Annotated in this window: 41 protein-coding genes and 6 pseudogenes (1 of these 47 running past the window's edge); 26 read left to right on the plus strand and 21 right to left on the minus strand. The window is 64.4% G+C overall.

The annotated features are described in order from the left end of the window. The 4 genes and pseudogenes from VIF40_RS09550 to VIF40_RS09565 form a co-directional block, all read left to right on the plus strand. Positions 1-226, plus strand: a 226-nt coding sequence (locus tag VIF40_RS09550; RefSeq protein ID WP_331937295.1) for a nitroreductase family protein, incomplete at its 5' end; no start/stop codon positions are given. A 9-nt stretch (positions 227-235) separates the two neighbouring features. Next, positions 236-910: an HAD family hydrolase gene (locus VIF40_RS09555; RefSeq protein ID WP_331937296.1), complete on the plus strand. Its 675-nt coding sequence runs from the start codon at positions 236-238 to the stop codon at positions 908-910. Positions 911-1,022: 112 nt separating this feature from the next. Further along, complete coding sequence (gene ppsA / locus VIF40_RS09560; protein WP_331937297.1) at positions 1,023-3,404, plus strand: phosphoenolpyruvate synthase; 2,382 nt, start codon at positions 1,023-1,025, stop codon at positions 3,402-3,404. 134 nt (positions 3,405-3,538) lie between these two features. Next, a pseudogene (locus tag VIF40_RS09565) lies at positions 3,539-3,946 on the plus strand (IS6 family transposase); the annotation flags it as partial. A gap of 55 nt (positions 3,947-4,001) precedes the next feature. Here the strand turns inward: VIF40_RS09565 and VIF40_RS09570 are convergent. Next, positions 4,002-4,673 (minus strand): annotated as a pseudogene (locus VIF40_RS09570) (IS6 family transposase). Positions 4,674-4,753: 80 nt separating this feature from the next. Between VIF40_RS09570 and VIF40_RS09575 the strand changes: the two are divergent. After that, the gene (locus VIF40_RS09575) at positions 4,754-4,957 is read left to right on the plus strand and encodes a DNA-binding protein (RefSeq protein WP_414684777.1); all 204 of its coding nucleotides are present in this window, start codon (positions 4,754-4,756) and stop codon (positions 4,955-4,957) included. Positions 4,958-5,097: 140 nt separating this feature from the next. On the opposite strand, the gene VIF40_RS09580 is transcribed toward VIF40_RS09575, so the two are convergent. Both VIF40_RS09580 and VIF40_RS09585 read right to left on the minus strand, forming a co-directional pair. Further along, on the minus strand, positions 5,098-6,297 hold the full coding sequence (locus VIF40_RS09580; protein WP_331937298.1) for a glycosyltransferase family 2 protein: 1,200 nt from the start codon (positions 6,295-6,297) through the stop codon (positions 5,098-5,100). A gap of 27 nt (positions 6,298-6,324) precedes the next feature. Then, entirely contained in the window at positions 6,325-7,161 is an 837-nt protein-coding gene (locus VIF40_RS09585; protein ID WP_331937299.1) for a class I SAM-dependent methyltransferase, read from the minus strand. Positions 7,162-7,617: 456 nt separating this feature from the next. On the opposite strand from VIF40_RS09585, the gene VIF40_RS09590 reads away from it, so the two are divergent. After that, positions 7,618-9,000, plus strand: coding sequence for a glycosyltransferase family 1 protein (locus tag VIF40_RS09590; RefSeq protein ID WP_331937300.1), 1,383 nt, complete (start codon positions 7,618-7,620; stop codon positions 8,998-9,000). A 62-nt stretch (positions 9,001-9,062) separates the two neighbouring features. Here VIF40_RS09590 and VIF40_RS21430 read toward each other — a convergent pair whose 3' ends face one another. Further along, positions 9,063-9,326, minus strand: coding sequence for a transposase (locus VIF40_RS21430; protein ID WP_414684778.1), 264 nt, complete (start codon positions 9,324-9,326; stop codon positions 9,063-9,065). Continuing rightward, entirely contained in the window at positions 9,211-9,903 is a 693-nt protein-coding gene (locus tag VIF40_RS09595; protein WP_331937301.1) for a hypothetical protein, read from the minus strand. The genes VIF40_RS21430 and VIF40_RS09595 overlap by 116 nt, the downstream gene beginning before the upstream one ends. Here VIF40_RS09595 and VIF40_RS09600 point away from each other — a divergent pair. Next, positions 9,892-10,167: a hypothetical protein gene (locus VIF40_RS09600; protein ID WP_331937302.1), complete on the plus strand. Its 276-nt coding sequence runs from the start codon at positions 9,892-9,894 to the stop codon at positions 10,165-10,167. The genes VIF40_RS09595 and VIF40_RS09600 overlap by 12 nt on opposite strands. Before the next feature lie 36 nt (positions 10,168-10,203). Here VIF40_RS09600 and VIF40_RS09605 read toward each other — a convergent pair. Together VIF40_RS09605 and VIF40_RS09610 are read right to left on the minus strand one after the other, a co-directional pair. Then, positions 10,204-10,412 (minus strand): annotated as a pseudogene (locus VIF40_RS09605) (IS3 family transposase); the annotation flags it as partial. 27 nt (positions 10,413-10,439) lie between these two features. Continuing rightward, positions 10,440-11,465 carry an ABC transporter substrate-binding protein gene (locus VIF40_RS09610; protein ID WP_331937303.1) on the minus strand — a complete coding sequence of 342 codons (1,026 nt, stop codon included), beginning with the start codon at positions 11,463-11,465 and terminating at the stop codon, positions 10,440-10,442. A gap of 63 nt (positions 11,466-11,528) precedes the next feature. On the opposite strand from VIF40_RS09610, the gene VIF40_RS09615 reads away from it, so the two are divergent. From VIF40_RS09615 to VIF40_RS09625, 3 genes are read left to right on the plus strand one after another with little or no spacing between them, the layout of a single operon-like run. Then, the gene (locus VIF40_RS09615) at positions 11,529-13,976 is read left to right on the plus strand and encodes a DUF3604 domain-containing protein (protein ID WP_331937304.1); all 2,448 of its coding nucleotides are present in this window, start codon (positions 11,529-11,531) and stop codon (positions 13,974-13,976) included. Further along, positions 13,973-14,716 carry an ABC transporter permease gene (locus tag VIF40_RS09620; protein ID WP_331937305.1) on the plus strand — a complete coding sequence of 248 codons (744 nt, stop codon included), beginning with the start codon at positions 13,973-13,975 and terminating at the stop codon, positions 14,714-14,716. Before VIF40_RS09615 ends, VIF40_RS09620 begins: the two co-directional genes overlap by 4 nt. Continuing rightward, positions 14,716-15,459 (plus strand): ABC transporter ATP-binding protein, encoded by a 744-nt coding sequence (locus VIF40_RS09625; RefSeq protein ID WP_331937306.1) that lies wholly within the window; start codon positions 14,716-14,718, stop codon positions 15,457-15,459. Before VIF40_RS09620 ends, VIF40_RS09625 begins: the two co-directional genes overlap by 1 nt. Before the next feature lie 223 nt (positions 15,460-15,682). Here VIF40_RS09625 and VIF40_RS09630 read toward each other — a convergent pair whose 3' ends face one another. The 4 genes from VIF40_RS09630 to ribA form a co-directional block, all read right to left on the minus strand. Beyond that, entirely contained in the window at positions 15,683-18,856 is a 3,174-nt protein-coding gene (locus tag VIF40_RS09630) for an efflux RND transporter permease subunit (protein WP_331937307.1), read from the minus strand. Next, on the minus strand, positions 18,853-21,969 hold the full coding sequence (locus tag VIF40_RS09635; RefSeq protein WP_331937308.1) for an efflux RND transporter permease subunit: 3,117 nt from the start codon (positions 21,967-21,969) through the stop codon (positions 18,853-18,855). The genes VIF40_RS09630 and VIF40_RS09635 overlap by 4 nt, the downstream gene beginning before the upstream one ends. 10 nt (positions 21,970-21,979) lie before the next feature. Beyond that, complete coding sequence (locus tag VIF40_RS09640; protein WP_331937309.1) at positions 21,980-23,266, minus strand: efflux RND transporter periplasmic adaptor subunit; 1,287 nt, start codon at positions 23,264-23,266, stop codon at positions 21,980-21,982. 134 nt (positions 23,267-23,400) lie between these two features. Then, positions 23,401-24,525: a GTP cyclohydrolase II RibA gene (gene ribA, locus VIF40_RS09645; RefSeq protein ID WP_331937310.1), complete on the minus strand. Its 1,125-nt coding sequence runs from the start codon at positions 24,523-24,525 to the stop codon at positions 23,401-23,403. Positions 24,526-24,902: 377 nt separating this feature from the next. Here ribA and VIF40_RS09650 point away from each other — a divergent pair, with 377 nt between their 5' ends. The 4 genes from VIF40_RS09650 (at position 24,903) to VIF40_RS09665 (ending at position 28,988) form a co-directional block, all read left to right on the plus strand. After that, entirely contained in the window at positions 24,903-26,306 is a 1,404-nt protein-coding gene (locus VIF40_RS09650) for an aryl-sulfate sulfotransferase (RefSeq protein ID WP_331937311.1), read from the plus strand. Between the two features lie 36 nt (positions 26,307-26,342). Continuing rightward, positions 26,343-26,498, plus strand: coding sequence for a heme-binding protein (locus VIF40_RS09655; RefSeq protein WP_331937312.1), 156 nt, complete (start codon positions 26,343-26,345; stop codon positions 26,496-26,498). 46 nt (positions 26,499-26,544) lie between these two features. Beyond that, complete coding sequence (locus VIF40_RS09660) at positions 26,545-28,002, plus strand: MBL fold metallo-hydrolase (protein WP_331937313.1); 1,458 nt, start codon at positions 26,545-26,547, stop codon at positions 28,000-28,002. Between the two features lie 278 nt (positions 28,003-28,280). Then, positions 28,281-28,988, plus strand: coding sequence for a hypothetical protein (locus VIF40_RS09665; protein WP_331937314.1), 708 nt, complete (start codon positions 28,281-28,283; stop codon positions 28,986-28,988). Here VIF40_RS09665 and VIF40_RS09670 read toward each other — a convergent pair. Continuing rightward, positions 28,948-32,022, minus strand: a complete 3,075-nt coding sequence (locus VIF40_RS09670) for an efflux RND transporter permease subunit (protein ID WP_331937315.1) — start codon at positions 32,020-32,022, stop codon at positions 28,948-28,950. The genes VIF40_RS09665 and VIF40_RS09670 overlap by 41 nt on opposite strands. A 694-nt stretch (positions 32,023-32,716) precedes the next feature. Here VIF40_RS09670 and VIF40_RS09675 point away from each other — a divergent pair. From VIF40_RS09675 to VIF40_RS09690, 4 genes are read left to right on the plus strand one after another with little or no spacing between them, the layout of a single operon-like run. After that, positions 32,717-33,682 carry an aliphatic sulfonate ABC transporter substrate-binding protein gene (locus VIF40_RS09675; protein WP_331937316.1) on the plus strand — a complete coding sequence of 322 codons (966 nt, stop codon included), beginning with the start codon at positions 32,717-32,719 and terminating at the stop codon, positions 33,680-33,682. A 12-nt stretch (positions 33,683-33,694) separates the two neighbouring features. Then, positions 33,695-34,843, plus strand: a complete 1,149-nt coding sequence (gene ssuD, locus VIF40_RS09680) for an FMNH2-dependent alkanesulfonate monooxygenase (RefSeq protein WP_331937317.1) — start codon at positions 33,695-33,697, stop codon at positions 34,841-34,843. Between the two features lie 8 nt (positions 34,844-34,851). After that, the gene (locus VIF40_RS09685) at positions 34,852-35,706 is read left to right on the plus strand and encodes an ABC transporter permease subunit (protein ID WP_331937318.1); all 855 of its coding nucleotides are present in this window, start codon (positions 34,852-34,854) and stop codon (positions 35,704-35,706) included. Next, positions 35,703-36,476, plus strand: coding sequence for an ATP-binding cassette domain-containing protein (locus tag VIF40_RS09690; protein ID WP_331937319.1), 774 nt, complete (start codon positions 35,703-35,705; stop codon positions 36,474-36,476). Before VIF40_RS09685 ends, VIF40_RS09690 begins: the two co-directional genes overlap by 4 nt. A 9-nt stretch (positions 36,477-36,485) precedes the next feature. Here the strand turns inward: VIF40_RS09690 and VIF40_RS09695 are convergent, their stop codons facing one another. Then, a complete protein-coding gene (locus VIF40_RS09695; RefSeq protein ID WP_331937320.1) occupies positions 36,486-38,048 on the minus strand; it encodes a rhodanese-like domain-containing protein in 1,563 nt (520 codons plus the stop codon). 200 nt (positions 38,049-38,248) lie between these two features. Between VIF40_RS09695 and VIF40_RS09700 the strand changes: the two genes are divergently transcribed. The 3 genes from VIF40_RS09700 (at position 38,249) to VIF40_RS09710 (ending at position 44,262) form a co-directional block, all read left to right on the plus strand. After that, positions 38,249-40,729 (plus strand): TonB-dependent receptor, encoded by a 2,481-nt coding sequence (locus tag VIF40_RS09700; RefSeq protein ID WP_331937321.1) that lies wholly within the window; start codon positions 38,249-38,251, stop codon positions 40,727-40,729. A gap of 165 nt (positions 40,730-40,894) precedes the next feature. Next, on the plus strand, positions 40,895-41,827 hold the full coding sequence (locus tag VIF40_RS09705) for an aliphatic sulfonate ABC transporter substrate-binding protein (protein WP_331937322.1): 933 nt from the start codon (positions 40,895-40,897) through the stop codon (positions 41,825-41,827). A 113-nt stretch (positions 41,828-41,940) separates the two neighbouring features. Further along, positions 41,941-44,262 (plus strand): arylsulfatase, encoded by a 2,322-nt coding sequence (locus VIF40_RS09710; protein ID WP_331937323.1) that lies wholly within the window; start codon positions 41,941-41,943, stop codon positions 44,260-44,262. Between the two features lie 10 nt (positions 44,263-44,272). Here VIF40_RS09710 and VIF40_RS09715 read toward each other — a convergent pair whose 3' ends face one another. The 4 genes and pseudogenes from VIF40_RS09715 to VIF40_RS09725 form a co-directional block, all read right to left on the minus strand. Next, entirely contained in the window at positions 44,273-46,195 is a 1,923-nt protein-coding gene (locus VIF40_RS09715; protein ID WP_331937348.1) for a cytochrome c3 family protein, read from the minus strand. A 15-nt stretch (positions 46,196-46,210) separates the two neighbouring features. Beyond that, positions 46,211-46,342: pseudogene (locus VIF40_RS21435) on the minus strand (DDE-type integrase/transposase/recombinase); the annotation flags it as partial. Then, positions 46,341-46,463 (minus strand): annotated as a pseudogene (locus VIF40_RS21440) (IS6 family transposase); the annotation flags it as partial. The pseudogenes VIF40_RS21440 and VIF40_RS21435, both read right to left, overlap by 2 nt. A 36-nt stretch (positions 46,464-46,499) precedes the next feature. Then, entirely contained in the window at positions 46,500-46,772 is a 273-nt protein-coding gene (locus VIF40_RS09725; RefSeq protein WP_331937324.1) for a hypothetical protein, read from the minus strand. A gap of 473 nt (positions 46,773-47,245) precedes the next feature. Between VIF40_RS09725 and VIF40_RS09730 the strand changes: the two genes are divergently transcribed. Beyond that, the gene (locus tag VIF40_RS09730; protein WP_331937325.1) at positions 47,246-49,753 is read left to right on the plus strand and encodes a TonB-dependent receptor plug domain-containing protein; all 2,508 of its coding nucleotides are present in this window, start codon (positions 47,246-47,248) and stop codon (positions 49,751-49,753) included. Positions 49,754-49,787: 34 nt separating this feature from the next. Here the strand turns inward: VIF40_RS09730 and VIF40_RS09735 are convergent, their stop codons facing one another. Beyond that, entirely contained in the window at positions 49,788-50,060 is a 273-nt protein-coding gene (locus VIF40_RS09735; protein WP_331937326.1) for a hypothetical protein, read from the minus strand. Positions 50,061-50,353: 293 nt separating this feature from the next. Between VIF40_RS09735 and VIF40_RS09740 the strand changes: the two genes are divergently transcribed. Genes VIF40_RS09740 through VIF40_RS09755 form a run of 4 tightly spaced genes read left to right on the plus strand, consistent with a single transcriptional unit; the run spans position 50,354 to position 54,382 of the window. Continuing rightward, a complete protein-coding gene (locus VIF40_RS09740) occupies positions 50,354-51,280 on the plus strand; it encodes an MBL fold metallo-hydrolase (protein ID WP_331937327.1) in 927 nt (308 codons plus the stop codon). A gap of 27 nt (positions 51,281-51,307) precedes the next feature. Continuing rightward, positions 51,308-52,582 carry a sulfite dehydrogenase gene (gene soxC / locus VIF40_RS09745; RefSeq protein WP_331937328.1) on the plus strand — a complete coding sequence of 425 codons (1,275 nt, stop codon included), beginning with the start codon at positions 51,308-51,310 and terminating at the stop codon, positions 52,580-52,582. Continuing rightward, complete coding sequence (locus VIF40_RS09750) at positions 52,569-53,096, plus strand: cytochrome c (RefSeq protein ID WP_331937329.1); 528 nt, start codon at positions 52,569-52,571, stop codon at positions 53,094-53,096. The genes soxC and VIF40_RS09750 overlap by 14 nt, the downstream gene beginning before the upstream one ends. A 59-nt stretch (positions 53,097-53,155) precedes the next feature. Continuing rightward, the gene (locus VIF40_RS09755; protein ID WP_422656640.1) at positions 53,156-54,382 is read left to right on the plus strand and encodes an XdhC family protein; all 1,227 of its coding nucleotides are present in this window, start codon (positions 53,156-53,158) and stop codon (positions 54,380-54,382) included. Between the two features lie 35 nt (positions 54,383-54,417). Here the strand turns inward: VIF40_RS09755 and VIF40_RS21445 are convergent. The 3 genes and pseudogenes from VIF40_RS21445 to VIF40_RS09770 all read right to left on the minus strand — a co-directional run. Beyond that, a pseudogene (locus tag VIF40_RS21445) lies at positions 54,418-54,507 on the minus strand (hypothetical protein); the annotation flags it as partial. Positions 54,508-54,625: 118 nt separating this feature from the next. Then, positions 54,626-56,074: a DUF1501 domain-containing protein gene (locus tag VIF40_RS09765; protein ID WP_331937330.1), complete on the minus strand. Its 1,449-nt coding sequence runs from the start codon at positions 56,072-56,074 to the stop codon at positions 54,626-54,628. Between the two features lie 36 nt (positions 56,075-56,110). Further along, a protein-coding gene (locus VIF40_RS09770; protein WP_331937331.1) for a DUF1549 and DUF1553 domain-containing protein crosses the window boundary here: on the minus strand, positions 56,111-57,671 show its 3' portion. Its footprint extends 752 nt past the window's final position; the window shows 1,561 of its 2,313 coding nt (coding positions 753-2,313); the start codon falls outside the window, past its right edge; the stop codon is at positions 56,111-56,113.

Raw genomic sequence — 57,671 nt, forward strand, 5'->3', positions numbered from 1 at the left:
CCATGCGCGAATGGCGCTCGTGCCGGTCGCTCAGCGTGAGAGCTTCGCCTCGGTCGCGGCGGGGGCGATCTCGCAGAATGTGTATTTGTTCGCGGCGAGCGCGGGCCTCGCCACTGTGATCAGAGCCTGGATCGATCGCGACGCGATCGCGCAGGCGCTGGGGCTCGGTCACGACCATCAGGTGCTTTTATCCCAGACGATCGGCTATCCGAAGATGACGGAGTGAACTCCCCCGATGCGCATCGACCCGGTCTTCCTATTCGACCTCGACGGCACGCTGGTCGACAGCGTCTATCAGCACGTCCTCGCCTGGAAAAAGGCGCTCGACGCGGAGCGCATCCATTTGTCGGTCTGGCGCATTCATCGCAAGGTCGGCATGAGCGGCGGCCTATTCGTCAATCAGCTGCTGCGCGAGACCGGCATGGAAATCGACGCCGAGCGCGTGCGCCGTTTGAGCGCCGCCCACGCCGCCGCTTATCTCGAGATCGCCGACGGGGTGCGCCCGCTCCCGGGCGCGCGGGAGCTCCTCGCATGGCTCACCGACGCCGGCGTCCCCTGGGCGATCGCGACGAGCGGTCGCATGGAGACGGCGCGTGTCAATCTCGCCGCGCTCGGCGTCGATCCCACCCGCACGCCGGTCGTCACCCGCGACCAGGTCGCCCACGCCAAGCCCGACCCAGATCTTTTTCTCGCCGCCGCCCGACGGCTGAACGCGCCCATCACGACGGCGTTCGTCGTCGGCGACAGCATATGGGACATGCTCGCCGCAACCCGATGCCGTGCGCTGGGGGTCGGCCTTCTGAGCGGGGGCTACGGATCCGACGAGCTGCGGCAATCGGGCGCATTTCGCGTCTATGACGACCCCGCCGATCTCCTGTTCCATATCGACGAGATCGGTGGAAGGAAGTGACATTCGGTCGCTCTGCTCGCGCTCGCTAGAATAGGTCATATATAAATGTCGCGGACGTCGTGGTCCGACGACATGAAGAGCGGACTTCGGGATTCGAAGCGAGGGGAGTCGCATGATCGACACGGCGCGGCAAATCGTCTGGTTCGAGGAAGTGACGCGCGACGATGTTCCGAGCGTCGGCGGAAAGAACGCCTCGCTCGGAGAGATGATTTCCCGACTCACCGAAAAAGGCGTCAGAACGCCCTCTGGATTTGCGACGACGGCGCAAGCCTATTGGCGCTTCATCGACAGCAATGGCGCGCGGAATGTCATCGCCGCGGCGCTCGACGACCTCGAATCCGGCCGCATCGTGCTCGCCGACGCCGGTCGAACAATTCGCAGCGCCGTTCTCCGCGGCGAATGGTCCAGCGAAATGGCGAGCGCCATCGTCGCGGCCTATCGCGAGCTGGGCCGGCGCGTCGGCAGAAGCGAGCCCGATGTCGCGGTGAGGTCGAGCGCCACCGCCGAAGACCTGCCGAATGCGAGCTTCGCGGGACAGCAGGAGACCTATCTGAACATTCGCGGCGAGCGGGCGTTGCTCGACGCCTGTCGGCGCTGCTACGCATCGCTCTTCACGGATCGCGCGATAAGCTATCGCAAGGCTCAGGGTTTCGACCATATGAAAGTCGCGCTGTCGGTCGGCGTGCAGCTCATGGTCCGGTCCGACACAGGCGGCGCGGGCGTGATGTTCTCGCTGGACACGGAGACGGGCTTCGACAAGGTCGCGCTCATCAACGCCTCCTGGGGGCTCGGCGAGAATGTCGTGCAGGGCGCGGTGGACCCGGACGAATATGTCGTGTTCAAGCCGCTCCTCTCCAATGTGGCGCTGTCGCCGATCATCGAGAAGAAACGCGGCGGCAAGCTGGTGAAGATGATCTATGCGCAGGGCGGCGAGCAGCCGACGCGCAATGTCCCGACGTCCAAGGCCGAGCGCGCCTCCTTCGTGCTCGCCGACGAGGACATTCTGACTCTGTCTCGCTGGGCCTGTCTGATCGAGGACCATTATGGCCGGCCGATGGACATGGAATGGGCCAAGGATGGCGAGACCGGCGGGCTCTTCATCGTCCAGGCGCGTCCGGAGACGGTTCAATCGCGACACGAGGCGAGCGCGCTGAAGTCTTATCGCATAGGCAAGAAAGGCCGCAGGATCTGCACGGGATTGGCGATCGGCGACGCGGTGGCGACCGGCAAGGTCTGCGTCATAGAGGATGTTCGCGACATTGGTCGTTTCGTCGACGGCGCCATATTGGTCACACGCACGACCGATCCGGATTGGGCGCCCATCATGAAGCAGGCCGCGGCCATCGTGACCGAGCATGGCGGGCGCACCTCGCATGCGGCGATCGTCAGCCGCGAGCTCGGATTGCCGGCGATCGTCGGCGCGCCGGATGCGACGCGACTGCTCCACGACGACCAGATCGTCACCTTGTCCTGCGCCGAAGGCGACACGGGATTCGTCTATGATGGCGTCGCCGAGATCGAGATCGAGGAGTTCGATCTCGCCGCCGTTCCCACGACGCGCGTCGACGTCATGCTCAATCTCGCCGATCCCGCCGCGGCCTTTCGCTGGTGGCGTCTTCCTTCCGACGGAGTGGGCCTCGCGCGGATGGAGTTCGTCATCAACAATCACATCAAGATCCATCCGATGGCGCTGGTCCACTATGATTCGTTGAAGGATGAAGCAGCCAAAAAGATCATCGCCGAGGCGACCGTCGGTTACGAGAACAAGAACGACTATTTCGTCGAAGGGCTCTCGCGGGCGCTCGGCCGCATCGCCGCCTCCGTTCATCCGCGGCCGGTCATCGTGCGCATGAGCGATTTCAAGACCAATGAATATGCCGCTCTGATCGGCGGCGCCCAATTCGAGCCCAGGGAAGAAAATCCGATGATCGGCTTCCGCGGCGCGTCGCGCTATTATTCGCCGCGCTATCGAGAAGGCTTCGCGCTCGAATGCCGCGCCATACGCCGTCTTCGCGACGAAATGGGATTCACCAATGTCATCGTGATGATCCCCTTCTGCCGGGCGGTCAAAGAGGCGGATCGCGTGCTCGAGGTCATGGCGGCCAATGGGTTGAAACGCGGCGAGAACGGGCTTCAAGTCTATGTCATGTGCGAGATTCCCTCCAACGTCATTCTCGCCCGCGCCTTCGCGCAGCGCTTCGATGGTTTCTCGATCGGCAGCAATGATCTCACGCAGCTCACTCTCGGCGTCGACCGAGACTCCGCGGAGCTCTCCGATCTGTTCGACGAGAGGGACGAGGCGGTGAAATGGATGATCCGCACCGTCATCGACGCCGCGCGCGATGTGGGAGCCAAGGTCGGGCTGTGCGGGCAAGCGCCGAGCGACCATCCCGACTTCGCCGAATTCCTGGTCGAATGCGGGATCGATTCCGTGTCGGTGACGCCCGACAGCTTCGTCGTCGTGAAGCAGCATGTGGCGGCTGCCGAGAGTTGATCGAGCGCGACCCGCTCAAAAATCGGTTCTGTCGCGAATTTTTTATCGCGGGTCGGTTGGGGCTATGTTCGCCGGGCGTGGGGCAGGCGGAATAGCGCGATGATTGATTTCACGGGCAACCATTTTGAACGCACGTGATCCTGTGGGGCGTCCGCTGGTATGTGGCGTATCCGATGAGCTATCGTCAGCTCGAGGAAATGATGGAAGAGCGAGGCGTCGAAGTCGACCATTCCACGCTCAACCGCTGGGTCGTCAAGTATGCGCCTTTGCTGGAGAAACAGTTCCGTGCTCGCAAACGCGCGATCGGATCCAGCGGGCGTCTCGATGAGACCTATGTGAAAGTCAAAGGCTGCTGGAAATATCTGTATCGGGCGGTCGACAAGGCAGGCGCGACGGTGGATTTCCTGCTGACCACCCAGAGGGACTGCAAAGCCGCGTTACGGCTTTTGCGCAAGGCGATCGGCCAGCATGGCGAGCCGGAGAAGATCACGATCGACAAGAGCGGCGCCAACACGGCCGCGATCGAACGCTACAATGCGGAGGGCTTTGTCGCAATTTTTTTTTGTAGACGCGATGAGCGTGTGAGAACGACGCGGGTCACGCGGCGAGGGCGTAGAACTTCTGTGCTGGACGCAATTCGTCTGTCGTTCGTAGCTGCCCCTTTCGGATCATATGCATGAGCTCGATCCCCGAGAGCGTCGCAGCAGCCGATCGAAATGATTTGGAACCCAACATCGGCCGCGTCACTCGCTTCACCGCTCGATGGTCCTGTTCGACAATATTGTTCAGATATTTGATGCGGCGGATTTCGATGTCCGCTTCATGCTCCGCATTGTAGCGTTCGATCGCCGCCGTGTTGGCGCCGCTCTTGTCGATCGTGATCTACTCCGGCTCGCCATGCTGGCTGATCGCCTTGCGCAAAAAGCGTAACGCGGCTTTGCAGTCCCTCTTGGCCGTCAGCAGGAAATCCACCGTCGCGCCTGCCTTGTCGACCGCCCGATACAGATATTTCCAGCAGCCTTTGACTTTCACATAGGTCTCATCGAGACGCCAGCTGGATCCGACCGCGAGCTTGCGAACACGGAACTGTTTCTCCAGCAAAGGCGCATACTTGACGACCCAGCGGTTGAGCGTCGAATGGTCGACTTCGACACCTCGCTCATCCATCATTTCCTCGAGCTGACGATAGCTCATCGGATACGCCACATACCAGCGGACGCCCCATAGGATCACGTCGCGTTCAAAATGGCTGCCCTTGAAATCAATCATCGCGCTATCCCGCCTGCTCAGCTGCCTGCGATCATAGTCCCAACCGACCCGCGAGAAAAATTCGCGACAGAGCCCTTTGCATGCTCTCGTCTACAATCGCCGAAAAGGCCGGCGTCACCCGCCTGGCCCCTTATAAAGCCCTAAGCGAAACCGGGGACCCTCAACTCTCGACGTTGCTCGGCGTCGTCAATGCGCTAGGGCTAAAGCCGTGGAGCCTCTGGCTCACACTAGACAACGCGGCGCTCATGTCGAGAGCCTTGAAATCGTATTCTGGGACACGTTGAACCAGCGTACGGGGTCGTCCTGCGTCGCGATGCCATTCGCCAGCGCCGCGCCCGCTTCCTCGCGGTGATGTCTTGCGAACCCTTCGCAGCCGTGGTTCCCTTACGCCTCCCAAATGCTAACGCGATCGAATCATCGCTCATTAGCCATTGCGCGGTTCCGTCGCGAGCGTCAGCGACTCGTCATGCAAGGTGAGCTCGGGCGGATAAAACGGATCGTCCACCAACGATTGCCCCCAGCGCGTCATGAACAACGCGCGGTCGAGCACTTCCTGCTTACGCAACGGCCGCGCTTGGCGCGTCGAGCCTTCCTTGTGAAGGAGCGCCGGCGTCGCTGCGGAAACGACGGCGTAGCCCGCCGCACCGGCACGCAAGCAATAATCGACGTCGTTGAACTCCACCACGAATTTTTCATCGAATAGGCCAAGACTGTCGAAGACCCCACGGCGCGTGAGCAGGCAGGCGCCGGTGACAGCCGAGACGCGCCGCGTCGTCGCGAGCATTGCGTAGGGACCGGGGTCGTCGGCCTCCCGCCCCGCCCCCGCATGTGCAACGAGGCCACGAATGCCGAGCGCAATGCCTGCGTGTTGCACGGTCCGATTTTCATGGAGAAGCTTTACACCGACGACGCCGACGCGCGGATCGACGGCAAGCGCGACAAGCGGCGAGAGCCAATCGGGATCACTCGTCTCGACATCATTGTTGAGCAGCGCAATAACTTCGCCAGTCGAGGCGCGCACGCCTTCATTCACGAGGCGCGCGAAATTGAAAGCCTCGTCGCGGCGCAGGATCGCGACATCGGGGCGCCCGCGCAGACGGTCGAACAGATCGAATGTCTCGGGCTCGACGGAGCCATTGTCGACGATCACAAGCTCTTTGTTCGGCCAGCTCGCGCGCTCGAACAGCGTCTCCACCGCGCGCGCGAGGAGATCGACGTGGTCGCGCGTCGGAATCACGATGCTGACGAGCGGGCGTGCGGAAAAAGTCGCGACGCCTTGCGCCGCGAAGGGAGCGATGCGCGTCGGCTCTGGCGCCGGCAGGGCCGGCTGCGGCTTGCGGCGGAAATTGTCGAGAAAACGCCCCAGTTTGCGCCCCCAGTAATAGCGCCGGCCGCAGGGCGTGATGCGCACGGAAATGCGCGCATCCGGATCGCCGCAGTCGATCTGCGCCGTAAGCGACGGGTCCATCATCACTTCGTTGAAATGCGTGACGGGTTTCTGAAGACGAAAGGGGAAGGTGATGACGTATTCGCCAGCGGCGTTGAGAAAACGAAAGAACGCCACAATGGGCCGTTCGGGTGCGTAGCGGATCATTTTGATTTGGCAGAGTATTTCTTTGGCCATTCAGGTCGCCGTTTCAATCTGGTTTCCTTATAAGCTGCCCAGCAGCACTTCCACGATTCTTTGCATGATCGTGCGCTTACGCGGCGGACAGCGCTTCGCGGCGGCGTCAAAGAGGCTGAAATCCGTCGAGACCGTTTCGGACCGGCGTGCAGTGGTGACGACCTGATAGAGGTCGGCGTGCGGGCCCATGGTGAACGCCCGACGCACCGCCCTGGGCAGCTTGTTCCAGTGCGCATGAAACTCCGTTACCTCAGGGCGACGCAGCACGAAGCGCGCGTCCGTGATCGTGAGACCGGCCTTCCTGTGCAGTGCCTCGATGTTCTTGAGGGCGAAGAAGCGGATATGGGTTTTGTCGAGCAGGCCGTCTTCGCGATAGTCGAAATCGTCATCGTAAAGCAAGCCGAGGATCGCACCATTGCCGATATAGGGCAGCGAGACAATGATCTTGCCTTCATCATTCAAGAGCTTTATCATTTCAGCGATTGCGGCCCACGGATCATAAAGATGCTCGAGCACGTCGGCGGAAACAATCGCATCGAATCTGCCTTCGGCGCTAAGCGCCTGTGTCCAGCCGGGCGCATTGAGGTCGAGCGAATAGACGCGATCCGTATATTTTTTTAGCTTCTCGACGGAGGCTGGATTGATCTCGACGGCCACGACGTCGTTGCGCTTGTCCTTTGCGAGAAACTGCGTCTGCATGCCGGCGCCCGCGCCGAGCTCCAATATCTTCTTACTCGCACCCGCGAACTCGATCACGTAAGCGAGCGCATTGTCGCCTTCGAGATCAATCTGATATTCGTAGTCATGCAGGATCCCGAGATCGGGCGCCGCACTCTTTTGATCTTCCATCACTGTAGCTTTCATAGAATAAGTCGGGAGGATAGCCCGCCCGCGCCAGCCGCCGCAACCCTCGGTCTCGGGACATTCCGCAGACTGCCGCGACCGCGCCGAAGGCGTCGCCCGCCTGCTGCTCGATATGACGAGCACGGTACGCTCCGGCAAGGCGACCGGCATCCGACACGACCGGCGTCCGGCTCTTGTGACGGTCGACAACAACGCCTATAATCTGAAAATAAAAGGATATCCATCGCCTCGGATCACCTCGGCCAAAGGCACTTCGAAGACGCTGAAGCGCGCGATGGCGCGAAGCGGTTCGATAGGCGGAATATTTTTTTTGAAATCGATTTCAGGTTGGGGCGTCGTCGATCGTCTTTAGAAAAGGGGACGATTTGATGACCGTTCACCGGAAAATCGCGCGATGAATTGCGGGGTATAAGTGTAATGACGTTAGGACGAGTGTCGACATATTTAGCAAGTGAAATGTATAATGAGCTGAACGAACGCCGGCGTGACGACGTCGACGAGGCAACGAGGCGCTTATACATTCATACCAAGGAATTTTATTGGACCGTCACGCGGTTGGTCGGGCTCGGCCATCTGCACGACGGTTCTCGTTCTCGTCCGCAGGCCGCAGTCGAGCGCTTCACGCTGCCGGAGGATGCGGCGCTGCTCCCGCTCCAGCATCCGCGCCTGCTGATCGATGTAACGCCGACCCAGCGCTTTGGTCACAAGACGGGGATACAGCGGGTAGTCCAGGAGATTGCCAAACACGCGGTCTCGAACGGGGCAGGGCTTCCCGTTTTCATCGTGAATGGCCGCCTCGTTTCGTTTTTCCGACATGCCGGCTTGCCGGACGAGGTGGAGATTGTCGCCGGCGACAAATTTCTGATGCTCGATTCGAGCTGGCTGATCGTCGAGGAGACGATGGCGATCATGAAAACTGTTACCGAGCGTGGCGGCGAGAACGTCGTCGGCCTGCACGATCTCATTCCCCTCGACTACCCGACAGCCTTCGCTCCGGAGACCGTCGCCACATTCAAACGCTGGTTCGAGACGATCGCGCTCGCGAGCGACGCCGTCGTCTGCGTCTCCCGGAGCACGGCCGACTCCTTCGTCGATTATGTTCGGAGGAGGGGCTATTCACCCAAATTCGGTCAGCGGATCGGCTGGTGGCCCCTCGGCGCGGATTTTTGCGCAGCCGCCGCCGTCGCCCCCCCATCTCCGCAGGCGGCGGCGATCGTCGCCACTATGCGGCCTTTTTTCCTCAGTGTGGGCACGATCGAGCCCCGTAAGGGCTATTCGGTCGCGCTTTCGGCTTTCGAACACCTGTGGCGTACGGGCGCCGACATTCGCTATGTGATCGTGGGCGGCTCGGGCTGGCAGTCGCGTGCGTTGGAGAGCCGAATCCGACTGCACCCAGAGTTCGGACGCAGGCTCTTCTGGCTCGAAGCCGCCAGCGACGCTGATCTGCGGCTTCTCTATGCGCGTGCGCATAGTCTGATCGCCGCGTCGTTTGCCGAGGGATTCGGATTGCCGCTGGTTGAGGCCGCCTATCATGGGCTTCCCGTGATCGCGAGCGATATTCCGGTTTTCCGGGAGATCACGGGTAGCCAAGCTCGCTTCTTCGACCTTCTCGACGAAAAAGGATTGGCAGAAGCGATTCGATCCGCGCTCGCCAGCAAGAGAACTTTCGCGCAGGCGCGTATCTGGACTTGGAAAGAGTCGACGCAGCGTCTGGCTGAGTTGGTAAGTGACGGTGCCTATCAGATGCGCTTGCCAGACAAAAGGTCGGGACGAGGTCGTGCCCCCTGTGGTGGTGTAGCAGTTCGGGAGCAAGCCGCTCGCGAAGCGCGCTTTTCATAGCGCCGTAGCGAGCGAGCGGCTTGCGGCGGCCACCGGCTATTCTCCGGTTAGGGGGGGCATCCTCACTCTGTGTGGGTCTTCCTCAATTTGAGTTGGATATGAGTTGTCCTCAGGGGAACCATTCGGGCCCGGAGCAGGTCCACACCTGCGCGGCCGTACATGGCTCGCTTCAGGGTTTTCAGCCGGTTGATCTGGCCCTCGGTCTGTCCATTACTCCAGCGCTCGGTGACAGCATTCTGGACCGCGGTGAGATCCTGCTGCGCCTTGATGGCGAACTGGCGCAGGCAGTGGATGCCCCGAGTCGCGAGCGTCATCCAGCCACGCATCGAGCTTTTCCGTGTCCCGCCCGCGCAAAATACCGCGGAACCGCATGGCGAGTTGGCGCATCGTCGCGAAGTCCGGAGAGGTTGCCTTCAGCAAGTCGACTTTCTCTGCCTGTGGCGCCGTCAGCAATCCCCGGGGTTTGATACACAGTGCAGCCGCGACCACGCAGGAAATGGTTTGCGGCAACACAGATACCGACGGCAACGGAGCCGCCGCCATCGCCGCGAAGTGCGCCTGGCGCCATGTTCTAAGCAGCCGCTGCAAGTGCGTCAGGCTTCCGGTGTAGCCGAGCGGTCTGATTTCCGCGAGTAGCTGTCGCCCGAATGTGCATCCTTCCGCCCAATGTTGGGCCAGATATTTTCGAAAGTGATTCGGTGTCGTCGGCTTGGGCGCCATGATTCCGCGCTCGGGCAGAATATCCAGCCGAGTCCATTTCGCAACCGTGCGCCAGTTGAGCCCGGTCTCCCGCACGATCTCGCTCAGGCCCTTACCCGTGGCCTGCAAAATTTTGAGCTGATCGAACCGGCTCCGCCGCGCGGCACGGCGGCCCGCATTAGCGAGACGCCGATGTTCTGTCACCTCCGGTTGCCCATACCGATGGATGAGGCCCGGCTGCGGCTGTTGGGGTTCCGGCACCATCTCCGCTGGCGCGAACGGCTCTTGCTGAAGCGGAGCGCGGCTGAGCTGTTGCTGAATCGACTGGCGCAAGTTCTGGATCAGATGAAACCTGTCGGCGACCTGGCCCGCCTGCGGCGCGCCGCGCGTCGCCCCCTCGGCGTAGAGGCCGCATCGGTCGCGGCTGATGATCTCGACCTCTGGACGACAGGCGAGCCATGCAGCTGAACCGCGCCGGGATCGCCGGAGGCCATTTGGTCTGAGTCACGCCGCGATGGCGGGCTCCTCGAGTTGCGCATAATAGCGCGCCTCGGCTTCGGCAGGCGGGATGTTGCCGATCGGCTCCAATACCTGCGGTTATCGAACAAGCCGACCCATTCGAGCGTGGCGAACTCGACGGCCTCGAAGTTCCGCCACGGCCCGCGCCGGCGGATGACCTCGGCCTTGTAGCGTCCCTTGACCGTCTCGACGAGGTCGGTTCGACGGGGAATCGCGTCGCCTCACTTTCCGGAGGTTTTCTCGCTTTTGGTTTTCTCGAAGAAGCTCAGATCGAAGAGGCCGTCGACGCTGGGAGCCTTGTCGGCCACTCCGAGCACGACCTGATAGGCGAGCAAGGCCCTGGTCGATTGCGTGATGGCCTTCGGATCGACGACGAAATGAGCGGCCGGCGACGACAGCGATTTGCGGATCGTCGCGCCGTCCACGATGCCCTTGGACAGCGCCGCTTCGACATGCGGCGCGGCCCGGTCGGGATTTTTCTGCAGCTCGTCGACAGCGCGCACGAGGCCGTCGACCAGCGCCTGCACCTGTTGCGGGTGCTTTTCGAGAAAATCCTTCGAGACGGCCGCCACGGTGCCCGGCTGGCCGGGGAACAGCTCGGAGCCGCCGGCGAGCAGCGCGATCTCGGGATTGGCTTGTCTAACGATCGTCAAAGTCGGCTCGCGCACCGTCGCCGCCTCCACGGCGTTGGCGAGAAGCGCCTGCTGCGTCGCGTCTATGCCGATGGAGATGATCTCGACATCGGCGGGATCGGCATGGATCACCTCGCGCAGCCAATATTGGAGATTGGCGGCCGGCACCGAGCCCGGCGGCTGGGTGGCGATCTTGGCCGGCTTGCCATTGGCGGCGTGGAAGGCCTTGAAAGCCGCCGCCGGCGTGACGCCCTTCTTGAAAAAGGCCCTGAGCTTGGCGCCGCCCGCGAGCACATTCTCGTCCACCGCGAGCGCGGCCACGACGCGGAGATCAATGCCCTTCGCCCGCCCCACAGCCGCGGGCGCGACGCCAGCCACATAGATGTCGACGCCGCCGCTCGCCGCCGCCTGCACGATATTGGGTCCGCTCTCGAACAGTTTCGTCTGCAGCTCGAGCCCGCCCTCGCGGAGCCAGCCTTCCTTTTCGGCGACGAACAGCGGCGCCGCGCCGATGACGGGGATGACGCCCACCCGCGCCGTCACCGTCTCGGCCGGAGCGCCGGTTGCATTGAAGGCGACAGCCACGGCCATCGCAACGAGTTTCTTCGAAACCATTGTCATCCTCCGCCCGATTTGATCGCGAAGCCGCGAGTTTGCGCGATATGGATGATTTAGTCTATGGTATCAATCGACAATGGGGGTGACGAATTGGCGGACGAAGAGGATCGCGGTCGGACGCCGCAGGGAAACTCGGGCCCCTCGGCGCTTGTCGCGCCGACGGGGCTCGCGGACAAGATGCGGGAGACGCCCTTCGCCGGGCGACTGACCTGCAGCGTCGATCGGGCGGAGGTCGGCTCCTGGCGGGAGATAGTGCTCGATTACGAAGTGGGCGCGAGCGGCGTGGCCGATGGCGCGACCTTCAAAGCAACGTTCAAATTCTATTCCGACTGGGCGTTGTTCCAGACTGCCGATCCCAAGGGCGCCGATTATGTCAGCGTGGAATATCAGGCCGCCCCGCTCCTCGCCGGACAATCATCGGCGAGCGTGCAGCATCTTGCCGTCCGATTCGACCAGAAGGGCCATGAGCGGCCCTATCAAAAAGCCGTGATCGTCGATGTGATCGACGGCTATCTCAATATGGGCGACCATATCGTCATACGCCTCGGCGACCGCCGGGCGGGCGGGCCCGGGACGCGCGTCCAGACCTTCGTCGACGACGATTTCCGTTTCCGCGCCTATGTCGATCCGCTCGGCACCTCGCGCTTCGTCGCCGTGCCGGGCGACGTGTCGCTGCGCATCGTCGCCGGCGGGCCGGCGCGGCTGTCGCTCGTCGGCCCGCGTTTCGCGCGGCCGGGCGCTCCGGCGCCGTTCCGTCTCTCCGCGCTCGATCGCTGGGGAAATATCGTCCGCGATTGTCCCGGCCGCGCCCGGCTCTCGCTTTTTTCGGGTGACGAGCGGATCGCTTCCTACGAGATCGCCTTTCCCGAGACGGGCTGGGCGAGCGTCGCGATCGCGGACATCCCCACCGATCGCGGCGATCTGCGTCTCGTCGCCGAGCTCGGCGCCCGAGGCGTTCCCGCCGCGGAGGCTTTTCTCTCCGTCTTCGCCGAGGCGCCGGCTCCGCGCGCCTTCTATGCCGATCTGCACGTCCATGCGCATGACACGGTCGGCACGAACAGTCCCGCCTACAACGCCGTTTTCGCGCGCGACATCGGCGGCGTCGACGTGTTCGGCTATACGGCCAATGATTTTCAGATCACCGACGCGAATTGGCGCGACGGCGTCGCGGCGGTGAATGCGCTGAACGCGCCGGGACGCTTCGTGACCTATCCGGTGCAGGAATGGTGCGGCAGCTCGACCGCCGGCGGCGATCACAAGGTGATCTTCCTCGGCGAGGAGACGCCCGCCTTTCCCTATGATGCGCAGGGGCGGCACAATCGCACCTTGTCCTGGAACGAGGACATGAAATCGCCCGCGGTCGAGCTCGGCCGCTGGCCGGTGAGCGAGCTGTGGGACGCCTATGGCCATTCCCCGCAGACTCATCTCGTCGTGCCGCATGTCGGCGGCCGCCGCTATATCGCCGATTGGCATCATCCGCAGCTCGAGCGCCTCGTCGAGATCGCCTCGGCCTGGGGTCATTTCCCCTGGCTCTACGAGGATGTGATCGCGCGCGGCTACAAGCTTGGCGTCTGCGCGAACAGCGACGAGCATCGCGGGCGGCCGGGCGGCGGCGCGCCGGGCGTGCAGGTGTTCGGTGTGCGCGGTGGCCTCACCGGCGTCTTTGCGGAGAGCCTCGACCGCGCGGCGATCGGCGCCGCCCTGCGCGCGCGCCACACTTTCGCGACCACCGGCGAGCGCGCCGCGCTGATCGTGCGATGCGGCGCGCATCTTCAGGGTGACGCTTTCGAGCAGGCGGGGCCGGCCGAGATCGACTATCGATTCCTCGGCGACGTCGGCTTCGACGAAATCGCCGCCTTCGATCACGAGGGATTGCTGTGGCGGCGCAATCTCCGAGCGGAGCAGGGCTTTTCGACGACTCGCCTGCGTCTGCGCTGGGGCGGCGCGCGCATAAAAGACCGCTATCGCTGGGCGAGCTGGAATGGCCGGCTGCGTGTGCAGGGCGCGGTGGTGCGCAGCTTCGCCGGGGTCGGCTTCGAGCATGATGAAGAGAACGTCTGGCGCGCCGGGCCGACCGAGATCGGCTTTCGCTCCGAGACCTATGGCGACTCCGACGCGCTGGAGCTCGACATCGACGACCTTGCCGCCGCGCGCTTTAGCGTCGAAGGGACGATCGGCGGCTTCGTGAAGGTCGGCGATCCGCGCTTTCCCGCGCCCTTCGTCCATGCGCCCGAGTTTCGATGGGAGGTGACCGGCCGCGAGCTGATCGAGGCCGGCGAGCTCCGCCTCGAGCTCGGCGGCGTCGATTTGTTCCTCGCTTTCGAGCGTCTCGCCGACGCGCCGTTGCCGCGCGACATCGCCGGCCGCTTCATGCTGGAGCCGCGCAACGGCCCGTTCGGCTTCCGGCCCGTCTATCTGTTCGGCCGCCAGCGCGACGACGCAAAAATCTGGTCGTCGGCGCAGTTCATCACCTTTCTCGACGCGCCGGGCGCGAGAGACGCGTCATGAAGCGTCACTTGTCCGCCTTCGTCGGCCTGGCTCTGTTCCTCGGCGCCTGGGAGCTGGTCCCGGCCTTCACGCCGGGAGCGCGCGCGCTGCTTCCCGTGCCGAGCCAATTGCCCGGCGCGTTCTGGCGGGAATTGCAGAACGGCGTCTGGCTCGCCTGCGTCGGCGCGAGCCTGTCGCATTATCTCATCGGCCTTTTCACCGGCGTGACGCTCGGCGTGGCCGCGGGCGTCGCGACCGGCGCGCATCCCCCGCTCGAATGGGCGAGCGCCTGGATCGTGCGCATCATTCGCCCCATTCCCGGTCTCGCCTGGATCCCCTTCGCCATTCTCTGGTTCGGCGTCGAGGAGAAGGCGGCAGTGTTCATCATCGCGATCGGCGTGTTCTGGATCGTCTATTTCGCGGCGCATGGCGCCATTCGCAATGTGGATCGCGATCTCGTCGAAGTCGCCGCCGCCTTCGGTTTCAAGAGCGCCTGGGAGAAGCTGGTGAAGGTTCAGTTTCCGGCGAGCCTGCCGGGCATTCTCGTCGGCGTGCGCACCTCCCTCGGCCAAGCGTGGATGGCCGTGGTCGCAGCCGAGCTATTCGGCGTCGCCGGCCTCGGACAGCGCATGAACCAGGCGTCGAGCCTGCTCGCGACCGATATCGTCGTCGTCTATATGCTGACCATGGCGGCGCTCTACGGCCTCGTCGACATGGCCTTCATGCTCGCGCAATCGAGGCTGCTGACATGGAAGGCGTGATGGCGCGCCCGCTCATCGAGATCGAGGGACTGGCGCTCGGCTATGAGCAGGACGGCGCGCATGTCGCCGTGCTGGAGCGGCTCGATCTCTCCATCGCGCGCGGGGAATTCGTTGCGATCCTCGGTTCCTCGGGCGTCGGCAAATCGACCTTGCTGCGCGTGCTGATCGGCCTCGCGGCGCCCACCGCGGGCGCCCTTCGCTTCGACCAGGGGTCCGAGTGCACGATGGCCCTCGTGTTCCAGGACGCGCGTCTGCTTCCCTGGCGGCGCATCGAGGCCAATGTCGCGCTCGGCCTCGAGAAGACCAAGCTCTCCAAGGACGAGCGCCGCGCCCGCGCGCAGGAGGCGCTGCGCGGCGTCGGACTCGAGGGCTTCGGGCAGCGCTTTCCGCATCAGCTCTCCGGCGGGCAGAGGCAGCGCGTCGCGCTCGCTCGCGCGCTCGCTGTGCGTCCCGCCGTGCTGCTGATGGACGAGCCCTTTTCCGCACTCGACGCCCCGACGCGACAGCGCCTGCAGGATGATCTCCTCGATCTCCGGCGTGAATCGGGTAAGACGATCCTGTTCGTGACTCATGACATAGACGAAGCCGTCTATTTGGCCGACCGTGTCGTCGCATTGGGCGGAAATCCGGGCGAAGTCCGCGCATCCGTCGCGATCGACGTCGCGCATCCGAGACGGCGCGTGGACCCGCGCCTGCAGGCTCTCGCGGCGCTCGTCGAAGCCAAATTGCGGACCGCCAGCTGATCGCTGTCATGTTGCAGACTTCGACATAGAGGAGGCTCGGCTCCAAAGCCCCTCGTCCGGTTCGGGGCGCGTAGGAAGGCGCGGACGGGCTTGCGTTCGCCGCGACTCCCTCCCGACCTTTCGCGCAAGCGTGACGGATTCGCGCTCGGCCGACGAAGAGAATGGGCATGTGTGCAGGCTCCGAAGACGCGATCGGCGGCGCCGAAGGCATCGACGGTGTCCGTCAATCGAGCGCTCGTTCTCGAGCCGCGCGACCGGAGCGAGCGATGCGCATTCTCAGTCGATCGACATAGAGAAACACGACCGGAGTCGTGAAGAGCGTCAGGATTTGGCTCACCAGCAGGCCGCCCACTATGGCGATGCCGAGCGGCCGGCGCATCTCGGCGCCTTCCCCGGCGCCGAGCGCGAGCGGCAGCGCGCCGAACAGTGCGGCGAGCGTGGTGATGAGAATGGGACGAAAGCGCGCGACGCAGGCCTCGCGGATCGCTTCCTTTGACGCGAGGCCGCGCCGGCGCTCGGCGTCGAGCGCGAAATCGATGAGGATGATCGCATTCTTCTTGACGATGCCGATGAGCAGCAGCACTCCGATCATGGCGATGATGCTGAGCTCCGTTTCACAGGCGATGAGCGCAAGGAAGGCTCCGACTCCGGCCGAGGGCAGCGTCGAGAGAATGGTGAGGGGATGCAGGAAGCTCTCATAGAGCATTCCGAGCACGATATAGACGGCGGCGAGCGCCGCAGCGATCATCAGCGGCTGATTGGCGAGCGCGTCCTGATAGCCGGCCGCATTGCCGGCGAAGACGCCCTGCAGTGTCGATGGGGCGCCAGTCTTCGCCATCGCATCCTTGATGGCGTCCGCCGCGTCGCGCAGCGACTTGCCTTCGGCGAGATTGAACGAGAGCGTGACCGCGGCGAAATGGCCATGATGATTGACCTGCAGCGGCGTGACGCCGTCGCCGAAACGCGCAAATGACGAGAAGGGCGCCATCGGCGTCGCGGCGGCGCTTATCGCGCTCGCGGGGCTCGCCGCGTCGCGCAGCGAAAACACCCGCGGCGCTCCGCTCGCGCCGCCGCCGATATAGAGACTGTCGAGCGCCCCGAGGGTCTCCCGGAATCGCGGAGCCGCCTCCATCACCACATGGTACTGGTTCAGCGGTTCGTAGATCGTCGACGCCTGCCGTTGTCCGAAAGCGTCATAGAGCGTGTTGTCTATGGCGCTCGCGGTCAGGCCGAGGCGCGAAGCCTTGGCGCGGTCGATCACGACGTCGCCGCGCAATCCCTTGTCCTGCTGGTCCGAGCTGACGTCGAGAAGCGCGCCGCCGCGGCGCAACGCCTCGACGATACGCGGCGCATAGGTGCGCAGCGCCTCCAAATCGTCGCAGAGCAGCGTATATTGGAACATGGCGTTGCTCGTGCGTCCGCCCATGCGGATATCCTGCACCGATTGCAGGAACAGCGCCGCGCCGCTCACGCGGGCGAATTTCGGTCGCAGCCTCGCCATGATCTCATTCGCCGAAGCCTTACGCTCGGCGAGCGGCTTCAGCGTGACGAGCAGATCGGCGACATTGATCGCGCCGCCCGGCCCGAAGCTCCCGCCGATCGTTCCCGTGGCCGCGGCGACGCCGGGGTCGGCCTCCAATATAGCGACGAATTGCTCGAGCTTCTCCTTCATCACGGGGAAGGAGACGCTCTGATCCGCGACGATCGCGCCACGCATGCGGCCGGAGTCCTGGATCGGGAAAAAGCCCTTCGGCACGAGCGCGAACAGATAGAAATTGAGCGCGATCGTCGCGAGCAGCAGGCCGAGCGTCACGCCCGGCCAGCGCAATGCGGCGTCCAGCATGCGCAGATAGGAGACGTGCAAGGCGGAAAAGCACTTCTCGCTCCAGCGCAAGAGGAAAAAGCGCGGCTGCCCGCAATGGCTGCGCAGAAAGCGGGAGCACAGCATCGGCGTCGCGGTGATCGACAGGACGAGAGACACGAGGATCGCCACCGAGAGCGCCATCGCGAATTCCCGCAACATTCGCCCGATGACGCCGCCCATGAATAATATGGGCAGAAATACGGCGACGAGCGAGAAGCTCATGGAGACGACGGTCGGGACGACTTCGCGCGCCCCTTCGAGCGCGGCCCTGCGCGGCGGCTCTCCCGCCTCGACGCGCCGCGCAATGTTCTCCACCACGACGATGGCGTCGTCCACGATGAAGCCGGTCGCTATGGTGAGCGCCATGAGCGAGAGATTGTTCAGACTGTAGTCGAGCAGATACATGGCGCCGACGGCGCCGATCAGCGACACCGGCACGGCGAGGCTCGGCGCAATCGTCGCGCGCGCGTCCTTCAGCGACAGATAGACGATGAACACGACGAGGAGGACGGTAACGAGAAGCGTCGTCTCGATCTCGGCGAGCGAAGAGCGGATCGTCAGCGTGCGATCCTGCACGATTCGCATTTCCGCGTCGCCCGGCAGGGCGGCGGCGAGCGGCGTCATCAACGCTTTGATGCGGTCGACGACCTCGATGAAATTGGCGCCGGGCTGGCGGAAAATCTGCACCTGCACCGCAGTGCGGCCGTTGCTCATTCCGTAATTTCGCGTGTCCTCGACCGAATCGACGATCTCGGCGACGTCGCGCAATCTCACCGGCGCGCCGTTGCGATAGGCGACGATGAGCCCGGCATAGTCGGCCGCCCGGCGCGACTGGTCGTTGGCGTAGAGCGCGAGCCGGCGCTCGCCCTCCTCGATCGCGCCTTTCGGGCCGGTGAAATTAGCCGCTGCGAGCGCCGCGCGCACGTCCTCGAGGGCGACGCCATGCGCGAATAGCGAAGGCGGATCGAGCTCGACGCGCACCGCGGGAAGCGAGCCGCCGCCGACGGTCACCTGTCCGACCCCCTCGAGCTGCGAGAATTTCTGTTGCAATATGTTGGAGGCGATCTCGAACAGCTGTCCGGGCGTGAGATGTTGCGAGAACAACGCGATGATCACGACCGGAACCTCGGCGGGATTGGAGGTGCGGAAGGTCGGATTGTTGCGCAAGGACGCCGGCAAGTCCGCCCGCGCGGCGGCGATGGCCGCCTGAATGTCGCGCTGCGCGCCATCTATATTGCGGTCGAGATCGAATTGCAGCGATATGCGCGTCGAGCCGAGAGAGCTCGACGAGGTCATCTCGGTCACGCCGGCGATCTGTCCGAGCCGCCGCTCGAGCGGCGTCGCCACCGATGCAGCCATCGTCTCGGGGCTCGCTCCCGGCATGCTGGCGGAAACCGAAATGACGGGAAAGTCGATATTGGGAACCGGCGCCTTGGGCAGCAGAAACAGCGCCGAAAGTCCGGCGAGCGCCAGGCCGAGCATCAGCAGGCTCGTCGCCACCGGCCGTTCGATCGCCCTCGCCGTCACGCTCATTGGCGCGCCCTCACGGCCTCGCGCTCTTTGGCGGCGGTTGTCCGAGGACGCAAGGATTTGGCCCAGCCGTCGAAGGCGAGATAGATCACCGGCGTCGTATAGAGGGTGAGAATCTGGCTGAAGATCAATCCGCCGACGATCGCGACGCCGAGCGGCTGGCGCAGTTCCGCGCCTTCGCCCGAGCCGAGCATCAGCGGCAGCGCGCCGAGCAGCGCGGCGAGCGTCGTCATCAATATGGGTCGGAACCGCAATATGCAGGCCTCGAAGATCGCCTCGCGCGGGGAGAGCTCGTCGTCGCGCTCGGCCTGCAAAGCGAAGTCGATCATCATGATCGCATTCTTTTTGACGATGCCGATGAGGAGAATGACGCCGATCACGCCGATGACGCCGAAATCGTCGCCCGCGAGCATCAAGGCGAGCAGCGCGCCTATGCCGGCGGAGGGCAGCGTCGAGAGGATCGTCAGCGGATGAATATAGCTCTCGTAGAGCACGCCGAGCACGATATAGACGGTGACGATCGCCGCCAGGATCAAGAGCAGCGTCGAGACGGAGGAGGCGTTGAAGGCCGCGGTCGCGCCCTGCAGCACGGTGATGACGCTCGCCGGCGTCGCGAGCGCGCTCTGCGCGGCGGCGAGCGCCTCCATCGCCTGGCCGAGCGAATGGCCGGGCGCGAGATTGAAGGAGATCGTCGTCGCCGGAAATTGCGCGAGATGCTCGATGGAAAGCGGCGCGGCGATCTCCTCGACCTTCACGATGGAGGCGAGCGGCGTCTCGCGCCCGCCATTGGCGGGGATGCGCAGGCCGGCGAGCGTCTCGAGGCCGGACTGGCCGCGGGTCGCACTCTCGAGAATGACGCGATATTGACTGGTCTGCGTGAACAGCGTCGAGACGATCCGCTGACCGAAGGCGTCATAGAGAATATTGTCGATCGTCGCGACGGAAATGCCGTAGCGGGCGGCCGCGTCGCGATCGATCGTGACATAGAGCGCCCGTCCGCCGTCCTGCGCGCTGCTCGACACGTCGCGAAATCCCGGCAGGCCGGACAATTTGTCGACGAGACGGCGAGAATAGTCGGAGAGCTGGACCGGATTGGCGTCCTGCAGGGCGAAATGATATTCGCCGCGCGCGACTCCCGCGTCGATGGAGAGGTCCTGCGCCGGCTGTAGGAACAGCGAGCCGATCGCGTGATCGCGCGTCGCGTCCTGCAAGCGCCGCGTGATGTCGGAGATGGCGCCGGCGCGCTCCGGTTTCGGCTTCAGCTTGATGAGCAGCCTTCCGCTGTTGAGCGTGCGGTTGACGCCGTCGACGCCGAGATAGGAGGAGACGCTCGCGACCGCCGGATCGGCGAGCAGCATCGCGACCAGATCGAGCTGCTTGCGCGTCATCGCCTCATAATTCAACGATTGCTCGCCCTCGAAGAAGCCCTGCACGAGTCCCGTGTCCTGCACGGGGAAGAAGCCCTTGCCGATGCCGCCGTAGAGAGCGCCGGTCAGCGCCAAAGTCGCTGCGAAGATCGCGAGCGTCGCGCGCGAATGGGCGAGAACGAAGCGCAGCGAGACGCCATAGGCGTCGATGACGCGGCCGAACCAGTCGTGCGGGCCCTTCGCCTCATGCGTATGGGCGTCCTGCGCGCGCAAGAGCTTGGCGCAGAGCATGGGCGCCAGCGTCAGCGACACGACGGCCGAGATCACGATCGTCACGGCGAGCGTCACCGCGAATTCGCGGAACAGACGACCGACCACGTCGCTCATGAACAGGAGCGGAATGAGAACTGCAATCAGGGATATCGTCAGCGATACGATGGTGAAGCCGATCTCGCGCGCGCCGACGAGCGCGGCCGCGAGCGGCGTCTCGCCGCGCTCGATATGGCGGGCGATGTTCTCGATCATCACTATGGCGTCGTCGACGACGAATCCGGTCGCGACGGTGAGCGCCATGAGCGTCAGATTGTTGAGGCTGTAGCCGAAGAGATACATCGCCGCCAGCGCGCCGATGAGCGACAGGGGCACGGCGACGCTCGGAATGATCGTCGCGCGCGGGCTGCGCAAAAAGAAGAAGATCACCGCGACCACGAGGCCGATGGAGAACATGAGCTCCACCTCCACATCGTGAATGGAGGCGCGGATCGCGGTCGTGCGGTCGGTGAGGATCGCGACGTCCACAGCGGCGGGCAGGGAGGCGGCGAGCGCCGGCAGCAGCGCCTTGATCTGATCGACGACGGCGATGACATTGGCGCCCGGCTGGCGCTGCACATTGACGATGATGGCGGGCTCGAGGTCGGTCCAGGCGCCGAGCTCGCGATTTTCCGACCCCTCGGTCACCTCGGCGACGTCGAAGAGCCGCACCGGGCCGCCGTTGCGATAGGCGACGACGAGCCCTTCATAGTCCTTGGCGCTGCGTAGCTGGTCGTTGGCGTCGACGGCGAATTGCTGCCTGCGCCCGTCGATATTGCCTTTTGGCAGATTGACGTTCGCGTTGGAGATGACGGCGCGTAGATCCTCGAGCGACAGCGCATGGGCGGCGAGCTTCGCCGGATTGGCGCGCACCACCACGGCCGGCCGATTGCCCCCCGCGACGCTGACGAGCCCGACGCCGGAGAGCTGCGAAATTTTCTGCGCGATGCGGCTGTCGGCCAGATCCTGGACCTGGGTCAGCGGCAGCGTCTTCGAGCGCAGCGCGAGCGTGAGCACCGGCGCGTCGGCCGGATTGATCTTGGCGTAGATCGGCGGCGCGGGAAGGTCGGTCGGCAGAAAGCTCGACGCCGCGTTGATCGCGGCCTGCACCTGCTGCTCGGCGAAGTCGAGCGAGAGCTTCAGGCTGAATTGCAGCGTGATGATCGAAGCGCCGCCGGAACTCGTCGAGGCGATCTGGGTCAGGCCCGGCATCTGGCCGAGCTGGCGCTCGAGCGGCGCGGTGACCGTCGCCGCCATCACTTCGGGGCTCGCGCCCGGATAGAAGGTGCGCACCTCTATCGTCGGATAGTCGATCTGCGGCAGCGCCGACACCGGCAGCAGGCGGAAACTTATGGCGCCGGCGAGAAAGATTGCCGCCATCAGCAAAGTGGTGGCGACCGGGCGCTCGATGAAAGGTCGCGAAATGTCGAGGGCGCTCATGGCTTCACGTTCACGGCGCGCCGGCTTTGTCGGGCGAGCGTCGCGCTGCGTCGGGCGGTCCCTTGGGGCCGTCGGTCGGGGCCGCCGCGCCGGCGCCCCGCGCGAGCGTGATTCTGGCTCCGTCACGCAATCTGTCGACGCCTTCCACCACCACGCGCTGGCCGGGCTCGACGCCGGCCTCGATCACCGCGCGCTCGCCGTCGCGCGGACCGAGCCGCACCGGCCGCACGGCGACCTTGTCCTCGCCGTCGAGCGCATAGACGAAGGGCCCCTTGGCCCCGCGCTGGATCGCGACGGCGGGCGCGAGCACGACGCGTTTCAGTGTCTCCACCGTCAGTTCGGCGTTGACGAATTGATTGGGATAGAGCCTCTCGTCGTCATTCGCGAATTCGGCGCGCAGCCTCACCGTGCCGGAGGTCGCGTCGATCTGATTGTCGATCGCATAGAGGACGCCGCGCGCGAGCTCGCCGGCATGCTCATGGTCGAAGGCGACGACGGCGAGCTTCTCGCCCGAACGGAAGCGGCGAAGCACGCTCTGCAGCTTCACCTCCGGCAGAGTGAAGATCACGGTGATCGGCGAGAGCCGCGTGACCACCGCTATGCCGTTCGCGTCATTGGTTTGCACGATATTGCCGGGATCGACGAGGCGCAGGCCGATGCGGCCGTCGATCGGCGCGGCGATGCGCGTGTAGCTCAAATTCAATTTGGCCTGGCCGAGCAGGGCGTGGTCCGTCTCGACGGCGGCGCGAGACTGGTCGATGAGCGAGCGTTGCGTGTCGAGCTGCTGTCCGGAGACGCTGTCCCTGACCTTCATCCGCAGGGTCTCGTAGCGGGCGAGATCGCGTTCTGCATTCTGGAGCAGCGCCTCGTCCTTCCGGAGCTGCGCCTGCGCCTGTGCGACCGCGAGGTCGAAGGGCCGCGGGTCGATCTGCGCGAGAATATCGCCGGCCTTGACCGTCTGTCCCTCCGCGTAGGTCACCTGCTGCAGCGGACCGGAGACCTGCGCCTTCACCACCGAGGTCGCGAGTGGGATCACGGTTCCGAGGCCGGTGAAGACCACCGGAAAATCGCCGCGAACGACCTCTTCTGCGGCCACAGTGGTCGTTGGTCCGCGCGCCGCTCCGGGAGCGGCCGGCGGCGCAGCTGCTTTGGCGAGATAGAGCCAGGCGGCGAAAACGACGGCCGCCGCCAGCAGCGCCGCGGCGAGCCGGCGCGCCCCGCCCGCGCGCGCCAGTAGGCGCCGCGCGCCGTCCCCGACGAGCGAGAGGCGCGTGGCATCGGTGACATCGGAACTCATTCGATCCACTCTCCGGGGCCTATTTGTTTCAGAAATCAACGCGCCATTCGCGCGATTGGAGCGTCGGCGCGTGCGCTCGCCGGGCCACGTCGTCCTTCGCCTCTGAACAAACCTTACTAGGAATGTAGAGTTAATCAATCTATCTTGCGGAGCGTCAGGCGGGCCACACTGTCGAGATCGATGAAATGACCCGCCTTGTCGCGCTTGGCTTCGAGATAGCGCGCATTGTGGTCGGTCAGCCGGCCCAGAACACGCTGCTCGTCCGCGATTTCGAGCCCGGCCGCTGCGAGCGCGGCGATCTTCTCTGGATTATTGGTCATGACCCGGACGCGGCGAGCGCCGAGCTTTTTCAGCATTTCGGCGGCGAAATCGAAGATGCGGCGATCGCTGTCGAAGCCGAGCGCGGCATCCGCATCATAGGTGTCGAAGCCGCGCGCCTGGAGGTCATAGGCGCGGACCTTGCTCGCGAGCCCGTTGCCGCGCCCTTCCTGATCGAGGTAGAGCAGCACGCCGCCGCCATTTTCGGCCATGAAGCGCGCCGCGTAGCGCAGCTGATCGCCGCAATCGCATTTGAGGCTGCCGAATAAGTCGCCGGTGAGGCAGGCCGAATGCAGCCGCACGAGGACGGGGCGCAAAAAATCGGGCCGCCCGACGATGATCGCCGCCTGATCGCGCAGCCCTTCGCCGCCGCGAAAGACGACGAATTCGGAATCGGGCGCACCCTCCAGCGGCACTTGCGCACGCGAGACGATGCGCAGGGCGGCGACCCGAACTGCGCGATAGGCCAGCACATCCGGCAAGCCCACGCCGAGCAGGCCGGGAAAGGCGGTCTCTGCGGCGCCGTCGGCGACGATCGCCGCCGGAAGAACCTGCGCGAGCCGCATCAACTCCAGCGCGCCGTCCTCGAGCGGCGTCGCGGCGGCCGCCGGCGCGTCGATGCGGGCCTCCGGATCGGCGACGAGCGCATGCAGGCGCGTCATGTCGAGGACCGGCAGAGCGATGGCGCCGGCCTCCCGTCGCGCGAGTCCGAGCCGCCGCAGCCGGGGCGCGGTCAGCGCCAGCCGCGTCGACGCGGGCCGGAGCCGGTCGAGAATGGCGCAGAGAGCCGCGTCGACGGCCTCGGCGGCGAGCGCGACGACGCGCTCCGCCTCGTCGCGGAGCAGGACCGGCCTTCCGGCGCGAATTTCGGCAAGCGCCCGCTCGACGTCGACCTGCGTGGCGTCGCTCGCAAAACCCGACCACAAAGACGGAACGGTCACGGAGCTGTCTCTCCTGAAAACATGATAGACGTATAGCTTATTGATCCTATCGAACAAGTGCAAATTGCAGAGTTCCTGTCCGAACGGCCGGCGCGCCGGCTTTTCGGCTTCCAACCCGTCTCGCCTCGCCGAAACGTCACGCTCGATAGCGATCCGTCGGGCTGTGAGGGGGCGGCAGACGCCGAAGTCTGGCCCGCCCAGGCGCTGCGTTCGCGCGAAAAATGCTTCTCGATAACCGCGTCGGATCAAGGGATAAAATCTCTTTCTGGGCCGAAAAAAACGATAAATCGCTGTGTGTTTTTCAATATCATTATGCTATTTATTAGATGGAATAAATATGGATATAACGCCCTGTCTCGACAACACGGGAGCCTCCGATGGCGGTGTCGCATTGTCGCTTTTCCCGCGCTTTTCTGTCGTCCGTGCGCGGCGTTTCCGTCGTGGCGCTGCTCTCGGCGACGACGCCCTTCGCGTCCGCCGAGCCAAGCGTCTATCCGACGGGAACCACGATCTACGATCCTTCCCGCGCCTATAATTCCTTTGTTCTGTTTCCCGGCGGCGACGACGTCTCGAGGCTGGTCGATCTCACCGGCGAGGTCGTTCGCGAGTGGAAATACGCGGGCCAGCCGGTCGCCTTCATCGATCCGGCGCTCGTCGGCGGCGCGCGAGGCCATATCTTCGTCACGCTGGAGAGCGCGGAGGGCAGGGGAACCGATCTCACTCCCGGCCGAAATCAGACCCGCATCCGCAAGACCGTCGGCGAGGTCGATTGGGACGGCAAGCCCGTGTGGTCCTTCGGCTCCGAGGCGCCCGGCGGCGTCGCGCGTCAGCACCACGACATCGCGCGACTGCCCAATGGCCACACGCTGCTTCTCGCGAACATCTCCTATCCGCTGCCCGGCTTCGCTGCGCCGCAGGTGCTGGACGACGTCGCCTATGAAGTGAACCCCGACGGCGCGATCGTCTGGACATGGGCCGCCTCGGATCATCTCGACGAGATCGGCTTCACCGCGGACGAATCGAAGCTGCTCAAGGCGTCGAAAAATCCGGACTATCTCCATGTCAACGATCTCAAGCCCGTCGGACCCAACCATTGGTACGACGAGGGAGACGCGCGCTTCGCCCCCGACAATCTGATTTTCGATTCGCGCAATGCGAATTTCATCGCCATTGTCGACCGCAAGACGCGCAAGATCGTCTGGACGCTCGGGCCGCACTTTCCGCCCGTGTCGGAGGACGGATCGACGACCTCGCGCAAGGTTCCGCGGCCCGTCGATCAGATCTCGGGCCAGCACGACGCGCAGATCATTCCCAAGGGCCTGCCAGGAGCCGGCAATCTGCTCGTCTTCGACAATCAGGGCGAAGCCGGCTATCCGCGCGCCTCGGTCACCTTCACTGGCGGCTCGCGCGTGCTCGAGATCGATCCCGTCGCCAAGCAGATCGTCTGGCAATATACCGGAGCGAGCTCCGGCAATCCGGGCTGGACGTTCCGCAGCACGCATATCAGCAACGCCCGCCGCCTGCCCAACGGCAACACTTTCATCGACGAGGGCCAGATCGGCCGCTTCTTCCAGGTGACGCGCGAGGGCGACATCGTCTGGGAATATCTCAATCCTTATCCGCGCCGCGGCAAGGATGCGGAGACCGGCCGGCCGACGCTCAACTACAGCGTCTATCGCGCCCAGCCGGTTCCCTACGACTGGGCGCCCGAGGGGACGCCTCATGCCGAGGCGGTCGTCGCGCCACCCGACAATGCGGCGCTTCGCGTGACCGCGAAGTGAAGGGATCCGCGTGGCCGTATCGTCTGGGAGGCGTTCATGCCGAGTGGAGATCCCGCCCACCAAGGAGCCATTCTGATCGAGGTCGGCGAGGAGATCATCGGAGCCATAGGCGTCGGCGGCGCGCGCGGCTCGGAGAAGGACGAGCGATACGCCGCCGTCGGACTGGAGCGTGTGTCGGCGCGCCTGAAGTGATCGCCTCACGCCAACGAAGAGAGAGGTTTTCGTGATAAAATCAAAATTGAAAACAATCGCCGGCCTCGGCCTGATGGCGTCGGTCTCCGCCGGAGCGGCGCATGCCGCCTCTCTGCAGGAGGCGGCGGCGCTCGCCTCCGCTTCCAGCGTCAAGACCCTGGAGTTCACGGGTTCCGGTCACTGGCGTCAGTTCGGCCAGGCGCCCGTTCCGGGCGGCGATTGGCCGAAGTTCGACGTGTCCGCCTTTAGCGCAGCGATCGACTTCGACAAGGCGGCCGAGCGCGTGCTGATCACCCGCTCGCAGTCGCCGGACGGCCGCCCGCGGCCCGCGCCTACGGAGCAGAAGCTCGAATGGTTTGTTCTGGGCGAGAAGGCCTGGAACGTCGCGCCGCCGCAAGGCGCGGCTCCCGGCGCCGCCCCGGTCGCGACGTCCGTTCCGGCGGCCGTCGACGAGCGCGTCGCCGAAATCTGGTCGACTCCGCAAGGTTTCCTGAAGGCGGCGCTCGCCAATAACGCCAAGTCGGCAACCATCGGTTCGGGCGTCGAAGTGTCCTTCGTCATCGGCAATCGTCGCTTCGCCGGAACGATCGGCGCGGACAATCACGTTTCGGCGATCAAGACCTGGATCGACACACCTGTGCTGGGCGACACGCTGCTGGAGACGCATTTCTCAGACTTCAGAGACTTCGGCGGACTGAGCTTCCCGGCCGAAATTCACCGCAGCGAAGGCGGCCATGAAATTCTGCATGTCGCCGTCGCCTCGGCCAAGGCCAATGGGGCGGTCGACATTGCAGTTCCGGCCAATGTCGCGGGCGCGCCGGCGCCGGTCGTCACCGTGGCGTCGGAGAAGCTCGCCGACGGCGTCTATTATCTCACCGGCGGCACGCATCACAGCGTCGCCGTCGAAGAGAAGGACTATGTCGTCCTGATCGAGGCGCCGTTGAACGAGGAGCGCTCGATCGCTCTGATCCAGAAGGTCGGCGAGATCATCCCGGGCAAGCCGATCAAATATGTGATCAACAGCCATGTGCATTTCGACCACTCGGGCGGGCTGCGCACCTTCGTCGACGCTGGCGCGACGATCGTGACCCAGGACATCAGCAAGGCCTATTATGAAAAGGCCTGGGCCGCACCGCATACGCTGCGTCCGGATCGTCTCGCGGCCTCGAAGAAGGCGGCAAAGTTCGAGACCTATGAGCATAAGCACGCGCTCGGCGACGCGCATGCGATCGAGGTCCACCATATCGCCGGCAGCGGCCATTCAGACGATCTCGCGCTCGTCTATCTACCGAAGGAGAAGCTCGTGATCGAGGCCGACGCCTACACGCCGGCGGCGCTCGGCGCGTCGCCTCCGGCCACGCCCAACCCCTTCTCGGTCAATCTCTACGAGAATATCCAGAAGCTCGGTCTCGATGTCGAGCGCATTGCCGGCCTGCATGGCCGCGTCGCCGGCATCGACGAGTTGCGCGCGGCGATCGGTCTGAAGAAGGCCGCCGCCAACTGATGCCGATTTTCGGCTGATCGGTTCCGTGCCTTCCCCCTCCCCCTCCCCCTCCACGTACGCGCAGCGGGGGAGGGCCGTCTCGCACGCTCGTCGAAGCGAGGCGAGACATTGTTGTCGTTCTCGGTGGCGGCCCTGCCGAATGCGAAGCGATGACGCGGAAGCCGTGTCGAGTGTGAGCAAAAGAGGCGTCGCGTCTCATTGCGCGAGAGAGCATGCAATGTCGTGGGGGAATTTAGATTTTCGAGGATTAAGATCGCCTTTTTGAGGAGGGCGAGCCTATGCAAAAACTGGTTTGGCGGGTGAAGCTTATCGCCGACTTTGGTGACGGAGCGACGGAGGCCGAAGTCGAAGTGGCCCGGATCGAAAGAGGCGACTTCGCAGCTCCTGAGACTCTTGGCCTGTCGCTCGCCGAGGGGAAACGCCTAACGGCCGCGATCCAGTTCGAAATGGTCCGAGCACAGGCGGCGACGATGGGCGAGCGCTTCCGGTGCTGCACGCATTGCGGATCGACCTTGTCCAGCAAAGGATACCGGCCCGTCACGTTTCGATCCCTCTTCGGCGACGTGCCGCTCCAAGTTCGTCGGTTTGTGAGCTGCCAATGCCGTGAGATAGCGGACGAGCCGAGAAGTCTATCGGCGCTGATGCTCGACGGCGGCATGTCCCCCGAGCTCGCCTATGTCACCGCCAAGTTCGCCGCGCTCGCCCCTTTTGCGAAGGTGGCCGACCTGCTCGCAGAGTTCCTGCCCCTGGGCGGCGCCATCAACGCCGGCACGGTGCGCAATCGAACCCGTCGCGTCGGCGAACAAATCGCACGGCTGCGTCCAGAGGGAGCTGCAGATCCCGACGGTGACGCGGTGACTCCTGCCGTTGTGATTGGACTCGATGGAGGCTATCTGCGCAGCCGGCATCGTCGCCTCGAACGCAATACGCTGAACGAGCGCGTCGTCATGGTCCGCCAGTGCGGGAATGCGCCAGCCGGTCGATGAGCACATAGACGACGGGGGTAATGTATAAAGTGAGCAGCAGGCTCGAAAGAACGCCCCCGGCGATCGATATGCCGAGCGGCTGGCGAATTTCGGCGCCCTCCCCATTGCCGAGCGCCAGAGGCAACGCGCTGAAAAAAGCGATCGCCGTCGTCATCATGATCGGCCGAAGCCGCTCGACGCTGGCGCGCTCTATGGCCAGAGCGGCGTCGAGCCCAGTAGACCGCTGCGCCGCCAGCGCGACGTCGATCATCATGATCGCGTTTTTCATCGCCACGCCGGTCAGCATGAGAAGACCGATCATGGCGAATAGCGACAGGTCGGTCTTTGTCGACATGAGCGCGAGCGCCGCCCCGACGCCTGCGGATGGAAGCGTCGACAGGATCGTTATCGGATGGAAATAGCTTTCGTAGAGAACGCCGAGGATGATGTATACGGCCGCGGCCGCTCCGAAGAGCAGAAATCCATAGCTTCCAAATATCCCTTCGAATGGGCCGGTCGGCGTGAACAGCTCGCCATGCACCGATGGCGGAGCCCCGATGCGCGCCGAGGTTTCCCGAATGTAGGACGCCGCGCTGGCGACAGATTCGTTTGGAGGAAGGCTGAATGAGATCCCCACCGAAGCCGATCCTCCCCAGTGATTGACGGCGATCGGCGCGACGACCGGGGTGAGGCGCCCGAGCTGCGCGAGCGGGACCGCGCGCGCCGGCGCCCGGGCCATCGGCTGCGTGCTTCGGCTCGAGGCGCCCGACCCTGCGCCAGAAGGAAGGAAATAGAAGTTCTCGAGCGATCGCTGCCCCAGGGCGAATCGAGGTGCGAGCTCGATGACCACATGATATTGATTGCGCGTCGCATAGAGCGTCGACGCATGACGCTGGCCGAAGGCGTCGTAGAGTTGCTCGTCGATATCGGCTGCAGTGAGATTGAGGCGCGCGGCGGCGGCGCGATCGATTTCGAGCCGCGTCTGAGGACTTTTGTCTTGCTGATCGGAGACGACGTCGAGCAGCCGACCGCTGGCCGCAAGAGCCTCCGTCAGCCTTGGCGCCCAAAGTCGCAACGTGTCGAGATCGTCTGATTTCAAAATATAGGTGTAATTGGCAGTTCCCGATGCGACGGTGAAAGCGAGATCCTGAACGGATCGAAGCGCGACGGTCGCTCCGCTCATCTGCCGCAATGGAGCGCGCAAGCGCGCAATCACCTCATCGGCTGAAGCGCTTCGTATCGGTCGCGGCTTCAGCCAGACCAGAAGGTCGGCGCGATTGTTAGATGTCGGCCCATTGAGATTTCCGCCGATCGTCCCTGTCGCAGCGAAGACGTCGGGGTCTTTCTGAAGGATCCCGATCGTCTGCTCGAGCTTGCGCGTCATCACCGTGTAGGAGGCGCCCTGATCGGCGATGATCGTGCCGCGCACGCGTCCTGTATCCTGGAATGGAAACAGGCTCTTTGGGATCACGGCAAACAGGCAGAAGTTGAGGGCGACGACGCCGCACAACGCCGCCAATGTCGAGACCGGCCGCTCGATCATCGCCGAAAGCGAGCGCGAATAAGTCTTGGTCAACCAGTCCCACGCACGCTCGCCACGCCGGGCTGCGCGCCCGCGGAGAAGATGGGCGCATAGCATAGGTGTCGTCGTGAGGGAAAAGACCATCGATACGACGATCGCCACCGTGAAAACGACTGCGAATTCACGCAACATGCGTCCGATAACGCCGTCGAGAAACGACACGGGCAGAAAGACCGCGACGAGCGACAGGCTCATCGCGACGATGGTGAAGGCCGCTTCTCGCACGCTCTCCGTCGCAGCGCGGAGTGGATGCTCTCCGGCGTAGATGCGGCGCATCGCGCATTCGACGACGACGATCGCGTCATCGACGATCACTCCTGTCGCGATGGTCGGCGCCATCAAGGACAAATTATTGATCGAATAGCCGAAAGCGTACATGAGCGCGAAAGTCGTCGACAATGTCGCCGGGATCGTGATGGTGGAGATCAACGTCACCTTCACGTCGCGCAGAAACATGAAGACAACCACAATGACGAGGACGATGGCGATCAGCAGGGCGAGCTCGAGCTCATGCAGCGAATTGCGAATCGTAAGCGTCCTGTCTTGAACGACGTCGATCTGCAGATCGCCGGGCAGCGCCTGGGAGAGTGCGGGCAGCAGCGAACGCACGCGATCGACTGTCTCGACCATATTCGCGCCCGGCTGCCGGTAGAGAATGACCTGCACCGCGGGCGCGCCGTTGCAAAGGCCCATGGTGCGCAGATCCTCGACCGAGTCGACGACATCGGCGATGTCTGCGAGACGAACGGGTCCGCCGTCGCGGGTCGCGACGATGATGTCTCGGTAATCGCCGGCTTTGAAGATCTGATCATTCGCGTAGATCTGCAGACGGCTCTCATTGTGCTCCAACGCCCCTTTCGGATAACTGACATTCGCCGCGGCGATCGCCGCACGAATGTCTTCGAGCGCTACTCCATATTTGGCGACGAGGCTGGGGTTGAGCTCGATACGAACGCCAGGAAGCGAGGCGCCGACGATCAGAACGCGCCCTACGCCTTCCACCTGCGCGAGCTTCTGCTGGAGAACGACAGTCGCGGCGTCGTAGATCGCGCTTTGGGACAACTTGGTCGAAGTCAAGGCGAGAATGAAAATCGGATTCTCGCCAGGGTTGGCCTTGGTGTACGTCGGATTGGAGCGTAATGCCGCGGGCAAATCCACCCGCGCCGAATTGATCGCGGCCTGAACGTCGCGCGCCGCGCCGTCCACGCTGCGGGCGAGCCCGAATTCGAGGAAGACCGACGACATGCCGGAGATGCTGGACGATGAAATTTCCCGAACGTCTGCGATCCGGCCCAAGTGCCGCTCGAGCGGCGTCGCCACCGAGGAGGCCATCGTTTCTGGTCCTGCGCCCGGCATGGTCGCGGAAACATAGATCGTCGGATAGTCGACCTGCGGGAAGGGTGCGATCGACAAATAGAAAAATGCGCTCAGACCAAGAAGCATGCAGCCGAGGGTCAGCAGCGTCGTCGCCACGGGCCGGGTAATCGCTTTTTGAAAAAAATCCATTGTCGAAAACGGAAACGCGGCGGCGAAATGCGAAGCCGCATGGCGCTTCGTCGCTCATGCTTCTCCACCGGACGCTACGCCGAAGCTAAACTCTAGCGGGCTGGTATGCATATCCGCTGTCAGGCGGCTTGGCAAGGATCGAACCGAGTTCGTTGGCAGGGCCGCCGTCTCTGACGGACCGCCACCACGTATTTCACCACGTCGCCTCGATTCGGGCCGTCCCATCGGCCGGAAATCTCTCCACCGTCCGTTAATCAGAGCCGCATCGAGGGCGATGCGACATCGAGATCAATCGCGGGTGACCCTCAGCGTTCCGCCGATCCCAGAGCTTTTCATAGAGCGAATAGACCCGTCTGCCATTCCAATTGCCGATCCTTCGGCGAGGCGAGCTGTCGGGGGCGTCTCGGCTGGCTCTGCTCACTCTCGGCGCCGCCGACAGCGGCAAGGTGACGCGTCGCGGCCTTCGGGCCGACGCGTTGCGCTCGATGCTGATAGTTGATAAAATCGATACGTTATTGGCCATATCGCGGTCTCTCGAAGCGACCACTGAGGAGGACGGCATGCTCCAGCCGCATGATTTCCGCGACGAGCCGCTTCGGCCGCCCATTCCTGGAACAGATCTTCGCGCCGGTCTCGTCGTCGGACGTCTTCGGTCGTCGTGGTGAAACAGCGACCCGTCCATCGCCGGACCATTCTCCTGCTCGCGGCAACCGCCGTCTCGGCGAGTTCTCTTAGCGCGGCGACGGCCGAAAAGCCGAAGCAGCTGGTGATCGGCTATCAGAAATTCGGCGTGCTTCTGGTCGCCAAAGCTCAGAGGCTGTTGGAGAAGCGCTTCGAGCCGCACGGCGTGACGATCAAATGGGTCGAATTCCCCTTCGGCCCTCCGATGCTGGAGGCGCTCGGCGCCGGCGCCATCGATTATGGCTTCACGGGCGACGCGCCGCCCATTTTCGCGCAAGCGGCCCACACACGGCTGACCTATGTGGCGGCTATTCCGGCGAACGCCTATGGCCAGGGCGTCGTCACGCCACGTCATTCGACCATCGCAGGCGTCGCCGATTTGAAAGGAAAAAGGATCGGCGTCGCCAAAGGCTCGAGCGCGCATGATCTGCTGGTCTCGACGCTCGAGAGCGTAAATCTGGCCTTTGACGACGTCACGCCCGTCTATCTCGCGCCCGCCGACGCCGCCGCGGCCTTCACCCGTGGCGCGATCGACGCATGGTCGATCTGGGACCCCTATCTCGCCATCGCCGAGTTGAACGCCGGCGCGCGCCAGCTCGAGATCGACGCCGCTGCGGCTGCTCAGAGCAGCTTCTTTCTCGCCAACGCCGATTTCGCGACGCGATATCCCGCCCTCATCGACGAGATCAACGACGAGATCGCGAAAACCGCCGCTTGGGCGGCCGCGCATCGCGCCGAGGTCGCCGCGCTCTACGCCGCGGCGAGCGGCGTTCCGCTCGCCGCGCAACGCAAATCGGTCGATCGAGCCGAATTCGCGCTGGTCTCGCTCGACGACGCCATCATCGCCGAGCAGCAGCGAGTGGCCGATCGCTTCTTGCATCTCGGGCTGATCCCCACGCGCCTCGACATTCGCGATATCGTCTGGAAGCACAAGCCCGCCGGCTGAAAGAAGCGCAGCATGACCGACCGACCGCTCGATATGTTCTGGTTCATTCCCGTCAGCGGAGACGGCTCCTATCTCGGCTCGGACAAAGGCATTCGCTATGCCGAATTCGACTATATGAAGGAGATTGCGCAAGCCGCCGACCGCCTGGGATTCGCGGGCGCGCTCCTGCCTGTCGGTAGCCATTGCGAGGATCCGTGGATCACCGCCGCCGCGCTCGCGCCTCATACCAAGCGGCTGCGCTTCCTCGCGGCGTTGCGTCCGGGGCTCGCGACGCCCACCCATTGGGCGCGCCAGACGGCGGCGCTCGATCGCATCAGCGAGGGACGCTTTCTCGTGAATGTCGTCTCTGGCGGAGATCCGGTGGAGCTCGCCGGCGACGGGATTTTTCTCTCCCATGATGCGCGCTATGCCCATGCCGCCGAATTTCTCACTGTTTTTCGCAGGCTGCTCGCCGGCGAGACGGTTGATTTCGTCGGCGAGCATATTCGTGTCGAGGGCGCGCGGCTGCTGTTTCCCACCGTGCAGAGCCTGCTGCCGATCTGGTTCGGCGGCTCGTCGGACGCCGGGCTCGAGGTCGCCGGCGAGCATGCCGACGTCTATCTGACCTGGGGCGAGCCGCCGGCCCAGCTCGCCGAAAAGATCGAGGCGGCGAGGAAGCGCGCTGCGCTGCGTGGGCGCACGCTGAAGTTCGGCCTGCGCATTCATATCATCGTGCGTGAGACGGAGCGCGAGGCGTGGGACGCCGCCGATCGCCTCATCGCGCATCTCTCGGACGATGCGATCGCCGCTGCGCAGCGCAAATTCGCGCTCGAATCGGACTCCTTCGGCCAAAAGCGGATGAGCGCTCTGCATGGCGGCCGCCGCGATCGACTCGAGATCGCGCCCAATCTCTGGGCCGGCGTAGGCCTCGTGCGGCGCGGCGCCGGCACCGCGCTGGTCGGCGATCCCGAGACGGTCGCCGCGCGCCTGCGCGAATATCAGGCGCTCGGAATCGATACGGTGATCGCCTCCGGCTATCCGCATCTCGAGGAGGCCTATAAGGTCGCCGAGCTGCTGTTCCCTGCGCTCGGCATTGAAAGCGGCCGCAAATGGTCGCATGGAACCGCGGTCGGAGAATATGGCGTCGGCTCCGGCGCATCGCCGCGAGCCGCTGCGGAATGAGACGCGCCATGACCAATTCGCAGGGCGCGCTGATCGCTTCCGCCGGCCCCGCCGCCGATGTCGCGCGGCGCATTCGCTGGCGAGCGATTCTCGAATCGCGGGCGGCGGCTTGGATCGTTCCTTTGGCGATTGTCTTGAGCTGGCAGCTTGTCTGCGTCATGGAGCTGACGCCGTCGACGTTGCTGCCTTCGCCTGCGGCGGTCATCGACGCCGCTCGGCGTCTCACGCTGAACGGCGAACTGCCGCGCAATCTCGGTGTGAGCTTTCTGCGCGCGATCGGCGGCCTCGCGATCGGCGGAACGATCGGCTTCCTTTTCGGCCTGGCGAATGGCGTGTCCAAGATCAGCGAGATCCTCGCCGACTCCACCTTGCAAATGGCGCGCAACATTCCGCATCTGGCGTTGATTCCGCTCGTCATCCTCTGGCTCGGCATAGATGAGGAGGCCAAGCTCTTCCTCGTCTCGATCGGCGTGTTCTTTCCCATCTATGTCAACACGCTGCATGGCGTTCGCTCGGTCGATCCGCAGCTCGTCGAGATGGCGCGCAGCTATGGCATGCCGCGCCGTGATCTGTTCCGGCGGGTCGTGCTGCCCGGCGCTCTGCCCTCCATTTTCGTCGGGCTGCGCTATGCGCTCGGGGTGATGTGGCTGACACTCATCGTCGCGGAGACGATCGCGGCGCAATCGGGGCTCGGCTATATGGCGATGCAGGCGCGCGAGTTCATGCAGGTCGATGTGGTCGTGCTCTCGATCCTGATCTACGCCTTGCTCGGCAAATTCGCCGATTCCGTCGCGCGCGCCCTCGAGCGCATCTGCCTTTCCTGGCATCCCGCCTTTCAGAGCCAGAAGGGCGAGGCGCAATGATTATCGTCGAGACTTCGGCGGCGGCGCATCCGCGCGGAGTTTCGGTGAGAGCGCGCAATCTCGACAAATCCTTCGGCGCGAAGCGCGTGCTGCGCGGGCTCGATCTCGACGTTCCCGCCGGGCAATTCCTCGCGATCGTCGGGCGCAGCGGCTGCGGCAAAAGCACTCTGCTGCGCCTCATCGCCGGCCTCGACGAGATGAGCGGCGGCGCGGTCACATTCGGCGAGCACGCATCCGCGGCCGTCCGCGTGATGTTTCAGGAGCCGCGTCTGCTGCCTTGGGCGCGCGTGCTCGCCAATGTCGACGTCGGTCTCGGCGAGCGCCGCGGCGGCGCGGAAGGCCGGGCGCAGGCGCTCGATGCGCTGCGCTCGGTCGGGCTCGAGGATCGTGCGAAGGACTGGCCGTCGACGCTCTCCGGCGGCCAGCGGCAGCGCGTCGCTTTTGCGCGCGCGCTCGTCAGCCGTCCGCGTCTGCTGGCCTTCGACGAGCCGCTCGGCGCGCTCGACGCCCTCACCCGCATCGAGATGCAGCGCCTGCTGGAGTCCGCATGGTTGCGCGACGGATTCACGGCTCTCTTGGTGACGCATGACGTCGCCGAGGCCGTCACGCTCGCCGACCGCATCGTGATCATCGAGAATGGCGCGATCTCGCGCGACATCGCCGTCGATCTGCCGCGTCCTCGCCGGCGTGGCGCGGTCGAGGTCGCGGAGCTCGAGGAGCAGATATTGGATCATCTGCTCGGAGACGCGGCCGGGCGCGCCGCCGAGTGACGAGCGCAGCTATCGCACGACATGAAAATTGGCGACGCCGTCATTGGCGAGCTGCGCGACGAGCTGCAGCTCCCAATCGATATAGGCCTGCATCGCATCGCGTGAATTGTCGACGCCTTCATATGGGCGCTTGTAGCTGTCGTCCGGCTCGCCGAGCCATTGCGGATTTTCTTCCGTGACCGCGCCGAAAGCCTGCGTTCCGCCGGCCAGCGCGACCGCGCCGCGCGCCACGCTCTGCGCCCGCGCGAGATTGTCCAGCGCGGTCTCTCCATCGGGCGAGACCAGCACGATCTGCTCGTCACGCGGCAGCGTCGATAGATCGCGCTCGAGATGCGCGGCTGCCGCCCAAAAGGCGCCGGGGATATGGCCTGCGCGATAGACGGGGCTGCGCGAGAGATCGACGATGACGAATTGGTCGCGGCGCGCCGCGAGCTCGTCAGGCGAGATCGTCGAGCCCGGCGCGACGATGATCGGCGGACGAGCCCGTGGCGAGGGGCCGACATCCGTCGCTGCGACCGCATTGGGCGCGAGCACGGCTGTCTCCCAGCCGAGCTGCGTCAGCCAGGAAGCCGTCGACAGCGCGCGCGCTTCGAGATCGTCATAGAGAATGATCTTCGCGCCGCGCACGGCGACCCATTCATCGGTGGCCTGAACGAGCTGACCGCCGGGCGCCGAACGAAAGCCGGACGCATGGCTCGCCGCATATTCCTCCGGCGAGCGTACATCGAGCAGATAGAGCGTGCGCCTGTCGCGCTCGGCGAGCGCGGCCTGGAAGGCGGCGGCGTCCAGCGTGGCGACGCCGAGGCGCGCTGCGCGGGCGCGCGTTCCGGCGAGCGCCCTTGCATGGGCCTCTCGGCTGATCGACGGGAAGCGCCGCTCCTGTCCACGGTCGAGCGCCAGCCCGTCGAGAGTCCAGCCGATCGTGCCGTTGCGGAGCGCGGCGACCCGATTGGGGATTGCGGCGTCGATGAGGCTCTGCGTCCCGATGATCGAGCGCGTGCGTCCAGCGCAATTGACGATGACCAGCGTGTCCGGCGACGGCGCAATGTCGAAGACGCGCAAGGCGAGCTCGGCGCCCGGCACGCTCACCGCCGTCGGAATGCTCATCGTGCTATATTCTTCGTAGCGGCGCGCGTCGAGCACCACGGCGTCGGCGCCGTCGCGAATGAGGCGATCGATCTCGCGCGCCGACAATGACGGCGTATGGCGAATGGATTCGACCAGCTCGCCGAAAGCCTTCGACACCACATTGACGTCGCGGAACAGCTCGCCGACCTGCCGATAGGCCGCGAGCCCTCCTTCGAGAAGGGCGACATCGCGATAGCCGGCGTCGATGAGACGATGCGCAGCGCGCTGCGCGACGCCCTCGCCGTCGTCATAGACGACGATCTTGGCCGACAGGCGCGGAGCGAGCTCATAGGCTTTCGCCTCGATCTCGGGGAAGGGCAGCGAGACGGCGAAGAACGGATGCGCCCGGGAAAACGGCCCTTCCTCGCGCGCGTCGAACAGCGCGACCTCGTCTCCCGCCCGCCATAGCGCGCGAAGCGCCCGCGTGGAAATCTGCTCGACCATGGGTCTAAACTCCCTAGCTCTTCAGTAGGCAAATGCGCCGCTGCTGCGCCGAGACGCACGGCGGCGCTTCGTCTCGCCCATCCTGCTTTCTATCTTCGTTCCCGTGTCCCACGCAAGGCGCGACCCGCGAGCTTGACCGTGTCCTTATGTCGGTATATTCACTTAAAACACATCGAGTTAATAGTTATATGAGGCTTAGAATGCGCGTCACTCCGAAAAGCTTCGACAAACGGCGCCGTTTGGGCGCTCGGTCGCGACGAGGCGCGCTGCTGACCGGGATCGCTTGCCTTTCTCTCGACGTCGCCCTCGCGCAGGATGCGCAAGTCGGCGATGTGCGCGTGACCGGCGGCGCGCGAGACGGAACGCAACGACAGGAGCAGGCGACGAAGCAGCCCCGGCCGATCGTCGTCGTGACCTCCAAGACCGCCGAGCGGGAACATCTCGATCGCCTGACCGATCTCGCGCAAAAGGTCCCGAATTACAGAGTGGACGGCAGCCATCCGAGACGTCCGGCGACGATCCGAGGCGTCGGGCTCGGCGCCGGAACGGGAGACGGGGCGGAATCAGACACGGGCTTCGTCGTCGATAATGTATTCTGGAAGAATTTCGGTTTCCAATGGGGCGATTTCGTCGATCTCGAATCCTTCGAAATCGGCCTCGGCCCGCAGGGGACGGCCTTCGGCAAGAACACCACGGTCGGCAACGTCGTTTTGCGCACGCAATTGCCGTCATTCGAGCGCAAGGCGAGCTTCGAGACGTCTTTCGCCAATTACAATCGCATCATCGAGAAGCTGAACGTCACCGGGCCGATCATCGACGACACGCTGGCCTATCGCGTCGCATTCTATCTCGACAAGAGCGACGGCTGGATTCGCGATCAAGTCACCGGCGCCGGCTATCGCAACGACAATCGCTGGGGCGTGCGCGGGCAATTATATTATGTCGGCGACAGCGTGACCGACCGTTTGATCTTCAATTACGGACGCTCCGCCGAATACAGCAATATCGGCGCCTGCAGCAGCACGGTTTGCGCCTTCGGCGACTCGTTCCAGCTTTTCGCCAATGGCACGCTGCCCGCGCGCACCTATTCGCAGACTCTGGCGCAAAGACTCGGGCGGCCGGTTCTCACCTTCGATCCGTTCAAGCCCTATTTCACGCGCACGCCGACTTTCTACGCCCAGCAGCACAATGTCTCGAACGAGGCGAATATTCAGCTCGGCGAGAACACGCTGAGCCTGATTTCCGCCTATGGCCATTTCCGTTTGCAGCCGCGCGTGCCGCTCGGCAATCAGGAGCTCTCCATCAGCGGCGGCCGCGTCGACAGCTATGTCGATCAGTTCTCGCAGGAGATCAGGCTCGCATCGCCAAAGGAGCAGACGCTCGAATGGGCGACGGGCCTCTATTCCATGTATGAATATGTCTGGAACCATAACCTGACCGAATTCGGCTCCGACGCCGCGGCCTGGTTCGGCGCCCCGGCTCTGCTCAACGGGCTCCAGAACAATCGCGACGGCAAGGCGCGGACCTTCCATGTCGCCGCCTATGGTCAGGCGACCTATCATGTCGACGAGCAATTGGCGCTGACCTTTGGTCTGCGCGACAGCTATGAGATCAAGGAAGGCTCCAATTTCAGCTGGGAGCAGATCTATCCCAATCAATTTTCTCTCGCGCAGCAAACGGCGGCTATCCGATCTGGCGGCGGCCAGGGATTTTTCGACACGGGCGGCGTGAGCAAATCGCTCAATTCGTTGACCGGCGTGTTCAATCCCCAATACAGGATAGACGAACACATTTTGATCTTCGGCCTCATCGGGCGTGGCGAGAAGGCGGGCGCCGTCAATACGGCCGCGCAGCCGATCCTCGACGGCCAGAGCAATCTCAAAGGCTGGCAGCCGGTGATCACCAAGCCGGAGGTCTCATGGGACTTTGAGATCGGCGCGAAAACGACCTGGCTCGACGGCGCGCTCGTGGCCAATATCAATTTCTATTGGAACGACATCTATAATTTCCAGACCAATCTGACCGACACCTCCTACAAGGACAGTCTCGGTCAGCCGATCCGCACCACTTATCTCGGAACTGCCAATCATGTGCAACTGCGAGGGGTCGAGATCGACGGCCGCTGGACGACGCCGCTCGAGGGTCTCTCGTTCAACTATTCCGGCGCGCGCACCGACGCCCGCTGGCTCGACTTCGCCAATGCGGCGACGCCCGCGGATTGGCTGTGGCCGACGCCGGCCAACCCGCCGGCGGGCTTTCTTTCCGCTCCGCTCACCTTATCGCGGTCCAATTCTCGATGGGAGCTCGTCCCGCTCTGGTCTTTCAACGTCGGCGTGAATTACGAACGGCCCTTGGGACCGCTCTTCCGCGGTCTCGGCGAATGGGCGGATCGATCGGTCACAAGCTTCTTCTATGCAAACGCCGCATGGCAGGACAAAGTCCAGCTGACCGACCCCCACGCCGTGTTTCAATATTGGACCTCGCCCTATACGCGAACGAATCTCGGCTTCGGCCTGAAAACGGACGACGAACGCTATGCTTTGTCCGTGTGGGTGAAGAATTTGTTCGACAATCGGCCCTTCACCGCCTGGGCGCCGGGCAATGCGACGACGCCCGCGACGATCGGCTGGCCCAATGATCCCCGCGCATTCGGCGGAACCATGCTGGTCAAGCTGTACTGATCGACGACAGGATCGAGACGATGGCCTGCAGAAGCCTATTCTGTCACTAGAACTAATAGGCTTATTGCGATAGGGTCGAAGCGCGGCGGCTACCTGCCGAGGCGATCGGAGCGGACGTTCATGGCGAGAGGATTTTGGAATTCTGCGGCGGCGGTAGCGTTCGCGATGATCGCGACAGTGCTTCTCGCGTCCATCGGAGCGCGTCAGGCCCTCGCGGCGGAAGAGGTTCTGCGTATCGGCTACCAAAAATCCTCTTCGCTTCTCATCCTTCTCAAAGGGCAGGGCGCTCTCGAGAAAGCCTTGGCGCCCTTGGGCGTGAAAGTGGCTTGGTATGAATTCAGCTCCGGCTTGCCGCTTCTGGAAGGGGTCAATGTCGGCAGCATAGATTTGTCGGCGGACGTCGCCGAGCCCGTCCCACTCTTCGCCCAGGCGGCGAACGCCAAATTGACCTATCTCGCGCAGGAAAAGCCCTCGCCGACGGGCCAGGCGATCGTCGTGCGCAGGGATTCCCCGATCAAGGCGCTCGCCGATCTCAAAGGCAAGAAAATCGGCTTCGCGAAAGCGGCCGGCGTCCACTATCTCACTCTACAGGCCTTGGAGAAGGCCGGAGTGAAGCTGAAGGAGACCGAGGTCGTCTATCTTCAGCCCGCGGACGGACGCGTGGCGTTCGAGAGAGGCGCGATAGACGCATGGGCGATTTGGGATCCTTTTCTGGCGGCGCTGCAGAAAAGCGTCGACGTGAAAGTGCTCGCCGACGGCGGCGTCGCTGATGTGAGCTATCGGCGCTTCTATCTGGCGTCGACGAAATATGCGCTGAATCGCCCCGACGTATTGAAGATCGTCGTCGATGAGCTCCGCAAGGCCGGTGAGTGGGTCAAGGCTCGCCCGAAGGAAGCCGCCGAGCGACTGGCCCCGCTGGTCGGGCTGGACGCGGCGACATTGGAGCTCGCCAATAGTCGGCGCAGCTACGCGGTCGCTCTGGTGGATGAAGACGCGCTCTCCGAGCAACAGAAAATCTCGGACGCTTTCACCGAAGCGCAGCTTCTTCCTCGAAGGCTGGACGTGCGCGGCAACGACGTCTGGAAAGGCGCCCGTTGAGCGCGATCCGGGGGCTTGCCGCGGTCGGCCTCCTGCCGATTTTCCTATTTCCGCCCGTTCGAGACGCATCGCGCTCGGACGCTCGTCAGGCTCGTCGAATCGGCGGGGTCCCAATGCGCATCGCTTCATTTGCCGCCACTGGCGCAGCTCTCACGCTGTCGCTCGGCGTCCGGGCCGAGGAAGTCCTGCCCAGGCCCGAGCCGACCCCCGCCGTGATCGTCGATCCGTCGCGCGACGCTGCGCCGCCCGCCTGGCTGCCGCCGGTCGTGGCCAAGGCCGGCGCGCCCAATGTCGTCCTGGTGCTGCTGGACGACGCCGGCTTCGGCGCCACATCCACTTTCGGCGGACCGGCGAAAACGCCGGAGCTGGATCGGCTGGCGGCGCGCGGCCTCAAATACAACGCCTTCCATGTGAGCGCTCTATGCTCGCCGACGCGCGCCGCGCTTCTGTCCGGCCGCACCGATCATCAGATCGGCTTCGGCTCCGTGGCCGATGGCGCGACAGGCTACCCCGGCTACAATGCGCATTGGCCGCGGAGCGCCGCGAGCCTCGCCCGCGTCCTGCGCGACAATGGCTATAGCACAGCGGCCTTCGGCAAATGGCACAACACGCCCTATGACGAAATCTCGCCTGTCGGCCCCTTCGATCGATGGCCGACGGGCTTGGGCTTCGAATATTTCTATGGGTTTCTGGCCGGCTATGACAGCCAATATGCGCCGCGGCTCTATCGCAACACGACGCCGGCCGATCCGCCCCGCGCCGGCGAGCCGGGCTATCATCTCACCACCGACCTCGTCGACGACGCCGTCAAATGGGTACATGCCCATGATGCGGTGGCGCCCGCCAAGCCTTTCCTGCTCTATTTCGCGCCCGGCGCCACCCATTGGCCGCATCAGGTCCCCAAAGAATGGATCGCCAAATATGCCGGCGCCTTCGACAAGGGATGGGACAGACTGCGCGAGGAGACCTTCGCGCGGCAGAAGGCTCTCGGCGTCATACCCGCCAATGCGGAGCTCACTCCGCGCCCCGCCGAGCTGCCGGCCTGGGATGCGCTCTCGGGAGACCAAAAGAAGCTGTTCGCCCGGCAGATGGAGGTCTACGCCGCCTTCATGGAGCAGACCGACTTCGAGATCGGCCGTCTGCTGAAGAGCCTGGAGAAGGACGGGATCGCCGACAACACGCTGGTGCTCTACATCGCGGGCGACAATGGCGGCTCGGGCGAAGGCGGCGTCGACGGCCGCGACGTCATAGCGGTCGACGGGACGGCCCCTTCGCCCGCGGATCGGCTGAAGCGGGCCGACGAGCTGGGCGAGGAGATTTTCGACAATCATTACGCCGCCGCCTGGGCCTGGGCGAGTTCGACTCCCTTCCAATGGACGAAGCAGGTCGCCTCGCATCTCGGCGGCACGCGCGATCCGCTCATCGTCTCCTGGCCGGCGAAGATCAAGGCGCGCGGCGAATTGCGCACGCAGTTCCAACACATCACCGATATCGCGCCGACCATTTACGAGCTGGCGGGCGTGACGCCGCCCGACAGAGTGGACGGCGTGGCGCAAACGCCGCTCGAGGGAAGGAGCTTCGCGGCGAGCTTCTACGACGCGAAGGCGCCGAGCAGCCATGGGCGGCAAGTGTTCGAGACCTCCGGCAATCGCGCAATCTATCAGGACGGCTGGTGGGCCGGAGCGCGCCATGTCGCGCCCTGGTCGGCGACGCGCGGCGCCGATCTCGCGATCGGCCAGCATCCTTGGGAACTCTACGATCTGCGCGCGGATTTCTCGCAGGCGCATGATCTCGCCGCGGAAAAGCCCGAGAAAGTGAAGGAGCTGGCGGCGCTGTTCGACCGCGAGGCCGCGCGCACGCAAATCTACCCCTTGCTGCCGGCGCGCGGCAATCTGCCTTCGCCCGCCGATGGCCGCGTCGTCTTCGATTATCGCCCCGGCGCCGACCATATTCCGCAACGTATCGGGCCGAAATTCAACCGGCGCGCCCATTCGATCGTCGCCGATGTGAACCTGCCCACCGAGCCGGAAGGCGTGATTTTCGCCGATGGCGGCGATTACGGCGGCTTCTCGATCTATGTGAAGGACGGCAAGCTCGTCTATCTCGCCAAGGCCTGGGGCAATGTCGCGGGAAAAATCGTCTCGACCGGGAAGCTGCCGGTGGGCGCGGCGCGGATCGGCGTGGAATTCATCCCCGACGCCGCCAAGCCGCCGCCGGTGCGCACCTCGTTCGAGCCGCGCGTGGTCTTCGCCGGAAAGATCATCCTCAGCGTCAATGGCGCGAAGGTCGCAGAAGGGCGGATCGGAAATCTCCAGCTTTCTTACAATGAGACGCTCGACGTGGGCCTCGATTCCGGCGCGCCCGTCAGCCCGGATTACGCCGCGCCCTTCGCCTTCAACGGACAGATCGACACAGTTCACGTGGAGCTGAAATAACCGCTCTGGATCAGCGCGCCAGCAAGCGGCTCAGCTCTGTGAAGCGCGCATCCATGGGCCACAGCCCCGCCGCCGTCTCGACCTGCGCTCTCGCCTCCGCGAGGCGCTTTTGCCGCACGAGCCATAAGGCCAGCGCGTAATGGGCGTCGACGTCGGCCGGCGCTACAGCCAGCGCCTTGCGCAGCGGCGCCTCGGCCTCCGCGTCGCGGCCTGTGGCGCGCAGCAGATCGGCGAGATTCAGCCAAGCCGGGACATAGCTCGAGTCGATCCCGGTCGCGCGCTGGAATTCTCTCTCCGCCTCTGCAATCTCGCCGCGCTCGGCGGCCAAGGCGCCGAGATTGAGATGGCTTTCCGAACGATCCTCGGCGAGCCTCTCGGCCGCGCGCCATTCCTCCAGCGCCGGATGATCGACGAGCGGCGTCAGCCGCGCGGCCTCGATGCGCACCGCCCGCACGGGATCATCGCGCAAAGGTCCGGCGAGCCTCTCCCGAATCGCCTCGTCATAAGGGCCGAGCGCGCGCAGCGCGCCGAGGCGCAGCAGAGGTGACGGCGCGCGGAGCGCCGGCGTCAGTTCCTCCAGCGCGGAGACGCCGGGCTCGCCGGCGAGAGCGGCGAGGCGCGTCGCGCGGCCGATCTCGGAGAGCGCCTCCTCCGGCGCCTGTCGCGTCGCGCCCCAATCCTTCAGCCTTTCGGCAGCCCAATCGGCGCTCTTATCGGCATGGCACGCGTTGCAGGCGTTGGGCGCGCCGAGCCGCGCGCTCGCCGCCGGACGCGGGATGCGGAAGGAGTGATCGCGCCGGATATGAATCTGCATATAGGTCCGCTGCGGCATATGGCAGGCGACGCATCGAGCGGCCGGCGAGCCCTCGGCGTGACGATGATGCCGCGGCTGATCGAAAATCGCTTGCGAATGACATTGGGCGCACAGAGCATTGCCCTCGGCGCGCAGCTCTGCGCCATGCGGCTCGTGGCAATCGACGCAGGTCACGCCCGCGCCATGCATGCGGCTCTGCTGGAAGGAGCCCCATTCGAAGACCTCGTCCTCGATCTGGCCATCAGCGAAATAGAGCCCCGGCTCCAGCAGCTCCGGCATGAAAGCGTCGAGAAAGGCCGCGCCGGGGCGCGCTGGGGCGATCGGCCGCCGGCGCGAATGACAGGGTGCGCAAATCTCCTCCGAGGGATTTTTTCGCGCCTCGCCCTTCCAATGGCGAATCCCGCGCGCGTCGAAATCGCCCCACGAGCCCACGGCCGTCTCGCCGGAAACGATCAGCCCCGCGCCAGCGCCGGCTTTGGCTCGCTCGACATGGCGCGAGCCGGGTCCATGGCACGCCTCACAGGCGACATTCTGCTCCCGCCAGCGCGTTTCGTAGCTGTCCGTCTCGAAGCGGTAGTTCTTGACGACCCCGGTCGAATGGCAATCCGCGCACATGAAGTTCCAATTCTGCGCCCGCGCGGTCCAATGCAGCGGATCGCCGGGCGCGATGCGCTCGCCCGGATAGAGATCGAACCATCTTTGCCCGCCCTCGGACCGCGGCCGCGAATCCCAAGCGATCGAAAAAGCCTGCAGCCGCCCGCCGGGCAAGCTCAGGAGATATTGCTGCAGCGGCGCAACGCCGAATGTCGCGGCGACGGCGAATTCTCGCTCCTCGCCGTCCGGGCCTTCGGCGCGAATGAAATAATCTTTCCCACGCTGAAAAAATCGCGGATCGGCGCGGGAGAAGTCGCCGAGAACCGTTCCGGCCGTCGGCGCCGTCATGCTCTTCGCGTGATGCGATCTGCTCCAGGCTACGGCTTGCGTCGCATGGCAGCCGGCGCAGACGATCGCGCCGACATATTCGGGCTCCACATTCGGCTGCGCGCGCAATGATGCGAGCAGGAGGACAGCCGAGCCCGCAGCGACGGCGGCCAGCACGAAACGACGAATTCCCTTCATGCGGCGATCATAAGCGTTGTAGCTTTCGATCGCCGCCGTGTCGGCGCCGCTCTTGTCGATCGTGATCTTCTCCGGCGCGCCGTGCCGCCCGATCGCCTTGCGCAAAAAGCGCAGCGCGGCTTTGCAATCCCGCTTTGCGGTCGACAACTTCGACGCCTCGCTCTTCCATCATTTCCTCGAGTCGACGATAGCTCATCGGATACGCCACATGCCAGCGGACGCTCCACAGGATCCTGTCGCGTTCAAAATGGCTACCTTTGAAATCGATCTTTGCACTATTCCGCCTGCCCCACGCCTGGCGATCCTAGCCCCAACTCGCCCGCGAGAAAAATTCGTGAAAGAGCGATGTCGCGACGGTCGAGCGCGGCACGAGAAGCCGGAGCGCCGCGGCCTGGTTCAACGGCGAGCCGGCGAACTGCTCATCGTCATCAAACAGGCCAAAGCCAATGTTGTTCAGGGGGGATCGCGTCAAGGCGTTGCCGCCGAGCTCGAGAGATGGATCCGGGCCGGCGCTTCGATAGCGTGTCAATCGGATCGAGCCGCGTCGATCCGCGCGAGCGTCAGTGACGTCGGCCACATTCTCGCGCTGTCGGTGGCGCATTGGCGGGATTGACAGAGTCGATGCATTATATACTATTTAAGTATGATTTAGACGACGACATAAACAACGCCCCCCCCCCCGCGGAGACGAAGCATTTTATCGAGGGACCGAGATCATGCGCTCGACGAGAAAGACGCCTTTGTTTTCGACGCAGACTCCATCGGTCTCGACCGCGCCTACCGCGATTGACAGAAGGTTCTGTCTCTCTCGGTCGTAATCGATTCCAGTCGCCGGGAGCGACGCGCAAGGGAACGCCGCCGTCGTCCGGCACATTCGTCCGACCAATTCGAAGCCTTTGATCTCGCGCCGTCGCTAGACGGGAATCGCGGCGCCTTCGTTCGCCCGCGCATGCACACTCGTGACCCGCGTCTAGACCGAAGACTCCACACGACCGGAATTCGGCGAACCGCTCCACGTCATGAGAACGACTTTTTTTGATGGAGACAGTCATGACATTTCAAATAGACGATCGATCGCCATGCAAGAGCCTGCTTCGCCATCATCGAAAGGCGAAGCGCGTCGCGGCCAGCGCAGCGGCGCTCGCTATCGCGATCATGGCGTCGGAGACGCGCGCCCAGACGCCGAGCGAGCAGAAACCGCGCGAAGCGTCGATAGAGGATGTCATCGTCACCGGCACCCGCGACTATGGCGTCAAGGCGCGCGAGAGCACGGCGCCCGTCACCGTGATCAGCGGCGAGCGACTGAAGGCGACGGGCCGCACCAATATCGTCGATGCGCTCCAGCGCCTCGATCCCTCCTATTCGATCTATGGCGTCGGCGGCGATCTCAACAATCTCGTGCGTTCGCCGCGGCTGCGGGGACTGAGCTCCAGCCATGTGCTCGTGCTCGTCAACGGCAAGCGCCGGCACGGCACCGCAAATCTCTCCTCTTCGGGCTTCACAAAGGGCGCGGCAGGCGCCGATCTCGATCTCATTCCGGTCGCGCTGGTGGACCATATCGAGATTCTCGAGGACGGCGCCGCCGCCCAATATGGCTCGGACGCCATCGCCGGCGTCATCAACATCATATTGAAAGTCGATTCCGACGGCGGCGGCGTCTCTGCTCTCGTCGGCTCCTATGGGCAAAGCTATAATCCGAACACGCATGGCGACGGGCTGACGCGCAATCTGCAGGCGGACAAGAGTTTCGCGATCGGCGATCGGGGCTTTCTGACGCTCGGAGCCGATCTGACCTCGCATCTGCACAGCAATCAGACGGGCCCCGATCGCACATCGGACGGGACCGGACTGCGCGTCGGACCGGGCACGCCTTATCCGTGGGTCGATCCGAATGTCGCCGCCATCATCGGCGACGCCGCCTATATCAACGGCTCCGCCGGGCTCAACGCCGGCTACGAATTCGACAATGGCGTCCAGCTCTATCTCTTCGGCACGGGCGCCGGCCGCCGTGGCGAGGCGTTCCAGAACTACCGTGCGCCCAACCTCAACGGAACCGCCGCCAATAAGATTATCGCCCCCTCGGGCTTCGTGCCGGCGGAGACGATCCATGAGGAGGACTGGTCGCTGACGGGCGGCGCGAAGGGCAAGGTCTTCGACGATATCCGGTGGGATCTAAGCCTCACCTATGGCTCCGACAAGATCGATGTCGGCTTGAACCAATCCGCCAACGTCTCGCTGTTCAACGCCACGCTAGCCGCCTTAGGCGTCGGTTGGACGCCCCGCCAATTCTACATCGGCCAATATCTACGCACGCTGCGCACGATCAATTTCGATCTCGGCAAGGAGATTGCGCCGAGCTTCCTCCCGGCGCCTGTCAACATCTCCGTCGGCGCCGAGAATCGCCACGAGACCTACGGCGTGCGGCGCGGCGACTTTTTCTCCTATTATTCGTCCGGCCCGGCGGCCTGGGTCGGAATCCGGCCGACGGACGAGAGCGATCACAGCCGCGAATCCTTCGCCGGCTATGTCGATCTCAGCAGCAAGCCACTGCCGGACTGGAAGGTGGACGTCGCGGGACGCTACGAGACGTTCAGCGATTTCGGCGACACGATCAACGGCAAGCTCTCGACGCGCTATGACATTTCGCCCGCCATCGCGCTGCGCGGAACGGTGAGCACCGGATTTCGGGCGCCGACGCTCGCAGAGGAGTTCTTCTCGCAGACGGCTGTCTCCCCCACCACGGCGACGGTGGTTCTGCCCCCCAACTCCTCCTCCGCGCGCGTCGCCGGCGGACAGCCGTTGAAGCCGGAAAAGTCGACGAATATCAGCCTCGGCGTCGTCGCTCAGCCCTTCGAGAATTTGCATGTGTCGGTCGACGCCTATCAGATCGATCTGCGCGATCGCATCGTGACGACAGGCTCGCTGACGGGTCCCACCGCGCTCGCGGCGATAACGGCGAGCGGCAATTCCCTGCAAGCGGGCACCGTCGGCACCGTCAGCTTTTTCGTCAATGGCGCCTTCACGCGAACGCGCGGCGTCGATGTGAAGGCCGTTTACGCCTATAATCTCGGCTCTTTTGGCGAATTGCGCTTCGACGCCGCGGCGAGCTTCATCGAGACGACCATCCTCTCTGTCGCGCCGACGCCTGCGGCGTTCAACGGCGCGCCTCTTCTCAACGCCGCAGCGCGCTCAAACATCACCGATGTGACGCCGCGCACCAAGGTCGTGTTCGGAGGCGCCTACCTCTACGATTCATGGACCTTTTCGCTGCATTTCACCCAATATGGGAACATCAGCCAGACGGTGGCGTCGCCTTTCACCGGCAGCGCGCCCTTCTTCACCAATGTCATCACGCCGAAATTCATCACGGATGGCGAGATCGCCTATGACTTCGGCTCTGGCCTGCGCGCGGCCATCGGCGGCAATAATCTCTTCGGCGTGCGGCCAGACCAGACTGTGCCGTTCTCGCGAAATCAAGGCGCCGCCATTTTCCCGGTGTTCTCGCCGTTCGGCGTCAATGGCGGCTATTATTATGCGAGGGTTTCGCTCGAGTTCTGATCGGACGCCTCGGGACGGCGAGGTTCGATGCGTCTCAAACGAGATAATAGCCGACCCGAGCCTCGCGTCCCTTGGTTGGGGACGCGAGAGCCTGCGCCGCGCGCACCGCATTGAGCGTCTCCGAAAAATCGGTCTTCTCTTCGGGAAAGATCAGATCGCGCGGATGGCGGTCGGGGATTCGCATACGCTCCAACGCTGCGAGAACATCGCACCTCACGCCCGCGAGCAGGACCGTGACCTCCTCCGACCGCGCCTCGGACTGGAAATGATCGAGAACTTCGAGCGCCACCGCGTCAGGGTTGCGCACGCGCTTCAAGCGCGAAACGATGTATCTTACGTCCCGCGCCCGCGCTTCGTCCGCCGCCGACTGGAGAAAGCGCTCGCCGCCGACATGGCGAGCCCGGCGATGCGGCCACCCGTTTTGCGCTGGACGTCGGGAGACGAATTTCACCCGAGCGATCCGCATTGACGCTCTTTATTTCTCCGCCATTCGCCTCGGCGAGATGGATCGCTCCGCGCGAAAAAAGCATTTGTCTGCGCTCGGCGCTTCACGATATATCTACTTAACGAGTAGGTTAATGCACAATAGGAGCCGATTCGATGCGTAAAGTCGCCTGCACCTCCCTCGCCTTCGCGGGGAGCGTTATCGCTTTCGCGGCCATGGCGCAACAGCGCCCCGATTTCAGCAAGGTCGAGATCAAGACGACGCAGCTCGCCGAGAATTTCCATGTGCTGGAAGGCCAGGGCGGCGCGATCAGCGTGCTGAGCGGTCCGGAGGGCGTGCTGCTCGTCGATTCCCAATTCGCGCCGCTGACCGACAAGATTGTCGAGGCGATCAGGAAGATCACCGACAAGCCGATCCGCTTCCTCGTCAATACCCATGTCCATGGCGATCATGTCGGGGGCAATGAGAATCTCGCCAAGCTCGGCGCGCTGATCTTCGCGCGCGACCAGCTGCGCGCGCGATTGCAGAATCCGAATCCGGCCGCTGACGGAACGCCGGGCAAGCCGGCCGCAGCCCAGGCTCTGCCGGTCGTGACCTATGACAATCAGGTCACCATTCATCTCGACGGCGAGCATGTGCGCTTGATCCCGATCCGCAGTGCTCATACCGATGGCGACACGCTCGTCTATTTTCCCGAGCACGACATTCTCGCGATCGGCGATTATTTTCGCAGCACCGGCTATCCGGTCGTCGATCTCAACAATGGCGGCACGCTCGCCGGCATCATCGACGGTCTCGGCGCGACGATCGGACGCGCGGGCCCCAACACCAAGGTCGTTCCCGGACATGGCGCGATCGTCGACCGCAACGCGCTCATCGCCCAGCGCGACCTGATCCTCGCCGTGCGCGACAAGGTGGCCGCTCTCGTCGATCAGGGCAAGACGCTGGAAGAGACGATCGCCGCCAAGCCGACCGCCGAATTCGACGCCAAAGTCCCGAATGCGGAGCAGAGTTCCGAGCGCTTCGTCAAATGGCTCTATGCGGAGGTCAAGGCCGCCAAGACCAAGACCGCCGCGCGCTGACGGTAGAGAAATATGAAGCGTCGACATATGGCCGATCGGCCCGAGGAAGAGGAGGCCGCCGGCGCCGGCCTCCTCCACAGAAGAGCGTTCCTCGCCGCGACCGGCGCGCTCGCCGGCGCGGCGGCGAGCGGATCGGCGAGCGCCGAGTCGCTGGCCGTCGAGTCGCTGGCCGTCGAGCCCTGGATGACGGCGCCCGGCTCGCCCTTCACCGCCTATGGCCAACCCTCGCGTTTCGAGGCCTCGGTCGCGCGCGCCTACGCCAATCCGCCAAACGCGCCCGGCGCCGGCGCGGCGCGCACGCCGCTGCATCGCCTGCATGGCGCGATCACGCCGAACGGCCTGCATTTCGAGCGCAGCCACAGCGGCGTTCCCGACATCGATCCGGACGAGCATCGTCTGCTGATTCACGGTCTCGTCGCGCGTCCGCTGGTCTTCTCGCTGGAGAGCCTCGCTCGCTATCCGATGGAATCGCGCATCGCTTTCATCGAATGCGGCGGCAATAGCGCGGCGCTCAATCAGCCAGAGCCGGTCAAGGCGAATGCGCAGACGCTGCACGGCCTCGTCTCCTGCGCCGAATGGACCGGCGTGCGTCTCTCGACGCTGCTCGACGAGGCCGGCGTCGATCCCGCCGCGCGTTTCGTGCTCGCCGAAGGGGGCGACGCGGCGAGCATGAGCCGCAGCGTCCCCATCGCCAAGGCGATGGACGATGCGATGATCGCTCTCTACCAGAACGGCGAGCGCATTCGCCCGTCCAACGGCTATCCGATGCGCCTGCTGCTGCCGGGCTTCGAGGGCAATATGCAGGTCAAATGGCTGCGTCGGCTGAAGCTCGTCGCCGCGCCGGTCATGACCAAGGACGAGACGTCCAAATATACGCTGCTGCAACCGGATGGAACGGCGCTGCAATTCGTCTTCCCCATGGAGGCGAAATCGGTCATCACCCTTCCCTCTCCCGACGCGATGCTGAGAGAGCCGGGGCTCTATGAAATATCCGGCCTCGCCTGGTCGGGCGCGGGCCGCATCGCCAAGGTCGACGTCTCCGCCGACGGCGGGCGCAGCTGGGCGGAAGCGCATTTGCAGGCGCCGGCTCTCTCCAAGGCGCTGACACGGTTCCGGATCGCCTGGCGCTGGGACGGCGGCCCCGCCGTGCTGCAGAGCAGGGCCACCGACGAGAGCGGCAATGTCCAGCCGACGCGCGATGCGCTGCTCGTGCGGCGGGACGCCCGCGCGCTCTATCATTTCAACGCCATCACGAGCTGGGGCGTCGCGCCCGGCGGCGAGGTCTCGCATGTCTATGCGTGACGCGCTCGCAGTTGCGGCGCTGCTCTCGCTCGTGGGCGCGGAAGCGCAGGCCGAAGGCCCGGGCCTCGGCCGCGCGGCGAGCGCGAGCGAGATCGCGCTCTTCGACATCAGCATCGGCCCGGACGGCGCCGGCTTGCCGCCCGGCGCCGGCGCGGCGCGCCAGGGCAGGCTCGTCTACGAGGCCCGCTGCATCGGCTGCCACGGCGAGAAGGGCGAAGGAAAGCCCAATGACCGCCTCGTGGGCGGCTTCGGCACGCTGAAGGACGGACAGGCGGCGGTGAAGACCATCGGCAGCTACTGGCCCTACGCCACGACGGTGTTCGACTATGTGCGAAGGGCCATGCCCTTCGACGCGCCCAAATCGCTGACCGATGACGAGGTCTATGCGGTGACCGCCTATCTTCTGCACATCAACGGGTTGATCGGCGAAGACGCCGTCGTGAACGCGCAGGCGCTGCCGCGGATCGAAATGCCGAACCGTGGCGGCTTCACGCTCTACACGCCCGGAAAATGAGCGGCGGCGACGAATCGGGTCTATAGAGCTGCTGGCGGTCGAGCTCGACGGACATGTGAATGGCTTGCGAAGACGCGGAAATATTGCTCGAGGCGGAACGCTGGCGACGCGCGGGTCGCAGCGTCGCCGTTGCGACGGTGATCGAGACCTTCGGCTCGGCCCCGCGGCCGGTCGGATCGCATCTCGTGGTCGACGACAGCGGCCGCTTTTTAGGCTCCGTGTCCGCGGGCTGCGTGGAAGCCGAGGTTGTCACCGCCGCGCTCGATGTCATCGCGGACGGCGCGCCGCGCGTGCTGACGTTCGGCGTCGCCGATGAAACCGCTTGGCGCGTCGGCCTCTCTTGCGGCGGGCGCATCGGCGTGCTGGTCGCTACGCTGAACGCCGCCGGCGACGCCGTTCTCGAAATCTCGAACCGGCGCATCGCCGCCCGAATCGCCCATGCGATCGCGACCCCGCTCGACGGCGGCGATCCGCGCCTGATCGAGGCCGGCGATCCGCGCGAGGCCGAGCGCGGCGTCATGATCCACGAGGGCCGTCGCTGGTTCGTGGAATGGCGAGAACCGGCTCCCCGGCTCGTCATCATCGGCGCGGTCCATCTGGCGCAATCGCTCGCCCCGATGGCGCGGCTCGCGGGCTTCGAGCCGATCATCGTCGATCCGCGCGAAGCCTACGCCACGCGCGAGCGATTCCCGGGCGTCCATCTCAATTTGCGCTGGCCGGACGACGCGCTGGCGGAGATCGGCCTGGACGCCTCCACCGCGCTCGTCGCGCTCACGCATGATCCGAAAATCGACGACCCCGCATTGATGCAGGCGCTCGCCTCCGATTGCTTCTACATCGGCGCGCTCGGCTCGCGCGCCACTCATGCGCGGCGCATCGAGCGCCTTACCGCCAAAGGCGTCGCGCGCGACGCTCTGGCGCGCATAAAGGCGCCGGTCGGCCTCGATATCGGCGCACCTTCGGCGATGTTCCGCCGGGGACGCCGCTCGTCTATGTCGACAGCCTCTTCGACATGGCCGTCGCGCTCGATCTGGCGAATTTCGCGGAGCGCTATGGCGTCGGATCCGGCCCGGATTGGACGATCGATCTCTCGCGCGCGCCGTAGGGCCTCGGCGTCGTCCGGCGAGCGCGAAGCGAAGATGGAAACCAGCCCGACCGCGATCGGCGCGCGCCGCGTCAGGCCTCGTTCGGCGGCGGGGACGCATAGCCCATCAGTCGCAAATCCCTCCGGCCGAAGTCGTTCTCGGGATCGCGCCACACGGGGGTGCGCATGGCTGGCTCGGTAGCGGGTCGAATATTCGATCCCCACCGTGGGCCCGCTGAGCCGGTAATAATGCACATCCGTCGGGTCGAAGCCTCCGATCCATTGGAAGCAAAATCTTTCACGCGCCGTGTCGCCGATCCGCGACACACGGTCCGAATGATCGCACAATAAAAAAACGTCGGCGGCCGCATTCGCCGCCCACCGGCGCTCTGGAAAGTTACGAGGCGCCGCTTCGACTTTGGGCAGGCGCCTCGATTTGTCCCTCTCAGGCGAGAATATCCGCTACGACCTTTCCATAGACGACCGTCGGACGCTCGGCGCGGCCCGCGCGCAAATAGACCGTTTTCAGATGATCGAGGCCGAGCAGCTGAAGCACAGTCGCATGGAGATCGTAGGTGTCGACTGGATTCTCGACCGTCTTGAGGCCGATCTCGTCGGTCGCGCCATAAGTGAGGCCGTGCTTCAGGCCGCCGCCGGCGAGCCATTGCGTATAGCCCCACGGATTGTGGTCGCGGCCGTCGCCGCTCTGGCCGTATGACGTGCGGCCGAACTCCGACGTCCACACGACGAGCGTCTCGTCAAGCAGTCCGCGCGCCGCGAGATCGGCGAGGAGACCGGCGATCGGCTTGTCGATCGCCCGCGTATTGGCGCCGTGATTCTCCTCGAGCTTGCGATGCGCGTCCCAATTCTTATTATCGTCATTGATGCCGTCGACGGGACCGGAGACGACCTGGATGAACCGCACCCCGCGCTCCACTAGACGTCGCGCGCGCAGCAGAACGGTGCCGTAGTCTTTGGTCGCGTCATTATCGAGACCATAGAGCGCCTTGGTGGCCGCCGTTTCCTTGGCGAGATCGACCGCTTCGGGAGCTGAAGATTCCATACGATAGGCGAGCTCGTAAGAGCGCGTGCGCGCTTGCAGCTCCGTGTCGGACGGCTGCTCGCCGGACTTATGCTCGTTGAGCTTGCGCAAGAGATCGAGATTATCGCGCTGCTGGTCGGCGACGATGAGCTCCGGCTTGTCGAGATTGAGAATTGGCGACGCGCCGGGACGAAAGGCGGTTCCCTGATAGACCGCGGGCAGGAAGCCGGAGTTCCAATTCACCGAGCCGCCGCGCGGCTCGCGCTTGCCGCTATAAAGCACCACATAAGGCGGCAAGTCCGGATTCGCGGAGCCCAGCGCGTAAGTGACCCAGGCGCCGAGCGACGGACGGCCGGGCGTCACATCGCCGGTGTTGAGCTTGAGGATGGAGATGTCATGCGTCGCGCCGACAGTGACGCTCGATTTGATGAAAGTGAGCTTGTCGGCGTGCTCGGCGAGATTGGGCAGGAGGTCGGAGAACCAGGCGCCGCTCTGGCCATATTGCTTCCATGTGCGTTGGGAGGCGAAGAGCTTGCCGGCGCCGCCGGAGGTCGTGACCTGGAGACCTTTGAGAAAAGACTCCGGGACCTCCTGGCCGGCGAGGCGGACGAGCTCGGGCTTGTAATCATAGAGATCCAGCGTGCTGGGCGCGCCGTCCATATGCAGCCAGATGACCGATTTCACCTTGGGCGCGAAATGCGGCTCCCTCTTGGCGAGCGGATCGACGAAGGTCGCCGCCGCTTGCGCGAGCGGAACCGAAAATACGCCGCCGCTCGGCATGAAGCCGTTCAGCGCCACTCCGCCGAGGCCATATCCGGCGTTGAACAGCCATTCTCGACGCGTCTTGCTCATGATGAGAGTCCTTTCCTTGCGAAAGATGCGATTTTGTCAGAAGCGGTAGATGAACTCGTTGGAATTGGCGACCGTATGCACGAGATCGACGAAGGCCGAGGCGCGTATGGGATCGCTTGTCTTCACATCCTCGCCGGTCGGAACGGCGATCGAGAATTTGCCTTCGGTCGCTTTGCTCGCGATCAGCTTCTCATGCTCGTCGAGAAAGTCTTTCAGCGCCGATCGCTCATAGTCGTCGGGATTTCGAGCGAACAAGATTTGATACAGCCGCTCGACGCGCGCGCTCTCACTCGCGCCCGCCTCATGGATCACGCGGCCGGCGAGCGCCTGTGACCATTGGAAGACCAAGTCGTTGTTGACGAGGGTGAGCGCTTGGAGAGGCGTCGTGGTGACGTCGCGCTTGCTGTGCGCCTGTTGAGGATTATTCAGGTCGAAAGTTTCGAGCAACGGATAGGGAACACTGCGCCGCGCGAAGATGTAGAGGCTGCGCCGATTGATCTCGTGCGGATTGCTCGAGGCCTCCCAGGCCGGGCCGACATTGAGATTGGCGGGCAGGGGCGGGAAGACGGCGGGGCCGCCCAATCCTTTTTCGAGACGCCCGGAGGCGAGCAGGAAGGAGTCGCGGATCTGCTCGGCGTCGAGGCGCTTGCGCGGGAAGACGGCGAGCAGCTTGTTCTCCGGATCGGCGGCCGCGACATCCTCGCGATGCGCCGAGGACTGCCGATAGACGCTCGACAGGAGAATCTGCCGATGCAGCTTCTTTATCCTCCAGCCGCCTCTGATGAAATCATCGGCGAGATAATCGAGCAGCTCCGGATTGGTCGGCTTGTCGCCGGCCTTGCCGAAATCGCTCACCGTGCCGACGATTCCTCTGCCGAAATATTCATTCCATACGCGGTTCACGAAGACGCGCGCCGTGAGCGGATTGTTCGGGCTCACGAGCCAATTGGCGAGCGCCGTACGGCGGCCGGAGGAGGTCGCCGTCGGCGTGATGACCGGGGTCTCGCCATTGGCGAAAGCCTCCGGAAAGGCCGGCTGCACCTCATCGAGCGGACGCTCGTGATTGCCGCCGAAGAAGATATGGGTCGGCGGCGCGTCGGAATGTCCGAGCTCGGTCGCCGCGGTGAATGTGTCGGCGCCGCGCGTCGGCTTCAGCTTCTCAAACTTTTTCAGCTCTTCCGTGAGCTTCTGATACTCTGCCCATTTCGCGATCGCCTCCGGCGTATGATCGGGGCTCTGCGCGTCATTGGCGATGTCGCGCAGATAATTCGCCAGCGCCGGCTGATCGGTGACCGTGTCGGCGCGATAATTCACCCAGCGATCGAGGGCGTTCCATTCGCTCTTCGGCTTGAAGATCGACGCGCGCGCATCGGGATTGTAGCGCTCCTTGTAGAAGGCCGAGGCCTTCTCGCGAATCTGCTCGATGATCGCCTTCTGCGTGTCGAGAATATCCTTCGCCGCGGTCTGGTATTTTGCGAGCGCCTTTTGATATTCGATCTCCTGCTCGCCTTTGGCGGCGGGGAGTTTCTCGTCGAAGGCCGTATTAGCGAAAAAGGCCTGGAGCGAGAAATAGTCCTTCTGGGTGATCTTGTCCGAC

This window comes from Methylosinus sp., from assembly GCF_036560965.1.
Lineage (GTDB): Bacteria > Pseudomonadota > Alphaproteobacteria > Rhizobiales > Beijerinckiaceae > Methylosinus.

What these genes read in the sequence shown, in the direction of transcription:
- VIF40_RS09765 (WP_331937330.1), bottom strand. Translation starts at nt 56,074, where the DNA reads ATGAGCAAGACGCGTCGAGAATGGCTGTTCAACGCCGGATATGGCCTC.
- VIF40_RS21430 (WP_414684778.1), bottom strand. Translation starts at nt 9,326, where the DNA reads ATGCGTGGCTGGATGACGCTCGCGACTCGGGGCATCCACTGCCTGCGC.
- VIF40_RS09705 (WP_331937322.1), top strand. Translation starts at nt 40,895, where the DNA reads ATGATCGCGACAGTGCTTCTCGCGTCCATCGGAGCGCGTCAGGCCCTC.
- VIF40_RS09620 (WP_331937305.1), top strand. Translation starts at nt 13,973, where the DNA reads ATGAAGCGTCACTTGTCCGCCTTCGTCGGCCTGGCTCTGTTCCTCGGC.
- VIF40_RS09615 (WP_331937304.1), top strand. Translation starts at nt 11,529, where the DNA reads ATGGTATCAATCGACAATGGGGGTGACGAATTGGCGGACGAAGAGGAT.
- VIF40_RS09715 (WP_331937348.1), bottom strand. Translation starts at nt 46,195, where the DNA reads ATGAAGGGAATTCGTCGTTTCGTGCTGGCCGCCGTCGCTGCGGGCTCG.
- VIF40_RS09630 (WP_331937307.1), bottom strand. Translation starts at nt 18,856, where the DNA reads ATGAGCGTGACGGCGAGGGCGATCGAACGGCCGGTGGCGACGAGCCTG.
- VIF40_RS09610 (WP_331937303.1), bottom strand. Translation starts at nt 11,465, where the DNA reads ATGGTTTCGAAGAAACTCGTTGCGATGGCCGTGGCTGTCGCCTTCAAT.
- VIF40_RS09635 (WP_331937308.1), bottom strand. Translation starts at nt 21,969, where the DNA reads ATGAGCGCCCTCGACATTTCGCGACCTTTCATCGAGCGCCCGGTCGCC.
- VIF40_RS09690 (WP_331937319.1), top strand. Translation starts at nt 35,703, where the DNA reads ATGATTATCGTCGAGACTTCGGCGGCGGCGCATCCGCGCGGAGTTTCG.
- VIF40_RS09750 (WP_331937329.1), top strand. Translation starts at nt 52,569, where the DNA reads ATGTCTATGCGTGACGCGCTCGCAGTTGCGGCGCTGCTCTCGCTCGTG.
- VIF40_RS09695 (WP_331937320.1), bottom strand. Translation starts at nt 38,048, where the DNA reads ATGGTCGAGCAGATTTCCACGCGGGCGCTTCGCGCGCTATGGCGGGCG.
- VIF40_RS09650 (WP_331937311.1), top strand. Translation starts at nt 24,903, where the DNA reads ATGGCGGTGTCGCATTGTCGCTTTTCCCGCGCTTTTCTGTCGTCCGTG.
- soxC (WP_331937328.1), top strand. Translation starts at nt 51,308, where the DNA reads ATGGCCGATCGGCCCGAGGAAGAGGAGGCCGCCGGCGCCGGCCTCCTC.
- VIF40_RS09685 (WP_331937318.1), top strand. Translation starts at nt 34,852, where the DNA reads ATGACCAATTCGCAGGGCGCGCTGATCGCTTCCGCCGGCCCCGCCGCC.
- VIF40_RS09600 (WP_331937302.1), top strand. Translation starts at nt 9,892, where the DNA reads ATGTTCTGTCACCTCCGGTTGCCCATACCGATGGATGAGGCCCGGCTG.
- VIF40_RS09710 (WP_331937323.1), top strand. Translation starts at nt 41,941, where the DNA reads ATGCGCATCGCTTCATTTGCCGCCACTGGCGCAGCTCTCACGCTGTCG.
- VIF40_RS09555 (WP_331937296.1), top strand. Translation starts at nt 236, where the DNA reads ATGCGCATCGACCCGGTCTTCCTATTCGACCTCGACGGCACGCTGGTC.
- ssuD (WP_331937317.1), top strand. Translation starts at nt 33,695, where the DNA reads ATGACCGACCGACCGCTCGATATGTTCTGGTTCATTCCCGTCAGCGGA.
- VIF40_RS09740 (WP_331937327.1), top strand. Translation starts at nt 50,354, where the DNA reads ATGCGTAAAGTCGCCTGCACCTCCCTCGCCTTCGCGGGGAGCGTTATC.
- VIF40_RS09640 (WP_331937309.1), bottom strand. Translation starts at nt 23,266, where the DNA reads ATGAGTTCCGATGTCACCGATGCCACGCGCCTCTCGCTCGTCGGGGAC.
- VIF40_RS09655 (WP_331937312.1), top strand. Translation starts at nt 26,343, where the DNA reads ATGCCGAGTGGAGATCCCGCCCACCAAGGAGCCATTCTGATCGAGGTC.
- VIF40_RS09580 (WP_331937298.1), bottom strand. Translation starts at nt 6,297, where the DNA reads ATGGCCAAAGAAATACTCTGCCAAATCAAAATGATCCGCTACGCACCC.
- VIF40_RS09625 (WP_331937306.1), top strand. Translation starts at nt 14,716, where the DNA reads ATGGCGCGCCCGCTCATCGAGATCGAGGGACTGGCGCTCGGCTATGAG.
- VIF40_RS09755 (WP_422656640.1), top strand. Translation starts at nt 53,156, where the DNA reads ATGGCTTGCGAAGACGCGGAAATATTGCTCGAGGCGGAACGCTGGCGA.
- VIF40_RS09665 (WP_331937314.1), top strand. Translation starts at nt 28,281, where the DNA reads ATGCAAAAACTGGTTTGGCGGGTGAAGCTTATCGCCGACTTTGGTGAC.
- VIF40_RS09700 (WP_331937321.1), top strand. Translation starts at nt 38,249, where the DNA reads ATGCGCGTCACTCCGAAAAGCTTCGACAAACGGCGCCGTTTGGGCGCT.
- VIF40_RS09730 (WP_331937325.1), top strand. Translation starts at nt 47,246, where the DNA reads ATGACATTTCAAATAGACGATCGATCGCCATGCAAGAGCCTGCTTCGC.
- VIF40_RS09590 (WP_331937300.1), top strand. Translation starts at nt 7,618, where the DNA reads ATGTATAATGAGCTGAACGAACGCCGGCGTGACGACGTCGACGAGGCA.
- ppsA (WP_331937297.1), top strand. Translation starts at nt 1,023, where the DNA reads ATGATCGACACGGCGCGGCAAATCGTCTGGTTCGAGGAAGTGACGCGC.
- VIF40_RS09585 (WP_331937299.1), bottom strand. Translation starts at nt 7,161, where the DNA reads ATGAAAGCTACAGTGATGGAAGATCAAAAGAGTGCGGCGCCCGATCTC.
- VIF40_RS09575 (WP_414684777.1), top strand. Translation starts at nt 4,754, where the DNA reads ATGCTCTCGTCTACAATCGCCGAAAAGGCCGGCGTCACCCGCCTGGCC.